Source organism: Arthrobacter sp. AFG20 (assembly GCF_002892795.1).
Classification (GTDB): domain Bacteria; phylum Actinomycetota; class Actinomycetes; order Actinomycetales; family Micrococcaceae; genus Arthrobacter.
On record NZ_PJMC01000023.1, the window covers coordinates 1 to 57,671 of the forward strand.

Annotated in this window: 43 protein-coding genes (1 of these 43 running past the window's edge); 30 read left to right on the forward strand and 13 right to left on the reverse strand. The window is 67.5% G+C overall.

Annotated elements, in window-relative coordinates:
- Together CXZ05_RS20260 and hrpB are read left to right on the forward strand one after the other, a co-directional pair.
- On the forward strand, positions 1–1,118 hold a 1,118-nt coding region (locus CXZ05_RS20260), incomplete at its 5' end, for an HNH endonuclease signature motif containing protein (RefSeq protein WP_146033127.1).
- Positions 1,119–1,259: 141 nt separating this feature from the next.
- The gene (hrpB, locus tag CXZ05_RS20265; RefSeq protein WP_102974301.1) at positions 1,260–4,016 is read left to right on the forward strand and encodes an ATP-dependent helicase HrpB; all 2,757 of its coding nucleotides are present in this window, start codon (positions 1,260–1,262) and stop codon (positions 4,014–4,016) included.
- Here the strand turns inward: hrpB and CXZ05_RS20270 are convergent, their stop codons facing one another.
- A complete protein-coding gene (locus CXZ05_RS20270) occupies positions 4,017–5,105 on the reverse strand; it encodes a glycosyltransferase family 4 protein (RefSeq protein WP_102974261.1) in 1,089 nt (362 codons plus the stop codon).
- 89 nt (positions 5,106–5,194) lie between these two features.
- Positions 5,195–7,324: a glycogen debranching N-terminal domain-containing protein gene (locus CXZ05_RS20275; RefSeq protein ID WP_102974262.1), complete on the reverse strand. Its 2,130-nt coding sequence runs from the start codon at positions 7,322–7,324 to the stop codon at positions 5,195–5,197.
- A gap of 246 nt (positions 7,325–7,570) precedes the next feature.
- Here CXZ05_RS20275 and CXZ05_RS20280 point away from each other — a divergent pair, with 246 nt between their 5' ends.
- Positions 7,571–9,751: an elongation factor G-like protein EF-G2 gene (locus CXZ05_RS20280; RefSeq protein WP_102974263.1), complete on the forward strand. Its 2,181-nt coding sequence runs from the start codon at positions 7,571–7,573 to the stop codon at positions 9,749–9,751.
- Between the two features lie 20 nt (positions 9,752–9,771).
- Here the strand turns inward: CXZ05_RS20280 and CXZ05_RS20285 are convergent, their stop codons facing one another.
- Entirely contained in the window at positions 9,772–10,461 is a 690-nt protein-coding gene (locus tag CXZ05_RS20285) for an alpha/beta family hydrolase (protein ID WP_102974264.1), read from the reverse strand.
- A 189-nt stretch (positions 10,462–10,650) separates the two neighbouring features.
- Between CXZ05_RS20285 and CXZ05_RS23210 the strand changes: the two genes are divergently transcribed.
- Positions 10,651–10,794: a hypothetical protein gene (locus tag CXZ05_RS23210; RefSeq protein WP_180987478.1), complete on the forward strand. Its 144-nt coding sequence runs from the start codon at positions 10,651–10,653 to the stop codon at positions 10,792–10,794.
- Positions 10,795–10,879: 85 nt separating this feature from the next.
- On the opposite strand, the gene CXZ05_RS20295 is transcribed toward CXZ05_RS23210, so the two are convergent.
- Positions 10,880–12,868, reverse strand: coding sequence for an alpha-amylase family protein (locus CXZ05_RS20295; protein ID WP_102974302.1), 1,989 nt, complete (start codon positions 12,866–12,868; stop codon positions 10,880–10,882).
- A 213-nt stretch (positions 12,869–13,081) separates the two neighbouring features.
- Here CXZ05_RS20295 and ligD point away from each other — a divergent pair, with 213 nt between their 5' ends.
- A complete protein-coding gene (gene ligD, locus CXZ05_RS20300) occupies positions 13,082–14,104 on the forward strand; it encodes a non-homologous end-joining DNA ligase (RefSeq protein ID WP_102974266.1) in 1,023 nt (340 codons plus the stop codon).
- A 28-nt stretch (positions 14,105–14,132) separates the two neighbouring features.
- On the opposite strand, the gene CXZ05_RS20305 is transcribed toward ligD, so the two are convergent.
- Entirely contained in the window at positions 14,133–14,753 is a 621-nt protein-coding gene (locus CXZ05_RS20305; RefSeq protein ID WP_102974267.1) for an L-threonylcarbamoyladenylate synthase, read from the reverse strand.
- A 72-nt stretch (positions 14,754–14,825) separates the two neighbouring features.
- Complete coding sequence (locus tag CXZ05_RS20310) at positions 14,826–16,802, reverse strand: amino acid transporter (protein WP_102974303.1); 1,977 nt, start codon at positions 16,800–16,802, stop codon at positions 14,826–14,828.
- A gap of 165 nt (positions 16,803–16,967) precedes the next feature.
- Between CXZ05_RS20310 and CXZ05_RS20315 the strand changes: the two genes are divergently transcribed.
- The 3 genes from CXZ05_RS20315 (at position 16,968) to CXZ05_RS20325 (ending at position 20,158) form a co-directional block, all read left to right on the forward strand.
- Positions 16,968–18,929, forward strand: a complete 1,962-nt coding sequence (locus CXZ05_RS20315) for a DUF4118 domain-containing protein (protein WP_102974268.1) — start codon at positions 16,968–16,970, stop codon at positions 18,927–18,929.
- Positions 18,926–19,600, forward strand: coding sequence for a response regulator (locus CXZ05_RS20320; RefSeq protein WP_102974269.1), 675 nt, complete (start codon positions 18,926–18,928; stop codon positions 19,598–19,600). Before CXZ05_RS20315 ends, CXZ05_RS20320 begins: the two co-directional genes overlap by 4 nt.
- Positions 19,601–19,726: 126 nt before the next feature.
- The gene (locus CXZ05_RS20325; protein ID WP_102974270.1) at positions 19,727–20,158 is read left to right on the forward strand and encodes a VOC family protein; all 432 of its coding nucleotides are present in this window, start codon (positions 19,727–19,729) and stop codon (positions 20,156–20,158) included.
- A gap of 11 nt (positions 20,159–20,169) precedes the next feature.
- Here the strand turns inward: CXZ05_RS20325 and CXZ05_RS20330 are convergent, their stop codons facing one another.
- Positions 20,170–22,584 carry a phosphoketolase gene (locus CXZ05_RS20330; RefSeq protein WP_102974271.1) on the reverse strand — a complete coding sequence of 805 codons (2,415 nt, stop codon included), beginning with the start codon at positions 22,582–22,584 and terminating at the stop codon, positions 20,170–20,172.
- A gap of 174 nt (positions 22,585–22,758) precedes the next feature.
- Between CXZ05_RS20330 and CXZ05_RS20335 the strand changes: the two genes are divergently transcribed.
- The 4 genes from CXZ05_RS20335 (at position 22,759) to CXZ05_RS20350 (ending at position 25,570) form a co-directional block, all read left to right on the forward strand.
- Entirely contained in the window at positions 22,759–23,322 is a 564-nt protein-coding gene (locus CXZ05_RS20335; RefSeq protein ID WP_102974272.1) for an HAD domain-containing protein, read from the forward strand.
- A gap of 187 nt (positions 23,323–23,509) precedes the next feature.
- Positions 23,510–24,739 (forward strand): inorganic phosphate transporter, encoded by a 1,230-nt coding sequence (locus CXZ05_RS20340; protein ID WP_102974273.1) that lies wholly within the window; start codon positions 23,510–23,512, stop codon positions 24,737–24,739.
- A complete protein-coding gene (locus CXZ05_RS20345) occupies positions 24,736–24,957 on the forward strand; it encodes a hypothetical protein (protein ID WP_102974274.1) in 222 nt (73 codons plus the stop codon). Before CXZ05_RS20340 ends, CXZ05_RS20345 begins: the two co-directional genes overlap by 4 nt.
- 64 nt (positions 24,958–25,021) lie before the next feature.
- Positions 25,022–25,570, forward strand: a complete 549-nt coding sequence (locus CXZ05_RS20350; RefSeq protein WP_102974275.1) for a dihydrofolate reductase family protein — start codon at positions 25,022–25,024, stop codon at positions 25,568–25,570.
- 37 nt (positions 25,571–25,607) lie between these two features.
- Here CXZ05_RS20350 and CXZ05_RS20355 read toward each other — a convergent pair whose 3' ends face one another.
- Positions 25,608–26,162: a hotdog fold thioesterase gene (locus CXZ05_RS20355; RefSeq protein WP_258006662.1), complete on the reverse strand. Its 555-nt coding sequence runs from the start codon at positions 26,160–26,162 to the stop codon at positions 25,608–25,610.
- 178 nt (positions 26,163–26,340) lie between these two features.
- On the opposite strand from CXZ05_RS20355, the gene polA reads away from it, so the two are divergent.
- The 3 genes from polA to rpsA all read left to right on the forward strand — a co-directional run bounded on the left by polA (position 26,341) and on the right by rpsA (position 31,971).
- Positions 26,341–28,977, forward strand: a complete 2,637-nt coding sequence (polA, locus tag CXZ05_RS20360) for a DNA polymerase I (RefSeq protein ID WP_374754680.1) — start codon at positions 26,341–26,343, stop codon at positions 28,975–28,977.
- Between the two features lie 24 nt (positions 28,978–29,001).
- The gene (locus tag CXZ05_RS20365) at positions 29,002–30,303 is read left to right on the forward strand and encodes a GNAT family N-acetyltransferase (protein WP_102974305.1); all 1,302 of its coding nucleotides are present in this window, start codon (positions 29,002–29,004) and stop codon (positions 30,301–30,303) included.
- 192 nt (positions 30,304–30,495) lie between these two features.
- A complete protein-coding gene (rpsA, locus tag CXZ05_RS20370; protein WP_102974277.1) occupies positions 30,496–31,971 on the forward strand; it encodes a 30S ribosomal protein S1 in 1,476 nt (491 codons plus the stop codon).
- 91 nt (positions 31,972–32,062) lie between these two features.
- Here rpsA and CXZ05_RS20375 read toward each other — a convergent pair whose 3' ends face one another.
- Positions 32,063–32,629 (reverse strand): type 1 glutamine amidotransferase domain-containing protein, encoded by a 567-nt coding sequence (locus CXZ05_RS20375; RefSeq protein ID WP_102974278.1) that lies wholly within the window; start codon positions 32,627–32,629, stop codon positions 32,063–32,065.
- Positions 32,630–32,718: 89 nt separating this feature from the next.
- Entirely contained in the window at positions 32,719–33,405 is a 687-nt protein-coding gene (locus CXZ05_RS20380; RefSeq protein WP_102974279.1) for a YigZ family protein, read from the reverse strand.
- Positions 33,406–33,498: 93 nt separating this feature from the next.
- Here CXZ05_RS20380 and coaE point away from each other — a divergent pair, with 93 nt between their 5' ends.
- The 3 genes from coaE to CXZ05_RS20395 all read left to right on the forward strand — a co-directional run bounded on the left by coaE (position 33,499) and on the right by CXZ05_RS20395 (position 38,147).
- Complete coding sequence (gene coaE, locus CXZ05_RS20385; protein ID WP_102974280.1) at positions 33,499–34,734, forward strand: dephospho-CoA kinase; 1,236 nt, start codon at positions 33,499–33,501, stop codon at positions 34,732–34,734.
- Between the two features lie 62 nt (positions 34,735–34,796).
- Positions 34,797–36,896, forward strand: a complete 2,100-nt coding sequence (gene uvrB, locus CXZ05_RS20390) for an excinuclease ABC subunit UvrB (RefSeq protein ID WP_102974281.1) — start codon at positions 34,797–34,799, stop codon at positions 36,894–36,896.
- A 225-nt stretch (positions 36,897–37,121) separates the two neighbouring features.
- Positions 37,122–38,147, forward strand: coding sequence for a TerC family protein (locus CXZ05_RS20395; protein ID WP_102974282.1), 1,026 nt, complete (start codon positions 37,122–37,124; stop codon positions 38,145–38,147).
- Between the two features lie 124 nt (positions 38,148–38,271).
- On the opposite strand, the gene CXZ05_RS20400 is transcribed toward CXZ05_RS20395, so the two are convergent.
- Entirely contained in the window at positions 38,272–39,627 is a 1,356-nt protein-coding gene (locus tag CXZ05_RS20400) for an alpha/beta fold hydrolase (protein WP_102974283.1), read from the reverse strand.
- Positions 39,620–40,120: a GNAT family N-acetyltransferase gene (locus CXZ05_RS20405; RefSeq protein WP_102974306.1), complete on the reverse strand. Its 501-nt coding sequence runs from the start codon at positions 40,118–40,120 to the stop codon at positions 39,620–39,622. The genes CXZ05_RS20400 and CXZ05_RS20405 overlap by 8 nt, the downstream gene beginning before the upstream one ends.
- 137 nt (positions 40,121–40,257) lie before the next feature.
- On the opposite strand from CXZ05_RS20405, the gene CXZ05_RS20410 reads away from it, so the two are divergent.
- Positions 40,258–41,022, forward strand: coding sequence for a 4'-phosphopantetheinyl transferase superfamily protein (locus CXZ05_RS20410; protein WP_102974284.1), 765 nt, complete (start codon positions 40,258–40,260; stop codon positions 41,020–41,022).
- Positions 41,023–41,037: 15 nt separating this feature from the next.
- On the opposite strand, the gene CXZ05_RS20415 is transcribed toward CXZ05_RS20410, so the two are convergent.
- Positions 41,038–43,584 (reverse strand): RNA helicase, encoded by a 2,547-nt coding sequence (locus CXZ05_RS20415; protein ID WP_102974285.1) that lies wholly within the window; start codon positions 43,582–43,584, stop codon positions 41,038–41,040.
- Positions 43,585–43,701: 117 nt separating this feature from the next.
- On the opposite strand from CXZ05_RS20415, the gene CXZ05_RS20420 reads away from it, so the two are divergent.
- From CXZ05_RS20420 to whiA, 11 genes are all read left to right on the forward strand, one after another.
- Positions 43,702–44,475: a trans-aconitate 2-methyltransferase gene (locus tag CXZ05_RS20420; protein ID WP_102974286.1), complete on the forward strand. Its 774-nt coding sequence runs from the start codon at positions 43,702–43,704 to the stop codon at positions 44,473–44,475.
- Positions 44,476–44,613: 138 nt separating this feature from the next.
- Entirely contained in the window at positions 44,614–46,344 is a 1,731-nt protein-coding gene (locus CXZ05_RS20425) for an ABC transporter ATP-binding protein (protein ID WP_258006664.1), read from the forward strand.
- 13 nt (positions 46,345–46,357) lie between these two features.
- Complete coding sequence (locus tag CXZ05_RS20430) at positions 46,358–48,217, forward strand: ABC transporter ATP-binding protein (protein ID WP_102974287.1); 1,860 nt, start codon at positions 46,358–46,360, stop codon at positions 48,215–48,217.
- On the forward strand, positions 48,214–48,591 hold the full coding sequence (locus CXZ05_RS20435) for a GntR family transcriptional regulator (RefSeq protein ID WP_102974288.1): 378 nt from the start codon (positions 48,214–48,216) through the stop codon (positions 48,589–48,591). Before CXZ05_RS20430 ends, CXZ05_RS20435 begins: the two co-directional genes overlap by 4 nt.
- Before the next feature lie 59 nt (positions 48,592–48,650).
- Complete coding sequence (gene uvrA, locus CXZ05_RS20440) at positions 48,651–51,575, forward strand: excinuclease ABC subunit UvrA (RefSeq protein WP_102974289.1); 2,925 nt, start codon at positions 48,651–48,653, stop codon at positions 51,573–51,575.
- A gap of 229 nt (positions 51,576–51,804) precedes the next feature.
- Positions 51,805–52,521, forward strand: a complete 717-nt coding sequence (locus CXZ05_RS20445; protein ID WP_102974290.1) for an HAD hydrolase-like protein — start codon at positions 51,805–51,807, stop codon at positions 52,519–52,521.
- Positions 52,508–53,176: a 1-acyl-sn-glycerol-3-phosphate acyltransferase gene (locus CXZ05_RS20450; protein WP_102974291.1), complete on the forward strand. Its 669-nt coding sequence runs from the start codon at positions 52,508–52,510 to the stop codon at positions 53,174–53,176. Before CXZ05_RS20445 ends, CXZ05_RS20450 begins: the two co-directional genes overlap by 14 nt.
- 53 nt (positions 53,177–53,229) lie before the next feature.
- Positions 53,230–55,287, forward strand: a complete 2,058-nt coding sequence (gene uvrC / locus CXZ05_RS20455; protein WP_102974292.1) for an excinuclease ABC subunit UvrC — start codon at positions 53,230–53,232, stop codon at positions 55,285–55,287.
- Between the two features lie 113 nt (positions 55,288–55,400).
- Complete coding sequence (rapZ, locus tag CXZ05_RS20460; RefSeq protein ID WP_102974308.1) at positions 55,401–56,324, forward strand: RNase adapter RapZ; 924 nt, start codon at positions 55,401–55,403, stop codon at positions 56,322–56,324.
- On the forward strand, positions 56,324–57,337 hold the full coding sequence (gene yvcK / locus CXZ05_RS20465; protein WP_102974293.1) for a uridine diphosphate-N-acetylglucosamine-binding protein YvcK: 1,014 nt from the start codon (positions 56,324–56,326) through the stop codon (positions 57,335–57,337). The genes rapZ and yvcK overlap by 1 nt, the downstream gene beginning before the upstream one ends.
- Positions 57,338–57,347: 10 nt before the next feature.
- A protein-coding gene (gene whiA, locus CXZ05_RS20470) for a DNA-binding protein WhiA (protein WP_102974294.1) crosses the window boundary here: on the forward strand, positions 57,348–57,671 show its start. Its footprint extends 657 nt past the window's final position; only the first 324 of its 981 coding nucleotides appear in the window; its start codon is at positions 57,348–57,350; the stop codon falls past the right edge of the window.

Here is a 57,671-nt window from a genome sequence, read left to right on the forward strand (position 1 = left end):
CACCGGAAGTGGCGGCGGCGTTTGAGGCGCATTTCCTGGACCCGGACGCGCCGAACCCGGCTCGGGGTTGCCGGGCGGGGGAGCTGACACCGGGCAGGTTTCGGGCAAAGGCCCGGTATTGGCGGGAACGGCATCATCCGGTCAGTATCGAAACACGGCATGCCAGGAGTGCGAAGGACCGGCGTCTGGAGTATGTCCCGGACCGGGACGGCATGGCCTGGCTGTCGGCGTACCTGCCGGCGGATCAGGCAGCGGGGATCTGGGACCGGACTACCGCCGCCGCCCGGGCTATGCAGGGTCCGACCGAATCCCGGACGCTGACGCAGCTGCGGGTCGATGCCGCCGCCACGTGGATGCTCACGGCAGGCTCCGGGGTTGACGGTGTGCCCGCGGGTGTAGAGCCGGCAGGTTCAATTCCGGCAGGTTCTGTCCCGGCCGGTTCTGTGCCAGCCGGTGATGCGATGGCCAGTGAAGTGCCGTCCCCCAAGGCGCAGGTGCTGGTCACGGTTCCGGTGTTATCGCTGCTGGGCCTGACGGAAGAGCCGGCCACGCTGGACGGTTACGGTCCGATCCCGCCGTCCATGGCCCGCCGGCTGGTCGCCGATGGCGCCACGTCGTTCCTGCGGGTGCTGACCGACCCGCGGGACGGTGCACCGTTGGAGATCGGACGCACCAGCTACCGGTTGACGAAGCCGATGCGCCAATGGCTGCGGCTCCGCGACGCGCGGTGCACGTTCCCCGCCTGCAACAACCACTCCCTGGACAACGACGCCGACCACATCCTGGCCTGGTCCGGCGGCGGCGGCACCGGCGTCACCAATCTTGGCCAGCCCTGCCCGAAACATCACCGACTGAAACACACCACGGCGTGGAGACCGGTCGGCGCGACCCGTGACGCCCCGCCGGGCTGGATTTCACCGTCGGGCCGGTCCTACCCGGCCGAATATCAGGACTGGGAACCGCCCAGCTGGCCCGAACCAGCACCCGGCCAGGACTGGCAGGATCCCGACGGATTCATCGATCCGGACGATTTCGTCGACCCCGATGATTTCGACAGCCCGGGCTCACCGCTGCCGGTGGATCCGTGGACTGACTGGGCATCATCCACAGCTGCCTAGGAGGCCGCCTGCCCAAGCAGCGCGGGGCACGCTCCGTTGCTCAACTGCGAGCGCCAGCATGGCGGCTTGGTGGCCGCCGTGCTGGAGCACGACGGCGCACGCGTGCCTGGTGCCACCGCTCCCGACCGGCACAATGGAAGGGTGACTTCCGCACCCCTCCCGCAAGATGCCCCACAGGACGCCCTGGCACCTTCCGCCCCGTTCAGCCTGCAGGCCATCGGCACGGGGCTGGTGTTTGCGGAGTCGCTGGCGGAACTGGCCGGCGTGCTGCAAAAGCAGGGTGAGGGCGGAGCAGCGGTGGTCCAGGCCCCGCCCGGCACCGGCAAAACGACACTGGTGCCTCCGCTGGTTGCCAACCTGGCACAGGCAGCCGCCAAGAATGGGAAGCCGCGCATCGTGGTGACACAACCGCGCCGGGTCGCCGCCCGGTCGGCGGCCCGACGCCTCGCTTCACTCGATGGGACGAAGCTGGGGGACAGGGTGGGGTTCACCGTCCGAGGCGAACGGCAGGCCGGCCCCGGGACCCTGATCGAGTTCGTAACTCCCGGCATCCTGCTGCGCCGCCTGCTGGCCGATCCCGGCCTGGAAGGCACGGCCGCCGTCATCCTCGATGAGGTCCACGAACGCGGCCTGGAAACCGATCTGCTGCTGGGCCTGCTCGCCGAGGTGCGCCAGCTTCGCGGCGACCTCATGCTCGTTGCCATGTCGGCCACCCTCGACGCGCCACGGTTCGCGGCCCTGCTCGGCGCGGATCCCGGCGGAGAGCGAATCGAGGAGGCCGACGGCGGGGGGCCGGCTCCCGTCGTCGACTGCCCCTCCGCGCTGCACCCGCTGGAAACGGCATGGGCGCCCGCCCCGGTGGCGCGGCTGGACAGTCGTGGCGTAACGCGCTCATTCCTGGATCATGTGGCGGACACCGCCGCCGCGTCCTACGCGGCAGCCCATGCCACAGATCCCGGCACCGACGCCCTGGTGTTCCTGCCGGGCGCATGGGAGGTGTCCCATGTGGCCGGACGGCTGCGCACCCGGGTGGGTCCCGGCGTCGAAATCCTGGAACTGCACGGCCAGGTCAGCCCCGCAGCCCAGGACCGTGCCGTGTCCGGGCGCCAGCCGGGGGAGCCCGCCCGGATCATCGTGTCCACTGGGCTCGCCGAGTCGTCGCTGACGGTGCCCGGCGTCAGGCTGGTGGTCGACGCCGGCCTGTCGCGGGAACCGCGTCGCGACGCCGGCCGCGGCATGACCGGCCTGGTCACCGTCTCCTGCTCCCGGGCCTCCGCCGAGCAGCGCGCCGGACGTGCGGCGCGGCAGGGGCCGGGGAAGGTGGTCCGCTGCTATGACCAGAAGACCCTCGGCGCAGCCCCCGCGCACCAGACATCCGAGATCGCCGTGTCCGACCTGACCGGTGCCGCCCTGATCCTGGCCTGCTGGGGCTCACCGGGCGGACGCGGGCTGGCCCTTCCGGACGCCCCGCCGCAGGCAGCGATGGACGACGCCGTCGAGGTGCTGCGCGAGCTTGGCGCCGTGGCGGAGGACGGCCACGCCACGGACTTGGGCAAAGCCCTGGCGCGCATCCCGGCCGATCCGCGCCTGGGACGCGCCCTCCTGGTCGGGTCGGCGCTGCTGGGCGGCGGTCCGGGCGGCCGCGCCGGTTCCGGAACTAAAGGTTCCGGGACTGGAGATTACGGAACTGCCGCGGAGGTGGTGGCCGCCGTCGCAGGGGACCAGCGCGCAACCGGAGCCGATCTGCCCCGGCTGGTCTCGGCACTTCGCTCCGGCAAGGACCCCGCCTCCAAACGCTGGGCCGAGGAGGCGCGGCGGCTGGACACGCTGGCACGGCAGGCGGGATCCGGCGTCGGCCTTCCCTCCGTCGATGTGCCGGTGCTGGATGTGCCGCCGGGAACCGCCGAACAGATCGGTCTGGTCGTGGCCCTCGCGTTCCCGGACCGGGTGGCCCGCCGGGTCCCCGGGGACGGGCCGGAGCGTTACCTGCTGACCTCCGGCACCCGGGCGGGCCTTCCCGCCGGCAGCCCACTTGCGGGGCACGAATGGCTGGCGGTCGCAGAGGTTGCGCGGGCGGACGGGCGGGATGCCGCCGGGACCGGTGCAGTGATCCGTTCTGCCGCACCGCTGACGGCGGACACAGCCGAGGCCGCCGCGGCTCACCTGCTGCTCGATTCGGTGGAGGCAACGTTCAGCCAGGGCCGGGTGACGGCCCGCCGGGAGCGGCGGCTGGGCGCCATCTCGCTCTCCTCCACGCCGGTGCGGGCTTCCGCCGGGGCGGCGCGTGCCGCAGTAGCCCGGGCGCTGGAGAAACAGGGGGTGGGAGCCATCGGATGGTCGACGGCGGCCGACGGACTGCGCCGCCGCCTCGCGCTGCTGCACCGGGAACTGGGCGCACCCTGGCCGGACATGTCCGAGGAGTCCTTGCTGTCCCGGCTCGACGACTGGCTCGGGCCCGAGCTGGAGGCGCTGGCCGGTGGCGCCGCTACCTCCGGCATTGACCTGGCGGATCCTCTGCGGCGGCTGCTGCCATGGCCCGACGCCGCCCGGCTCGGTGAGCTCGCTCCGGAGTTCCTGGAGGTGCCCAGCGGCTCCCGCGTCCGGATTGACTATCCTGCGGCCGGGGACGACGGCGGCCGGCCGGTTGTCGCCGTCAAGCTCCAGGAATGCTTCGGCTGGGACCGGACGCCGCGGCTCGCCGGCGGACGCGTGGCGGTGCAGTTCCATCTGCTGTCGCCGGCCCGGCGGCCGCTGGCCGTGACGGACGACCTCGCCTCCTTCTGGTCCGGCCCATACGCGCAGGTCCGCGCCGAGATGCGGGGCCGCTATCCGAGGCACCCTTGGCCCGAGGACCCCTGGTCCGCGACGGCGACGGCACGGACCAACACGCGGAAGTGACTACCGACGGCTTCGGCTTTTGCCGCCAGATCCCGTTCCGGCGGCCGGTATCTGTTCATTCGGTTCTTCGGGCAGCCCGGTCAGTCGCGCGTAGAGGGCCAGATGGGCGTCAACCATCCGCTCGGTGCTGAAGCGCTCTTCCGCCTGGGCCCGTACAGCCCTGCGGTCCAGGTCCGCCGCCCGCAGCAGGAGGCGGGCCAGGTCCTCCGGCGAGGAAGCCAGGTAGCCGCTGATGCCGTCCTCAACGATCTCGGGTGCTGACCCCACCGGCGTGGCAACGACCGGCGTGCCGGTGGCCATCGCCTCGATCATCACCAGCCCGAACGGTTCCATCCACTGGATGGGATTGAGCAGCGCGACGGCTTCCCCGAGCAGTTCATATTTCTCCGCGCCGCCCACCTCGCCCAGGAACTCCACGCCCGGGCCCTCCAGCGGCTCCACCACGTCGTGGTAGTACTGCACTTCGGCCGGTTCCCGCATCTTTGCGGCGATCCGGAGCGGAACCCCGGCCAGTTGGGCCACACTGATGGCCTCTGCCACACCTTTGTCGGGGCACATCCGGCCAAGGAAACACGCGTAGCCGCCCTGCCCGTGCCCCACCGGAACAGTGGCCACCTCGATGCCGTGGGGAATGATGGCCGCAACCTGATCTGCCAGCGCGCTGCTGACCTGGCTCCTGGAAATGGCAATCAGGGCTGTGTACCTGGCTGCCGCGCCATAGACGGCGGCGAAGGAGGGGGTCAGGTCGCTGTGAATCGTGGTCACCACCGGCAGCCCTTCGGGACGGCCGCGGTAGAGCGGCCCGGCGAGGGTGTGGTCATGGACCAGGTCCACCAGCCCGTCCATGCCGGCATACGCGGTGATCACGTGGCTGAGTTCCGACGAGGTGGATCCAACGAGGCCGGGTTCGGAGAAGCGCATGCCGGGAAGCCGTGCCACCGGGCAGGTGCTGTCCGCCGCGGCCGCGAGTAGCACCTCATGGCCGGCTCTGGAAAATCCCCTGGCCAGGGCGTCGACCACCAGTTCGGTGCCTCCGTAACCGGCAGGGGGGATCGGATACCAAGGCCCCGCAATCAAACCGATACGCATCCGCAGCTCCCTTGTCCGGATGTACTGTGACCGATTAACTACTGAGACCATTCAGTTGTGGGTGGGACCGGGCTACGGCACCATATTCCTCAAGGTGCCATCAGCCGCTCCAGCGGTGGTCGGGGTTCGTGCAGCACTGTCGTGCCCTGCGGCAGGCCGTCAATGGATCCCTCGCTGCCAGTGGCGCTAAGGGTGATCCGGGAATGGTCCATCTGCACGTTATCTGCACGGAAGCTGCCGAACCCGGCAGGCAGTACCGGGGCCAGACAGACTTCTGCGCGGGGAAGCAGGGGATCAAAGCGGAGGAGGGTCCGCATCAGGTGCACTGGCGCCGCCGATGCCCAGGCCTGCGGCGAGCAGGACGTGGGGAACGGGACGGGGTCGGGGAAATCGTCCCGGGAGAATCCGCAGAAGAGTTCCGGCAGCCGCCCGTCGAATTGTTCCGCCGCATCGAACAGGCCCGTGGCGATTTGCGTGGCCTCCTCGACGAACCCGTACCGCATCAGCCCGGCGGCCACCAGCGCTGTGTCGTGCGGCCACACCGATCCGTTGTGGTAGCTGACCGGATTGTAGGCTCCCATGTCCGAGGCGAGCGTCCGGATTCCCCAGCCTGTGAACATCTCCGGCGACATCAGCCGCTTGGCCACCAGGGGCGCCTTTTCGGCGTCGACGATTCCCACCCAGAGGCAATGTCCCATGTTGGAAGTGCAGGCATCCACCGGACGCTTGTCCTTGTCCAGGGCGACGGCAAAGTATCCCCGCTCGGGGAGCCAGAACTTATCGTTGAACTCGGCCTTGATATCGGCGGCCCGGCGGTTCCATTTGGCCGCGGTCTCCTCGTCGCCCAGCTGCTGGGCCAGCAGCGCACGTCCGAGGTAGGCAGCGTAGACGTAGCCCTGCACCTCACACAGTGCGATGGGAGCCTCCGCCAACCGGCCGTCGGCGAAGTTGATCCCGTCCCAGGAGTCCTTCCAGCCCTGGTTCAGCAGGCCGTGCTCGTTGGCGCGGTGGTACTCCACGAAGCCGTCGCCGTCGCGGTCCCCGTAGTGCTCCACCCATTCCAGGGCCCGGTCCGCATGCGGCAGGAGCGATTCCAGCAGGTCGCCCGCCAGGCCCCAGCGCCCCAGCTCCGCCAGCAGCGACACGAACAGGGGCGTCGCGTCCGCGGTGCCGTAATACGCCTGGCTGCCGCCGAGTGCGAGTCCGGCGGTGACGCCCAGCCGCACCTCATGCAGGATCCTGCCGGGTTCCTCTTCGGTGTCCGGATCAACCTTCTGCCCCTGCAGGGAGGCAAGGGTCTGTAAGGTCCCGGCCGCCAGCTTCGGGTCCACCGGCAGTGCCATGTAGGAGGACAGAATGGAGTCCCTGCCGAACAGGGCCATGAACCACGGGGCTCCTGCGGCGACGGCGGCCCGCTCCGGGCGGTCGGGATCGAAGATCCGGAGGGCGCCCAGGTCCTCCTGGCTGCGGGTCAGGACCTTCTCCACGTTCCTGTCCGTCACGGTCAGCCGGGGGACATCTTCCTCCCACGCGGCGTAGCGTTGGGCGCCCACGTGCGGAGCCGATTCATGCGTGAACGGCTGCTCCGGCCCGGCGCCGTCAACCAGGGGCGTGGTGAACACGCTGGCCGTCCACACGCCGCGGGGGGCCAGTTCGGCGTCGAACGTCAGGGCATCCTCGGTGACCGTGGCGCCGTGGGCGCTGATGATCACGCCGCGGTGGATGCCGTTGCGCTGGGCGTCAATCTGCAGAGCGTCGGCGCGGACCTGCCGGCTGTGCTCGGTGGACGGCACCACCTTTCCGCCTTTGACGTCGAACAGGTCGCTCAGGTCCGCGTCCACCTTGATCTGGATCCGGCAGCTCCGCGGCTGTTCCGAGTAGTTGTGGACCTTGATGTCGTCACGCAGACCGGGTCCGACCTGCCGGCTGTGCTCCACCACCAGCGGGCTCTCCACCGCCCCGTTGGCCCCGCGGGGCCTGCCCACGAACACCGCCCGGTAGGGTTCCCTGGTCTGGCCGGACAGCGGTTCCAGCGGAACGCCGTCGACTGTCAGCTGCCAGCGGGACAGAATCCGGGTGTCCTGGTAAAACGCGCCCTGCGGCTGGCCGGGAAACACGTCCCCGCTCTCGGCGGAGATGCAGAAGGAGGAACCTTCCACTACGGTCACCGCCGTTAGGCCGGATGATCCTGCACCAATATCTTCATTCCACGCACTCATCGACCGCTCCCTGGCGACTTGTCGGATGGCATGGGGCCGTGCGGCCACGTTATCCATCGTCCCCCTACCGGGATGACGCCGCAACGGTTATTACGTAGCACCGGTGCCGGCTGCGGAGAGCCGCGCCGCCGCGCAGTCGGACTGGCGTTGCGGGGACTGGACCCCTTGCTGAACAGCAGCTTTGGGTGTCGAATCGTCTTACTAGGGCCGCCTGGCGGCTCACGTCTAGCACGCCGGGAGATGGTCATGTCGGTAAGAGGTACTAATGGCCGGGGCAAGGGTCCCGGCCGCAGCAGTTCCGATCTCCGGCGGGCAGACGCTTCGGCCGGGGCGCCGGTGGACAAGCCAGAGGGCATCCGCAACGTCGCGCTGGTGGGACACTCCGGCGCCGGCAAAACCATGCTGCTCGAGGCCCTGCTCGCCGCCGCCGGGACCATCCCGCGGATGGGTTCCATCGTTGACGGCAACACGGTCAGCGATGCGGAACCGTCCGAGATCCATCAGCAGCGCTCCGTGGTCCTTTCGGTGGCGCCGCTGCTTTACGACGGAGTGAAGGTGAACCTGCTGGACACGCCGGGCTACGGGGACTTCACCGGCGAGCTGCGTGCCGGGCTGCGCGCTGCGGACGCGGCGCTGTTCGTGGTGTCGGCCGTGGACGGCGTCGATGTCGCCACCACCGCGCTGTGGGCGGAGTGCGCCCAGCTGGACACGCCGCGGGCGGTGGTGATCAGCCGGCTTGACCACCCGCGGGCGAATTTCGACGCCGCCCTGGCCGCCTGCCAGAGCGCCTTTGGCCAGTCGGTGGTGCCCGCCTACCTGCCGGTCCCCGGCAACGGCAGTGCCACGGGACTGCTGGGGCTGCTGTCCGGGCAGGTCTCGGAGTACGACGGCGAATCCCCGGTGCCCGTGGTCCGTGCGGCGAGTGAGGACGAGCTCGCCGCCGCGGAGTCCGAGCGCGGCACGCTGATCGAGGGCATCATCTCCGAGAGCGAGGACGAGTCGCTGATGGACCGCTACCTCGGCGGTGAGGATATCGACGTCGACGTCCTGGTGGGCGACCTTGAGACTGCAGTCTCGCGCGGATCGTTCTTTCCCGTCCTGCCGACGTCGGCTGAAAAGGGCCTGGGGGTCACTGAGCTGCTGGACATGCTGATCCGGGCGTTCCCGACACCCCTGGAGCGGGCCGTGCCGGACGTGACTGACCTTGCTGGGGAACCGGCGGGACCGCTGTCCTGCGATCCGGACGGGCCGCTGGCCGGTGAGGTGGTTCGCACCACCATGGACCCGTTCCTGGGGCGGGTCTGCCTGGTGCGGGTCTTTTCCGGCACGCTCCGCGAGGATTCAGCGGTACACGTCAGCGGCCGCGGCCTGGCTGACCGGGGCCATGAGGACCACGACAGCGATGAGCGCCTCACCCACCTCTACGCCCCAATGGGGGCAAGCCTGCGGCCCGTGCCGTACTCGGTGGCCGGCGATATCTGCGCCATCACCAAACTGGGCAGCGCCGAGACGGGCGATACCGTGTCCGCGAAGGACGCCCCGCTGCTGATCACCGCCTGGGACATGCCGGAACCGCTCATGCCGGTCGCTGTCGAGGCCGCCACCCGCAGCGATGAGGACGCCCTCGCCAAGAGCCTGGGCAAGGTGGCCGCCGGCGACCCGACGCTCAGGGTTGAGCGCAACTCGGAAACCCACCAGCTGATCCTGTGGTGCATGGGCGAAGCCCACGGCGAGGTGATCCTGGACCGGCTGCGCGACCAGGGCGTGAAGCTGCAGACCGTGCCCGTGGTGACGCCGCTGCGGGAGACCTTCGCTGCCCCTGCCGCCGGGCACGGGCGCTACGTCAAACAGTCCGGCGGCCACGGCCAGTACGCCATCTGCGACATCGAGGTGGAGTCGCTCGAACGCGGGGCGGGCTTCGAGTTCGTGGACAAGACCGTGGGCGGGGTGGTGCCGAACCAGTTCATCGGCTCAGTGGAGAAGGGTGTGCGGTCGCAGATGCAGAAGGGCGTCTCGGCCGGCTTCCCGGTGGTGGACATCCGGGTGACCCTGGTGGGCGGCAAGGCCCACAGCGTTGACTCCTCGGACGCCGCGTTCCAGTCCGCCGGCGCGCTGGCCCTCCGCGAGGCCGCAGCCGCCGGCCGCATCCAGCTGCTGGAGCCCGTCTCCGCCGTCACCATCAGCATCCCGGATGAGTACGTGGGCGCCGTCATGAGTGACCTCTCCTCACGCCGTGGCCGGCTCACGGGCACGACGTCGTCAGGCGGGGACGTTACGGAAGTCACCGCCGAGGTTCCGGACGGGGAGCTTTTGCGCTACGCGGTCCAGTTGCGGGCGCTGACCGCCGGCACGGGCCGGTTCCGCCGCAGCTATCTGCGGCACGAACCCGTCCCGGGCAACGTGGCGCCGGCGGCGGCGAACGCCTGATCCTAGGTGGCGGAGTTCCGCTAGCCGCCCGCTGGATTGTTGGCGCGCAGGAACGCGGCGACCGGCGCCGCCAGCGAGGCGCCGATGTCTTCGGCGCTGCGCTTGTTTCCGGCCACCGCGAACGAATGGTCGCCGCCCTCGCACCATTGCAGCGTGGCGCTTGGTCCGATCCGTGAGACCACACCTTCCAGCAGGTCTTTGGTGGCGAAGGTGTCACGTGTTCCCTGCAGGAAAAGCATCGGGGTGGTTAGCCCGTAGAGGTGCTCGTCGCGGAGTTTCTCCGGCTTCCCCGGCGGGTGCAGCGGGTAGCCGAGGTAGATGAGGCCGGCGGCCGGCATCCCTTCAGCCACCGCCATGGACGCCATCCGGCCGCCGAACGACTTCCCGGCCGCCCACACCGGCTCGGCTTCCCCTGCAGACTCCGCCCGGGCCGCCGCTTCGGCCATCACCGCCCGCCAGGTGGCAATCGCTGCCGGCGGCCGGTCGGGGAACTTCCGGCCAGCCTCGCGGTAGGGAAAGTTGAAGCGTAAGGTGGCGACGCCGTCGTCGTTCAATGCGCCCGTGAACCCGCGCATGAACGGATGCTCCATCCCCGCGCCGGCGCCATGGGCCAGCACAAGCGTTGCAAACGGATGGGCCGGCCGCGCGTAGGCGCCGGAGACGTGGCCGTCGCCGACGGCAATGGTGATGGGCGAGTCAGCGGTGGGCATGACTCCATCATGCCCGATCGGGACGACGGATCCGGCCGCCTGTCCGGACGCCTGGTTCATGATGCACAGCGTTTACGATGCACAGCCCAGGCACAGACAGGCGAAAGTTCACAGCCAGCTCCGGGCCGGACAGTTGATGCAGAAGCCGGAAGAAACCGGCCAGCACGTTACCCGCCAGGAGGAACCACCATGATCGTCTACCGACCCATCGCACCCCTGACTGTCGGCAGCGGCAGGCTCGGCGCAGCCCTTGTTGCCATGGCTGTCGCGGCGTTCTGCGGCACTGCGGCGTTCAGCCTGGACGAAACCGGCGCCAGCTCACAGGCACACTAGGCGGCGCGATGAGGGTCCTGGGCGCCGTTCTGGCCACTTTCTTCGTCCCGGGAAAGCTCAGGAAGGCGCGCAGCAGGGTGGATGCCTAACCGGCGGTTGCCTGGTCCCCAGGGACCACCCTCAGCCAGGCGTAATCCTGCGGCCGCAGCACCAGCCCCTCGTCGATCCGGACCGGCTCCTCGGAAAACAGGTCCAAGGCTTCGGCCGCGAACCCGGACAGCGTGTCCGCGGACACCACCTGCGGCCCGTCACTGAAGTTGGCCAGGGCCAGCACCACCGTGCCCTCGCCGGGCCGCTGATACCCGAGCACGGCGGCGTTTTTCGTGGAGAACGGCACCAGCCGGGTGCCGGCCAGTTCGGGAGTCGCTGCGCGGACCTCTGTCAGCCGCCGTAGCCCGGCAAACACGGCCCCTTCTGGCGTCGCCGGGTCCAGGCGCTTCGCGTATTTTTCGGCGGGGAACTGCGGCCGGTGCACCCACCGGCTGTCCGCCTCGTGGCCGACCTCCCGGGAGTAGTCATAGTCATTGAGCTGCCCCACCTCGTCGCCCAGATAGAGCAGAGGGACGCCGCCGGTGCTGAAGGCCACCGAGTGGGTGAGCAGAATGCGGCGGATGGCCTCGGCCGAACCGTCCTCCAGGCCGCACAGCGACGCCGTGGTGCCGGAGATGCGGCAGTCACCTGTCCGCGGGTTGTCCTGGAACGGCACGCCGTGGGCAAAGCTGCCAGGGAACCGGTTGACGTAGAACGAGTTCAGGAACCGGCGGTGGTCGAAACCGTTGATGCCGAACTCGGCAGCGTCCTCATCGGCAAACGTCCAGCCGATGTCGTCATGGCTCCGTACGTAGTTCACCCAGGAAGTTCCCGGCGCAATGTTGTGCCGCCGCTCCAGGGCCTGCGCGAGCAGCGACACGTTCCGGGTGGCCAGGGCTTCCCAGGTGAGTGCCATCTGCAGCGGGTTGTAGGAGAGCTGGCACTCGGCCGGATCGATGTACAGGGCCACTTCGTCCGGATGCACGATCGCCTCGGACTTGAACAGCAGCGACGGCGCCGCCAGCCTGCAGACCGCGTTGAAGGCCTGCAGCAGGGTGTGCGCCTCAGGCAGGCTCTCGCACGGTGTCCCCAGCTGCTTCCAGATGAACGCCACCGCGTCCATCCGCAGGATGTCCACGCCCAGGTTGGCCAGGAACAGCATTTCCCCCGCCATGGCGCGGAACACCTCGGGGTTGGAGTAGTTCAGGTCCCACTGGAACGTGTGGAAGGTGGCCCAGACCCACCGGCCGTCCGGCAGCTGCACGAAGGAGCCGGGGTGGTCTTCCGGGAAGATTTCGCGCACGTTCTGTTCAAACGCGTCGGGCATGGCGCGGTCCGGGAAGATCCAGTAGTAGTCGCTGTAGCGCGGATCGCCCGCGGCAGCCCGCTGCGCCCACTCGTGCTCGTTGGAGGTGTGGTTGAAGATGAAGTCGACCACCAGACTGATCCCGTTGGCCCGCAGCTCGGCGGCGAGCGCGCGCAGCTGGTCCATAGTGCCGAGCTTCGGGTTGACCTCGCGGTAGCTGGACACGGCATAGCCGCCGTCGGACAGGGGCTCCGGAGCCAGGAACAGCGGCATCAGATGCAGGTAGGTGAGGCCGAGTTCCTTGAAATAGGGGATGCGGGCGCGGACCCCCTCCAGGTCGGCCGCATATCGGTCCACGTAGCAGACGCCGCCAAGCATGCGGTTGGACTGGAACCAGTCGCTGTTACCTTCGCGGCCGGCGTCGAGCTTCTTCAGGTCTGCCGGCCGCTCCTTCCAGGAGCGGGCGATCTCCAGCGAGAGGGCCGCCAGCTGCTCCTCGATGTCAGGCCGGGTTCCATACAGCGAACGGAACAGCCTGGCCAGGTCGGGGAAATGCCGGTTGAACCGCTGCTCCAGTGCGTCCCGGTCCATGCTGCCCGGCTCCAGGCCTGCCTGCCCGGCCGCCGTGCTGAACAGCTGGCGGCTGCCCGCCTGGGGCGCCCCAAAAGGCTGGGACTCACCGGACTCCTCGGCAGCGGATGGTCCTTGGCTAGCGTCCAGACGAGGGGATTCAACCATGGAACGGGTCTCCTTCGGGATGCTCTGCGCCTGGCGGCGCCCGGTGGCTTTCATCCTTGCAGATGGCCCCGCCGGTGCCCAGTGAGCGGGCAGGCGTTTCTCAGTGCCCGACGGCGGGACTCACCTTGACGGGGTCAGTGCGCCATAAATCGGGGCAGGAATCGCGGCGGGCGTACTGCTGACGCCGCGGGCCGCGCGGGGTAGGTTGTCCCCATGGCCAGTGAACAGACCACCATCAGTGTCGAGGGGCCCGACGGCCCCCGAGAAATGCGCGTTTCCAGTCCAAGCCGGGTGTTGTGGCCCGAACTGGGACTGACCAAGCTGGACCTGGCGCGCTACTTCGTGGATGTGGGGGAGGCCTTCATCCGGGCCAACGGCGACCGGCCGGTGGCGCTGCAGCGGTTTTCGGACACCGTGGACGGCGAACAGTTCTTCTCCAAGAACCCGCCGAAGGGAACGCCGGACTTCATCCGCACGGTCAAGGTCACCTTTCCGAGCGCGCGCTCGCATCCCATGCTGGTCCTAGACGAGCCTGCCGCCGCGGTCTGGGCGGCGCAGATGAACACGGTGGTTTTTCATCCCTGGCCGTCCCGTGCGGACAATTCGGACAACCCCGACCAGCTGCGCATCGATCTGGATCCCCAGCCGGGCACCGACTACGACGACGCCATCCCCGCCGCGCTCGAACTGCGGAAGGTACTTGCCGAGGCAGGGCTGGACGCGTTCCTGAAAACCTCTGGCAACCGTGGCCTGCACATTTATGCCCCCATTGAGCCGGCCCGGGAGTTCCTGGATGTCCGCCACGCCGTGATCGCTGCCGCCAGAGAGCTCGAGCGGCGCATGCCGGACAAGGTCACCACGAACTGGTGGAAGGAGGAACGCGGCGAGCGCATATTTGTCGACTTCAACCAGGCCAACCGGGACCGCACCATCGCCGGCGCGTACAGCCCGCGGGCCCTCCCGCACGCTTCCGTGTCCTGCCCCATCACCTGGGACGAGCTGGAGAACGTCAGGCCCAAGGACTTCACCATCCTCACCGTGCCGGACAGGCTGAAAACGGTGGGGGACCCGTGGGCGGATATGCACGCGAACCCGGGCACCATCCACACGCTGCTCGAATGGTGGGAGCGCGACGTCAAGAACGGACTGGGTGAACTCCCGTTCCCGCCGGACTATCCCAAGATGCCGGGCGAACCGCCGCGCGTGCAGCCAAGCCGGGCGAAAAAGCCGGAGTAGCCGGCGGCGTGCTGCCGGCTACCCGCCCCTACTCAAACCGGGACGGGTCACCGGTGCCGCGGCGCACCACCTCGGCGGTGCCGCCGGAGAAGTCGACGACGGTGGTCGGCTCGGCGCCGCAGTCACCGGATTCGACCACCGCGTCCACTGCGTGGTCCAGCCGCTCCTTGATTTCCCAGCCCTGGGTCAGCGGGTCCTCTTCGTCCGGCAGCAGCAGCGTGCTGGACAGCAGGGGCTCGCCAAGTTCGGCCAGCAGGGCCTGGACGAAGTTGTGCCGCGGGATGCGCACGCCCACCGTCTTCTTCTTGGGGTGCAGCAGCCGGCGGGGAACTTCCTTGGTGGCCGGCAGGATGAACGTGTAGCTGCCCGGCGTGACGGACTTGATGCTGCGGAACACGTCGTTGTCGATGTTCACGAACTGCCCCAGCTGCGCGAAGTCCCGGCAGACCAGGGTGAAATGGTGCTTGCTGTCCAGTTGACGGATGGAACGGATCCGGTCGAGCGCCTCCTTGTTCCCCAGCTGGGCGCCGAGGGCGTAGCAGGAGTCCGTGGGGTAGGCGATCAGCCCGCCCGATCGAAGGAGCTCCACGATCTGCGAGATCGCGCGGGGCTGGGGGTCCTCGGGGTGGACATCAAAGAATTTCGCCATGCGTTGAGCCTACGGCCCGGCGTCCGTCCGCGCACGCAACACGCAACACTCACCCGGGGTCCAGGGAAATGCTCACCCCACATGCACCCACGGACGCTTTCTGACATCCGGTTCGGCCTCCCGCAGCACCTCGCGGGTGATCGGGGCGATCTCACCCTCGCCGAGGAACAGGAAGCGCAGCAGGTTCACCACCGGATTGCCCTCGGTCCAGCGGAAGTAGATGTGCGGCATGAGCCCGGTGACGTCCCGGATGTGCAGGAGCACGGAGGCGATGGTGTTCGGCACCACGGGCCCGTGCACCTCCAGCACCCGGTAGCCGTGCCGCACCACGCCGTGAACCTGCAGTTCGGTTTCGAAGTCGGAGGAGTCGTCGACGATCACTTCAAGGAACAGCGCCTGGTAGTGGACGGGCAGGTGGCTGACCTCGATGGCGGACGTCAGCTTCTGCCGGTACGCCTCCGCGGTGAGCCTCCGCGGCTCGTGGGCGATGATGCCGATGGGGCCGCTCTCGTCCGCTGCCACGAATTCCAGAGCCGTCCGGTCGAGGCGGACGTGGGTGGCGTGAAGCTCAAAGGACCGGCCGATCCTGGACAGCAACGAAATGACGATGATGCCGGCGATGAAGAACGCGGCGATCCGGATACCCTCGGGCCGCTCAATCACGTTCGCGACCGTCGTGTAGATGAACACCAGGGCGATCAGCCCGAAGCCTATAGTGCGCTTCAGCTGCCGGCGGCGCCGGGCGGACAGCGCGACGGCGACCGCCGCGGAGGTCATCAGCACCAGCACGCCGGTGGCGTAGGCACCGCCCTGGGCGTCGACGTCGGCCTCGAAAAGAATCGTTACCAGGAACGCGATGAAGCCGAAGACCAGCACCAGCGGCCGGACGGCCTTGGCCCACTCCGGCGCCATCCCGTACCGCGGCAGGTACCGCGGCACCAGGTTCAACAGCCCGGCCATCGCGGACGCACCGGCGAACCAGAGAATGGCGATGGTACTGAGGTCGTACACCGTGCCGAACCCGTTCCCCAGGTACTGATGGGCCAGGTAGGCCAGGGCGCGCCCGTTGGCCTGCCCGCCGGGTTCGAATTCGGGCGCGGGAATGAGGATTACGGTGGTGAGGCTGCTGGCGATGAGGAATGCGCTCATGATCAGCGCAGCGGTGGTCAGCATGCGCCGGGTCCCCTCGATGCGGCCCGCCGGGTTCTCTTCCGTGTCCGTGTCCCGGCCGCGGACCTGCGGCATGACCGCCACGCCGGTTTCGAAGCCGGACAGCCCAAGGGCCAGTTTGGGGAACACCAGCAGGGCTATGGCGACGGCGAGTACCGGGTTGCCGTGCCATGTCCCCAGTGCCTGCCACCAGTCGCCGACGGCGGCCGGGTGGCCCAGCGATTCGACGGCGGCCCGGGCCAGCACCACGACGTTCAGCCCCAAATAGACCGCCACCAGGACGACGGCGATTCCGATCGCCTCCCTAAATCCGCGCAGGAACACCGCAGCCAGCAGGGCCAGGAGAACGAGGGTCACCGTCACCTCCTGCCCCTGCAGCCATACCGGGGCGTACGGGTTCTGGATGAGGTGCGCCGTGGCGTCGGCGGCGGAGAGGGTCATCGTGATCATGAAGTCCGTCGCCGCGAAGCCGAGCAGCACCAGGACGAACAGCTTGCCGCCCCAGCGGGGGAGCAGCCGCTCCAGCATGGCGATGGAACCCTCGCCATGGGAGCTTTCGCCTGCGACCCGCCGGTACACCGGCAGTGCCCCGAACAGGGTGACGGCCACCAGGACCAGCGTGGCTAGCGGGGAAATTACGCCAGCCGCGAGCGCGGCGATGGCGGGCTGGTACCCGAGTGTGGAGAAGTAGTCCACGCCGGTCAGGCACATGACCTGCCACCATGCATGCTTCCGCTCGTGGGCCATGGTCCGGCCGCCAGGCCCCTGGTGGGATCCCTTACTGTCCTGAAGGCCCAGCAGCAGCCAGCTGCGAAGCCGCTGCCTCCTGGTGTGGCGCAGCTGCGAAGGTTCCGCCGGTGGGCGGCTCATGGTGGTCATGGTCCCTTTCAGCCCGGGCACTTCGCTGCGGGCACTGCCGAACGTAGCATCGGGCAGGAGCGCCGGAACCGCCGGCAACGGAATCTTGACGGATCCTTAACGCCGGTGTGAAGCACCCCACCGCGCGTGCCGCCTTGGCCGGCGGACAGGTGAAAGAATGGCGTCATGGCAGGGGAACGGATCGTCATTGGCCTGTCGGGAGGCCTTGAGGGGGAGATCCTGATCCGCCGTGCCGTCAAGGTCCTGGACGGCGCAGGCGGCGGGGACCTGCTCGCGGTCCACATCCGTTCCGCGGAGGGCGCGTCGCAGGAATCAACCAGCGCCCTCGAATCCCAGCGCCGGCTTGTGGTGGAGCTGGGCGGCAGCTACCACACCGTCGCCGCCCAAGACCCCGTCGAAGCACTCCTGGACTTCGCGTCCCATGCCGGCGCCACCCGGCTGGTCATCGGCCAGTCCCGGGCACATCGCCTGTCCAGGCTCCTGACCGGCGGTACAGAGGCACGGATCATCCGCCGCGCCGGCGACCTCGACGTGCAGGTGGTGCCGCATCCCCTGGCCGGACGCGGCACAGGCCGGCGGCGGCAGCGGGACCTCGGCCGCGCGCGCGTCGCCGTCGGGTTCGTCCTGGCCGCCGCCGTCCCCATCGTGATGCAGCTGGCGCTCGCCGTCATCGAGCACAGCGTGGCCACCGCCGTCCTGGTCCAGCTCGCCGGGGCGGTGGCCGTGGCGCTCGTGGGCGGGCTGTGGCCGGCTGTCGCGGGCGCGTTCTGGAGCAGCCTGCTGGTGAACTACTTCTCGACGCCGCCGGTCGGTGAGCTGGCCATCGGCGACCCGCAGGATTTGCTGTCCCTGGGTGTGTTCGTGGGCGTTTCCGTGGCGGTGGCCGGGGTGGTGGACAGGTCCGCGCGGCGCTCCAAGGAAGCCGCCCGGTCGCGCGCCGAGGCTGCAACGCTCGGCGAGCTGGCCCGCGGAGCCACCCGCGCGGAAGACACGGTGGGCAGCCTGCTGGAACAAGCGCTGGATGTCTTCGGGGTCCGCGGAGCCGCTGTCTTCAGCGGGTCCGCGTTCGAACCCGCATCTGGCGCCGGTCCCGGCGCGCGGCTGCTCGCGAGTGCGGGAGAGCTGACCGATCCTGAACGGGAAGGCAGGGATTTCAGCGAGCACACTGTGGAACCGGTCGACGACGGCACCTGGCTGGTGCTGTTCGGCAGGACCGTGCCGGCTGCCGACAGCAGCCTGCTGGGCGCCTTCGCCGCCCACGTTCTGGCCCAGCTGGAACGCCAGCAGCTGGCCGCCAGCCGCCTGGAGGTGCTGCGGCTCGCCGAAGGCAACACCATGCGCACCGCCATCCTGCGGGCCGTCTCGCACGACCTCCGCACGCCGCTCGCCGGCATCAAGCTCGCCGTCGGCGGTCTCCTGCAGGCCGCCGTCACGTATACGCCCGGGGAGAAACAGGAGCTGTTGGAAACCATTGATGAATGCTCGGACCGGCTGGACGCCCTGGTGGGGAACCTCCTCGACATGTCCAGGATCACTGCCGACTCGGTGCGCCCCCTGCTGAAGCCCGTCCGGTGGCTCGATGTCGTGCCTCCCGCACTGCGTGGCCTTCCGGCGGGCAGCGTACGGGTGGAACTGCCGCCGAATCTTCCCGCCGTCGACGCCGACGCAGTCCTGCTGGAACGTGTCATCGCCAACATCGCGGAAAACGCCGTCAAGTACGCGCCGGCCTCTGACATACACGTGACGGCGGCGTCGGGAGGGCTCAGCGGCAGCGTCCTCAACGGCCACCCGGCCGGTGAACTGAGGATCATCGACCAGGGACACGGTGTGCCGGGCCGGAACGTGCCCGCGATGTTCCGCCCGTTCCAGCGCCTGGACGATGTGTCCCAGTCAACCGGCGTGGGCCTGGGACTGGCCGTCGCACGGGGATTTGTCTCTGCCATGGGCGGCAGTCTCGCGGCGGAGGAGACGCCGGGCGGGGGACTCACCATGGTCATTCGGCTGCCCCTGTCAACGGGGTCTGACATAACGGGGCACGACGCCGGCGGCGCCGGGCCTGACGGCGGGTCAGCCGCCGTCGCCCCTGCCGCTTCACCCGCCGTTTCTCCACGGGAGACTGCACAGTGACCGGCATCCTCGTTGTGGATGACGACCAGCACCTGCTGAAGGCCCTGCGGATCACGCTGCAGGCGCATGGCTACAGCGTGGAGACCGCCGCCGACGGCGAAGCCGCGCTGGTCGCTGCCTCGCGCAATCCGCCCGGACTGGTTGTCCTGGACCTCGGACTGCCCGACATGGACGGCGCCGCTGTGCTCAGGGAGCTCCGCCGCTGGAGCACCGCCCCGGTGCTGGTGCTGTCGGCCCGGCACGGCTCATCGGACAAGGTGGACGCCCTCGACGCCGGCGCGGACGACTACATCACCAAACCCTTCGGACTGGAGGAACTCCTCGCCAGGCTTCGCGCGCTCCTCCGCCGCGCCCCGGAAGCCACCGAGCCGTCCACGGTGGACACCGCAGAGTTCAGCGTGGACCTGGGGCGGCGGATGGTCACCCGGAACGGAGAGCCCGTCCGGCTCACCCCCACAGAGTGGAGCATCCTCGAACTGCTGGTGCGGAACCCGGGAAAGCTCATCACCCAGCAGCAGATCCTGGCCAGTGTGTGGGGGCCCGCCTATGAGAAGGAAGCCAATTACCTGCGCGTGTACATGGCCCAGCTCCGGCGCAAACTGGAGGCAGACACGGGCAACCCGCGCCATCTGCTGACCGAGGCCGGAATCGGTTACCGCTTCCGGCCCTGACTGCGGCCGGTGAACTTCCGTGAACGCCTGTGAACCCCTATGAAGGGGAGCCGGATTCAGGCAACATGTGTAGGGCCGGGCGCCTCACAAAATGGCGCCGTCTGTTCAGCTGAAGGAGAACCGATCGTGTCCACCCTGCTCAATCCGTACATCAGCTTCCGTGACAACGCCCGCGACGCCATGACCTTCTACCAGTCGGTGTTCGGCGGCGACCTGGCGCTCAGCACCTTCGGGGAGTTCCATGCCAGTGAAGACCCTGCGGAGACTGACAAGATCATGCACGGGATGCTGACCTCGGAGAAGGGGCTCGTGCTCATGGGGGCCGACACCCCCAACTCCATGGACTACTCGCCGGGCAACAACATTTCCGTGTCGCTCAGCGGGGACGACGAGGCCGAACTGCGCGGCTACTACGACAAGCTGTCCGGCGACGGCAGCACCGTCACCGTCCCGATGGAGAAGGCTCCGTGGGGCGACATCTTCGGCATGTGCACCGACAAGTTCGGCATCGCATGGCTGGTGAACGTCAACGGGGCCGCGGCAGCTCCTGCTTCCTAGCGGCTGACTGTTCAGCCTGGCGGCGACCAGACCCACTCGCGGATTTCGGGCAGGTCCTCGAAATGCTCCCGGATGTATTCGGCGTGGGCGTCCAGCTGCTGGTTGCAGTGATCGGCCAGGGCCTCCGCGCCGTCGAACTGCCGCGGCATCCGGCGGAGGGCCTCCAGCGCCAGGTGGTAACGGCTCATCCGGTTGACCACCACCATGTCGAACGGCGTGGTGGTGGTGCCCTGCTGGCTGTAGCCGCGGACGTGGAACCGCTCCGGGTTCGGCCGGCCGTGCAGGAGCTGGTGGAAAGAGCGGGCGTAGCCGTGCCATGCCACCACCACCTCGCAGGTGTCCGTGAACAGCGAAGTGAACGTCCCGTCGTCGAGCCCGTGCGGGTGCACGCCACTCGGCGGAAGAACCATGGCGTCCATGACGTTCACCACGCGCACAGTGGCATCGGGAACATGACGCTGCAGCAGCCAGGCCGCCGCCAGTGTTTCCTCGGTGGGGATGTCGCCGGCGCAGGCGAGGACAACGTCCGGTTCAGTGCTGCTCCTGCCGTCCTCGTTGCCGGCCCACTCCCAGCGGGAGGCCCCGGCTTCTGCATGTGCGCGGGCTTCCGGCAGGGTCAGGTACTGGGGGTGTGACTGCTTGTCGACGACGACAAGGTTCACGTAGTCCTTGCTGAGCAGGGCGTGTTCGGCCGCAGCCAGCAGCGTGTTGGTGTCCGGCGGCAGGTAGATCCTCGTCACTTCGCCGGACAGGGACAGCACGGTATCGATCAGGCCCGGGCCCTGGTGGCTGAAGCCGTTGTGGTCGTTGCGCCAGCACGTGGAGGTGAGCAGGATGTTCAGGCTCGGCACCGGCGAACGCCATTCCAGCTCGCGGGCGTGCTGCAGCCATTTGGCGTGCTGGACAGTCATGGAGGCGCTGACCATGGCGAACGCCTCGTAGCTGGCGAAGAACCCGTGCCGTCCCGTCAGCAGGTAGCCTTCCAGCCAGCCCTGGCACAGGTGCTCGGAGAGCACCTCCATCACGCGGCCATCCGCCGAGACGTGGTCATCCCCGTCGTTTCCGGACAGCATGAGGCAGCGGTCGGTGGCCTCGAAGACGGCGCCCAGCCTGTTGCTGTTGGTCTCGTCCGGGCAGAACAGCCGGAACCGCGGATTGTCCTCCGTTCCCGTGTAGAGGTCGCGGAACAGCTCGCCCAGCGGCTTGGTGGTTTCGATGCTGGTCGAACCGGGCTGGCCGGGGTCGACGGCGTACTCCGCGAGGTCGGGTATCTCCAGCGGGACGGACGGCTGGCCGTTGGCCCAGGGAGCCGCCCCCATCCGGAGCTTCCCTTCGGGTGCCAGTGCGGCCAGTTCGGGGAGGAGCCGGCCGTCGTCGTCGAACAGGGATTCGGGCCGGTAGGAGCGCATCCATTGCTCCAGCAGCGCCAGGTGCTCCGGGTTGTCCCTGACACCGGACAGGGGAACCTGGTGGGCGCGGAACGTGCCTTCCACGGGGTTGCCGTCCACGGATTCCGGGCCCGTCCACCCCTTGGGGGTCCGCAGGATGATCGCCGGCCAGCGGGCCGCCGTCGTTCGCTTGCTGCCGGAGCCGGGAGCGCCGGAACCGGCGCCCCGGGCGGCCTGCTGGATGTCCCGGATGGTGGCATACGCGGCGTCCAGGGCGCCGGCCAGCGCCCGGTGGACCTTCCCGGGCTGGTCGCCGGACACTGTGACAGGCTCCCAGCCGTTGGCGCTTAGCAGTGCCTCGACGTCTTCGTCCGGGCGGCGTCCCAGGACGGTGGGCCCGGAAATCTTGGCGCCGTTGAGGTGGAGGATGGGCAGGACTGCGCCGTCCCGCGCGGGGTTGAGGAAGAACGGCGCCGTCCAGGAGGCAGCGAGCGGGCCGGTCTCGGCTTCGCCGTCGCCCACCACACAGGCTGCGATGAGATCCGGGTTGTCCAGCACCGCGCCGGTGGCGTGCATGAGCGAGTAGCCCAGCTCGCCGCCCTCGTGGATGGACCCGGGGGTGGCGGGGCCCACGTGGCTGCCCACGCCGCCCGGTGTCGAGAACTGCCGTACCAGCCGGCGCAGGCCGGCAGCGTCGCGGCTGACATCGGGGTAGATCTCCGGGTAAGTGCCTTCGAGGTAGACGTTCGCCACCACGGATGGTCCGCCGTGGCCCGGGCCGGCTATGAACAGGACCTCGGCGGACGTATTCCTGATCAGCCGGTTCAGGTGGGCGTAGACCAGTGACAGCCCGGGGCCGGTGCCCCAATGGCCCAGCAGCCGCGGCTTGATGTGTTCCGGCCGCAGCGGCTCCCGAAGCAGTGCATTGTCCTGGAGGTAGATCTGGGCCACCGTCAGGTAGTTCGCCGCGCTCCAGTAGCGGTGGAGGAGGTCCAGTTCGTCGTCGGAAATTGCCCCGTTTGCCCCGGCCATGCCCATGAATGTGCCTTCCGTCGGATCCGCTCCAGCGCTGACGGGCACAGTCTACCCCTGCGTTTTGGCCGCCCCGGATCCACTTCAGGGCCGCCGGACCGGCAGTCGAGTTCTTGTTTTCCTGAGCCCTTGCCCGGCCTGGCCGGGGTTCCGTAGCGTTGCAGGCGTGGAAGGAATGCCGTGGGAAGCGCCGCGTCAAACGGGGACACCGCGCTAAAGGGAGACACCGGGAACAGGGCGACCCTCTACCTCGATGTCGACGGCGTGGTGTGCCCGTTCGGCCCCACGGGCACCACGCCGTGGGGTTCGGCCTGGCGTTACACCTTCGCCGGGATGCTGGAAGTTGCCTATGCCGCGGAGCTGGTGGCGGCCCTGAACCGGCTGTCTCGGCAGCCCGGACTCCGCTGCGTCTGGCTCACCAGCTGGGAGGAGCTGGCGCCCGCCGTACTCTGCCCGGTCACCGGCCTGGAGGGAAGCTCGTGGCCGGTGCTTACCGCGGACGGGGCGGGCAGCGGGGCGGAATGGTGGAAGCTGGAAGCGATTCAGGCGGATGTGGGCAGGAACACGCCGGAGCGGATCATCTGGGTGGACGACCAGCTCGCATTCGAAGGCCGCGCACAGGCGTGGGCACGGATCCTTGGCCGCCGTGCCCTGCTGGTTTCACCGGACCCCCGGACCGGACTGTCACCGCGCCAGCTGGAGGCCATCCGCGCCTTCTCCCGGCCCGCGGACCGGCAGGTGTGACAGAGGATGGGCGCTGCAGGTTTGACCTCGTCTGCAGGACGCGTACCATCGATAAGGTTTCAAGCCCGCTCTGCAGCTCCGCTACCCCCACCCCAGACGTTTTCTTAAACAGCGGGTGAACTATGCTGTGCAGTGCAGGCAGGGGAAGTGGAACTGCTGTACGTAGACTCTGCAGATTGGGCAACAGGTGGACATCACCTTCATGGTGGCGCTGGTCATTGCGCTGGCGTTATTTTTCGACTTCACGAACGGTTTCCATGACACCGCTAACGCGATGGCCACGCCCATCGCCACCGGTGCCATCAAGCCCAAGACTGCGGTTGCCCTCGCGGCGGCCCTCAACCTTGTCGGGGCCTTCCTGTCCACGGAAGTCGCGAAAACGGTGTCGGGCGGCATCATCCGCGAGGGGTCCGGCGGCGTCCAGATCACCCCGGACATTATTTTCGCCGGTCTGATGGGCGCCATCCTGTGGAACATGATCACCTGGCTCAAGGGACTGCCCTCCAGTTCATCCCATGCGCTCTTCGGGGGCCTCATCGGAGCCGCGATCGTCGGCATCGGTTTCCAGTCCGTCAACCTTGAGACGCTGCTCCAGAAGGTCATTCTGCCCGCCGTCTTCGCCCCGGTCATCGCCGGGCTTGTGGCCTACGTATGCACCCGCATCGCCTACGCGCTTACGTCCCGGCATGATCCCGAGACGGGCAGCAAACTGACGCAGAAGCGCGGCGGCTTCCGGAACGGCCAGGTCTTCACCTCCAGCCTGGTGGCGCTGGCCCACGGTACCAACGACGCCCAGAAGACCATGGGCATCATCACCCTGGTGCTGATCGCGGCGGGAACGCAGGAGCACGGCTCGGGCCCGCAGCTCTGGGTGATTGCTGCCTGCGCACTCGCCATCGCCATCGGAACCTACGCCGGCGGCTGGCGGATCATCCGGACCATGGGCGCCGGACTCACCGAGGTGAAGCCCGCCCAGGGCTTCGCAGCCGAGTCGAGCACGGCCTCCGCCATTCTGGCCTCCTCCCACCTGGGCTTTGCCCTGTCCACCACCCAGGTGGCCTCCGGATCCGTGATCGGTTCCGGCATGGGCCGGCGGGGCACCACGGTGCGCTGGGGCATGGTGGGACGGATCGCCGTCGGCTGGCTCTTGACCCTGCCCGCTGCCGGCATTGTGGGAGCATTGACTGCGCTGCTGGTGAAGACCGGCGTTGCCGGTGTGGTGATCGCGGCCGTGGCCGGCATCGGCGCCGTGCTGTACATGTTTCTGGTGTCCCGCAAATCCCAGGTGGGCCATCACAATGCCGTGGAGGTCGAAGAAGCAGGGCAGGCAGTCCGCTGGGCAAAGAAGAAGGCCCTCGCCAGGGCACGCGCCGCCGAGCGCGCCAAGAACAACAACCCGAAGGGCCCGCAGCGATGAAGTGGCTGGAACTCCTCACCGTGGCCGGTGCCACCCTGGTCGCGGCAGTGACCGTTGTGGTCCTCTATTCCCTCGGCGTCCGGCTTACTGCCATCGCCGGTGACCGCCAGGTTGCCGCGCCCGGCTGGGTCAAGTACGTCTCCTACGTCTGCTTCGGGCTCTGCGGCATCGCCGTGCTGTTCGGGCTCTACCTGATCATTCCGTACTTCAGCGGCTAGTCAGCCGCCTCCCGGAAGGCCGGCCGCTCTGGGAACGCTGAACGGGAGTGGCTAGGCTGGGCCCATGGCCAGTGTCCAGTATTACGTTGCGTCCTCCCTCGACGGCTTCATCGCTACGGCGGACGACGATCTTGCCTGGCTGCTGCAGTTCGACGGCTTCGAAGGCGGCAAGGAAAGCTACGACGCCTTCATGTCCGGCGTCGGCTGCATCGTCATGGGCGGTACCACCTACGAGTGGCTGATGGAGCACGAACCCGGCAACTGGCCCTACCCCGGCACGCCGTGCTGGATCTTCACCCACCACGAGTTCAGCGCCCCGCCGGGGGCTGACATCACGTTCGTCCGCGGCGAGGTGACCGAATTCATCGACGACCTTCGGCGTGACGCTGCCGGCAAAAACATCTGGGTGGTGGGCGGCGGCATGCTCGCCGCCCAGTTCGCCGGCGCCGGCCTCCTGGACGAACTGATCGTCTCGGTCATCCCCGTGGTGCTCGGCGGGGGAAAGCGGCTGCTTCCCGTCGTCCAGGGCCCGACGGCGCCACTTGAGTTGCAGGAGGCGCGTCCCCAGGGGCGGGGGATCGTGGAGCTCCGGTACCGCTGGCCTGAGCCCTAGGTTCTTCTGCCGCCACCGGCGCTGCTCAGGGTACGGCCTAGCGGCCGGTGTCGCGGATGAGGTTGGTGATGCGCGCCGTGGACAGCCGACGCCCCCGTTCGTCGGTCATCACGATTTCGTGAGTGGTCAGGGTGCGGCCCAGGTGGATGGCCGTGCACGTTCCGGTCACCGTGCCTGCGGAAACGGCACGGTGGTGTGTGGCACCAACCTCGATGCCCAGTGCCTGCCGGCCGGGACCGGCGTGCATCCCGGCGGCAAACGATCCGAGGGTTTCGGCCAGCACCACATGCGCGCCGCCGTGCAGGATCCCGGCCACCTGCGTGTTCCCCTCCACCGGCATCGTGGCAACGCACCGTTCAGGGCTCATCTCCAGGAACCGGATCCCCATCTTCACCACAAGGGCGCCGATGCCGTATTCGGCGAGCCAGTCGTGCAGGTGCTCGGGGACGCCGGCCTCAAACAGCTCTTCCCTGAACTGCGCTGCAACCGAGGCCGCAACCTGCGCGGGCGCTTCGATGGCCGCATCTGCGGCTGGGCCGGCCTCTGTGCGGCTGGCCTCACCGGCAGGGCCGGGCGTGAAATTGTCCATCATGGCAACTAGGCTGGCACCTGTGAGTGAAACAACCAAACCGGCCCCAATTCCGTCCACAACCCAGACCCTTCAGGACATTGCGGTGTCCTCGGCTGACGCCCCGTCGGTGTCGGCCACCCAGGCACCCGTCGTTCCCCTGACGGAGCAGCCCAGGCTTCTGGTGCTGGACGGGCACTCCATGGCCTTCCGGGCCTTCTTTGCCCTCCCGGCCGACAAGTTCTCCACCGCCCGGGGCCAGCACACCAATGCGATCCACGGCTTCACGTCCATGCTCATCAACCTGATCAAGGAACAGAAGCCCACCCACGTCGCTGTCGCTTTCGACGTCTCTGACGACACCACTCACCGCAAGGCCGAGTACAGCGAGTACAAGGGCGGGCGCAACGAGACGCCCCGGGAGATGAGCGGCCAGATCGACCTCATCGACCAGGTCATGGGCGCGTGGGGCATCAAGACCATCAAGATGCCCGGCTACGAGGCGGACGACATCCTGGCCACGCTCGCAGCCATGGGTGAAAAGGCCGGCTTTGAAGTCCTGCTCGTGTCCGGTGACCGCGACGCCTTCCAGCTCATTACGGACAACGTGTTCGTGCTGTACCCGAGGAAGGGCGTCAGCGACATCCCGCGCATGGACGCCGCCGCCATCGAGGCGAAGTACTTCGTCAGCCCCTCCCGGTATTCGGACCTCGCGGCCCTGGTGGGGGAGACCGCTGACAACCTGCCGGGCGTTCCGGGAGTCGGACCCAAAACAGCAGCGAAGTGGATTAACCTCTACGGCGGCCTCGAAGGCGTGCTGGAACACCTCGATGCCATCGGCGGCAAGGTGGGGGACGCGCTGCGGGACAACGTGGACGCGGTCAAGCGCAACCGCAAGCTGAACCAGCTCCACACCGACCTTGACCTCCCGGTGACGCTGGACGAGCTGGCTGATCCGCGGCCGGACCAGAAGGCTGTCGAGGAGCTCTTCGACGAGCTCGAATTCAAGACGATCCGCACCCGCCTCTTTGATCTCTACGCGAGTGAGGCGCCTGCTCCGGAGCGCGAGCCCCTGGAGGCCAGGGACTTCGCCGCGCTGACTGACGCGGACTCGCTCCGGGCCTTCCTCGAGGCAGGGGCCGGACACCGGTCCGCCCTCGCAGTGGACGTGCTGCCCGGCCGGATCGGTGAGGACGCGGACGCGGTCGCCATCGTGCGGGACGATGCCGCCGCCTACGTGGACCTCACTGCGCTGGACGCCGACGCCGAAAATGTGCTGGCCCAGTGGCTCCGGGACGCGGAATCCCAGAAGGTGATGCATGGCTACAAGGCTGCGCTGAAGGCGCTGGCCAACCGCGGGTTCGGCTTGGAGGGCGTGGTGGACGACACCTCCATCTCCGGGTACCTCATCCAGCCCGACCGCCGCACCTATGAGCTGGCTGAACTGGCCCAGTTCCACTTGAACATCCACATCACGCCCGAGGCCGCCAAGGCGGGCCAGCTGGAGCTGGCGTTCGACGACGACGCCGCGGCGTCCGGCGCGCTGGTCCAGGTGGCCGCCGTCGTCCATCAACTGAGCCGGTTCTTCGAATCGGAGCTGAAGGACCGGAAGGCCGAGGACCTGTTGGCCACGCTGGAGCTGCCGGTGGCCCGTGTCCTGGCGGACATGGAGAAGACCGGCATCGCCGTCTCCATGGAGCTGATGGACGAACAGCTGGCGGACCTGGCCAGGGTGATCGACGACGCCCAGGAACGGGCGTTCGCCGCGATCGGCCACGAGGTGAACCTCGGTTCGCCGAAGCAGCTGCAGACGGTCCTCTTCGAGGAGCTGCAACTGCCCAAGACGAAGAAGATCAAGTCCGGGTACACCACGGACGCCGCATCGCTGAAGAACCTGCTGGAGAAGACCGGGCATGAATTCCTGGTCCAGCTGATGGCCCACCGCGAGTCGGCGAAGCTGCGGCAGATGGTGGAAACGCTGAAGAAGTCTGTGGCGGAGGACGGGCGCATCCACACCACGTACGCCCAGAACGTGGCCGCCACCGGGCGCATCTCGTCCAATAACCCGAACCTCCAAAACATCCCGATCCGCAGCGAGGAGGGCCGCCGCGTGCGAGGCATCTTCGTGGTCAGCGACGGCTACGAGTGCCTGCTGTCCGCGGACTACTCGCAGATCGAAATGCGCATCATGGCGCACCTGTCCGGGGACGCCGGCCTGATCGAGGCCTACCGCGAAGGGGAGGATCTGCACCGCTTCGTCGGCTCGTCCATCTTCCACGTGCCGCCGGCCGAGGTGACCAGCGCGATGCGCTCCAAGGTCAAGGCCATGTCCTACGGCCTGGCCTACGGGCTGACGTCCTTCGGGCTGTCCAAGCAGCTCGAGATCTCGGTGGACGAGGCCAGGAACCTCATGAAGGACTACTTCGACCGGTTCGGTGCCGTGCGCGACTACCTCCGCGGCGTGGTGGACCAGGCAAGGGTGGACGGCTTCACCGCCACCATCGAGGGCCGGCGCCGCTATCTGCCGGACCTCACCAGCACGGACCGGCAGCTGCGCGAGAACGCCGAACGCATCGCCCTGAACTCGCCCATCCAGGGCTCCGCGGCGGACATCATCAAGCGCGCCATGCTGGGCGTCCACTCGGAACTGGCTGCGCAGGGGCTCAAGTCACGCATGCTGCTGCAGGTCCATGACGAACTCGTGCTGGAAGTGGCCAACGGCGAACGGGAGGCAGTTGAAAAGCTCGTCACGGAGCAGATGGCCGCCGCCGCGGAACTCAGCGTACCGCTGGAAGTCCAGATCGGCGTCGGCACCAGCTGGTACGACGCCGGCCACTAGCCTAGGCTCGGGGTTGTGTCTGATCTGAGTGCTGACTATGAAATCCGTCGGTTCCAAGCGGCGGCCAAAGACGATCCTGCGTACGCGGAGTCGGTTGCCTGGATGCGGGCGGTAGCCTTCGGCTTCCACGATGCCCGGCGCAGCGACGAACGGGTGGACAAGAGCATCGAGCTGCAGCGCACGGACGGGCGCGTCATGACCGGGGTGTACCAGGCCGGAACGGTGGCCCGCCACTCGCTCGGAGCCGACGTGCCCGTTGCCACCTTCGGGACCATGACCAAGACACTGAACATCGGCTTTGGCCGCCTGCTGGACACCCGGCTGGTGACCGCCGTGACGGTCCGCACCTCACACCGGCGCCGCGGCCTGCTGCGCCGCATGATGGGGGAGGACCTGGCCCTGGCCCGGGAGGAAGGCCTCGCGATGGCAGCCCTCACGGCGTCCGAAGCCTCGATCTACGGCCGGTTCGGGTTTGGCGTGGCAACGTCCGAGCAGTCCATGAAGGTGGACACCACCGCGCGTTTCCGGCTCAACCACACCCCGGTGGGCAGCGTCGAGGTGGCCGACCCCAAGGTGCTGCTGGACCTGGCTCCGGAGGTCTTCGACCGTCTGCACCGCAGCACGCCCGGATCCATCGGCCGGCACGAGTTCTACCGCCAGTTCGCCTCGGGATCCGTCAGCCGGGACGGGGGCGAAGACCCGAAGGTCAAGGTGGCGCTCCACTACGGGCCCGGCGGCGACGTGGACGGCTACGTCTCGTACAGGTTTGCCGGTTGGTCCAGCACCCCGTACACCATGGAAGTCGTGGACCTGGTCGCGGCAACCGGGGCGGCGTACCTCGAGCTGTGGCAGTACCTGGCAGCCATCGACCTGGTGGACCGGGTCACCTGGGAGGAAGCGCCGGTGGACGATACGCTGCGGTGGGCCCTCGAGGATGCGCGCTGCGTGGAGGCCTCGGAAGCGCGGGACATGCTCTGGCTGCGGATCCTCGACGTGAAGCAGGCCTTGGAAGCCCGCCACTACCCCGCCGACGGGCGGCTGGTGCTGAAAGTTGCCGACCCGCTCGGGCTGACCGGCGGCACCTTCACGCTGGACGCTGACGGAGGCGGCGCAGTGGTCACGGCCGGAGGCGGCGGCGCGCCGGCCCTCCGTGCACCTGACCTCGAGCTGGATGTCGCGGCGCTGTCCGCCATTTACCTGGGCGGGGTCAGCCCCGTGACCCTGGCGGCGTCGGGACGCATTCTGGAGCACACACCGGGCGCGGCGTTCCGCGCCGCCCGGATGTTCGCCGTCGAACGTCCGCCGCACTGCCTGACGCATTTCTAGCGCTTTGACCCCGGTTGGCGCTTGCCACTAGAATAAACGGGCGTGTACTACGTGCACGTATTTTCTTCAATCCACAAAATCAGGATGACCAGGCACTTCCCTGCGAAGTGCCCGCACCTGCGCCTGCGTTCCATAATGCAGGCGCGGCGGTTTGCCTGACCGAACAACTATCCACAACGGAGCCCCTACTACATGACCATCACCTCCACCGAGAAGCCCGGTACCCCCGTAGTCGCGATCAACGACATCGGTACCGCTGAGGACTTCCTCGCAGCTGTCGACGCGACCATCAAGTACTTCAACGACGGAGACCTCGTCGAAGGTACCGTCGTCAAGGTCGACCGCGACGAAGTTCTGCTCGACATCGGTTACAAGACCGAAGGTGTCATTCCCTCCCGCGAGCTTTCCATCAAGCACGACGTTGACCCCGGAGACGTCGTCTCCGTTGGCGATCAGGTCGAAGCCCTGGTGCTCACCAAGGAAGACAAAGAAGGCCGCCTGATCCTCTCCAAGAAGCGTGCTCAGTACGAGCGTGCCTGGGGCGACATCGAGAAGGTCAAGGAAGAAGACGGTGTTGTCACCGGTACCGTCATCGAGGTTGTCAAGGGTGGTCTTATCCTCGACATCGGTCTGCGCGGCTTCCTGCCCGCATCCCTCGTCGAGATGCGCCGTGTGCGCGACCTGGCTCCGTACATCGGTCAGCAGATCGAAGCCAAGATCATCGAGCTGGACAAGAACCGCAACAACGTTGTGCTGTCCCGCCGTGCATGGCTCGAGCAGACCCAGTCCGAGGTCCGCTCCACGTTCCTCAACAAGCTGGAAAAGGGCCAGGTCCGTCCCGGCGTCGTTTCCTCCATCGTCAACTTCGGTGCCTTCGTGGACCTGGGCGGCGTAGACGGCCTGGTTCACGTTTCCGAGCTGTCCTGGAAGCACATCGACCACCCGTCCGAGGTTGTCGAAGTTGGCCAGGAAGTCACCGTCGAGGTTCTCGAGGTCGACCTGGACCGCGAGCGCGTTTCCCTGTCGCTCAAGGCTACGCAGGAAGATCCGTGGCAGACCTTCGCCCGCACCCACGCCCTCGGCCAGGTTGTTCCGGGTAAGGTCACCAAGCTCGTTCCGTTCGGTGCGTTCGTCCGCGTCGAAGACGGCATCGAAGGCCTCGTTCACATCTCCGAACTGGCTGTCCGCCACGTTGAGCTGGCTGAGCAGGTTGTCTCCGTTGGCGACGAACTGTTCGTCAAGGTCATCGACATCGACCTCGAGCGCCGCCGCATCTCCCTCTCCCTCAAGCAGGCGAACGAGGGCGTTGACGCCGACAGCACCGAGTTCGATCCCGCTCTGTACGGCATGGCCGCAGAGTACGACGAAGAGGGCAACTACAAGTACCCGGAGGGCTTCGATCCCGAGTCCAACGAGTGGCTTGAAGGCTACGAGAACCAGCGCGCCGCTTGGGAGCAGCAGTACGCTGACGCCCAGACCCGCTGGGAAGCCCACAAGAAGCAGGTTTCCCAGCACGCTGCCGACGACGCTGCAGCTGCAACGTCCGGTGAGAGCGACTCCGGCACCACCAGCTATTCCTCCGAGCCGGCTGCCACCGATTCCGGTGCAGGCACGCTTGCTTCGGACGAGGCGCTTGCCGCTCTGCGCGAGAAGCTGACCGGCAACTAATTGCCTGGCACTAGCTAATTGCCACTGAAAAGGTGGCCGTCCCCGAGAGGGGGCGGCCACCTTTTTGTTTACCGTTCTTGCCTGTGGAATGTCAGGCGGTCTGGCCGGCGTGCTCGCCTTCGGCGATCTCCTCCAGCACCTTGTTGTTGAATGCGGGAAGGTCGTCCGGCTTCCTGCTGGTCACGAAGCCCTGGTCCACCACGACTTCCTGGTCGCTCCAGTTGGCGCCCGCGTTCCGCAGGTCCGTGGCCAACGTGTGGTACGAGGTGAGGTTCCTGCCCTTGACGACGCCCGCGTGGATGAGCAGCCACGGTCCATGGCAGATGGCCGCCACCGGCTTGTGCTGCTCAAAGAAGCTGCGCGCAAAGGCCTGCGCATCCTTGTCCACCCTGAGGTGGTCGGCGTTCACCACGCCTCCTGGGATCACCAGTGCGTGGAAGTCCGCGGCGTTGGCGTCCTTCAGGGTCAGGTCGACGTCGAAGGTATCGCCCTTTTCGACGCCCTCAAAGCCCTGGAGCTTTCCGCTCTTCGGAGCCACCAGGACAGGTTCGCCGCCGGCGTTCTTGACGGCGTCCCACGGGCTGGTCAGTTCAACCTGCTCCACGCCGTCCGTCAGCAGGAACGCGACCCTCTTGCCGGTGATGTCGTGCTCTGACATGCGTCCTCCTTTTCCGTGTGGTGTCTTACACGTCCACCCTAGAAAAGCGCAAAGTCATAAGCAAGCTGATGATTCTTCTCTGCCAGCCGTCAGTGCGGAACGTCAACCCACTCCGTGTCCTCGCGCTGCAGGGCCGCACTTCCGGCGGTCATGGCGGCCAGCCGGTCGGCCGCCGCAGCCAGGTCATCGGGCGCGTCCGGCAGTGCGAGGCGCAGCACCGTGGACCGGGCTTCGTAGCCGGTCTCCGCCATCGCATAGCCTGCGCTGCGCAGGTCGTTCTCGAGGCGCCCTGCCGCCGCGTGAGGTACCCGGACGGCACAGATGCGCAGCCGCCGGCGCTGCACCAGCGGTGCCAGCTCCAGCGCCGTCGAGACTGATTCGGAGTAGGCGCGTACCAGGCCGCCGGCTCCCAGCAGGATCCCGCCGAAGTAGCGCACGACGACGGCACTTACGTCGCTGAGGTCCGTCACCCCGGGTGCGGTTTCCCGACGGAGCAGGGCCTCCAGCATGGGGATCCCGGCGGTTCCAGAGGGTTCGCCGTCGTCGCTGGAACGCTGGATGTCCCGGTCCGGCCCCAGCACGAAGGCGGAGCAGTGGTGCCGGGCGTCATGGAACTCGCGGCGGAGTTCAGACACCAGCGCGCGGGCATCCTCTTCGGACCCCGCCCGGCGCAGGACGGTGATGAACCGGGAGCGCTTGATCTCGATCTCATGGCGGAAGCCGTCCCCGGCAGCCAGCGCGGTGTACGCGGACCGCCTGCTCTCTTGCTCTTGCACCGCCCAAGTCTAGTCGGGGCATGGGCCCACGCCGCCAGGGTTCCCTTGGCGAGCGGAGCGAGGTCAGGGGGCGGTGGGGATTAGTCTTGGGGAGTGCTGAAGATTGGGTTGACGGGCGGCATCGCCTCGGGGAAGTCCCTGGTGGCAACGCGCCTGGAGGAACTGGGGGCAGTGCTCGTCGATGCCGACGCGATCGCCCGTGAAGTGGTGGAACCGGGCACTCCGGGCCTGGCCGCCGTCGTAGAAGCGTTCGGCCCGGAGATCCTCGACGGCGAGGGGCGGCTCGACCGGCCACGCCTCGGAGCCATTGTGTTCCAGGAGCCGGAACGGCGTGCGGAGCTCAATGGCATCGTCCATCCGCTGGTGCGGGAACGCGCCGCGGCGGTGATCGCGGCCGCGCCGGGTGACGCGGTGGTGGTGCAGGACATCCCGCTCCTGGTGGAAACAGGGCAGCAGAGGAACTTTCACCTTGTGCTGGTGGTAGATGCGCCCGAGGATGTCCGGCTGCAGCGCATGACCGGGCACCGCGGCATGACGGAAGTGGACGCCCGTGCACGAATGGCCGCCCAGGCGTCCCGCCAGGACCGGCTCGCGGCAGCGGACGTGGTCCTTCCCAACGCCGGCACGCGCGAGGAACTGCTGGCCGCGGTCGACCGGCTGTGGGAGGAGCGGCTCGTGCCCTTCTCGCGGAACATCAGCAAGGCCGCGGTGGCCGGCCGCAGCGGCGCGCCCGTCCTGGTGGCCCCGGACTCCGACTGGCCGCGCCAGGCTGCCTGCCTTGCTGAGCGGCTGATGGCCGCCGCCCCGGAGGACGTGCTGGCCGTGGACCACATCGGGTCGACGTCCGTTCCCGGGCTCGAGGCGAAGGACGTCATCGACCTCCAACTCGCGGTCGCTGATCTCGCGACGGCAGACCGGATGGCGCCCCTGCTTGGTGCCGCGGGGTTCCCGCTCTGGCCGGGCGTTCTGATGGACAGCCCCCACGGGCGCTTTGACCCCGCTGCCTGGTCCAAGCGCCTGCACGGCAACGCCGACCCCGCGCGTCCGGTGAATCTCCATGTCCGGGTGGCAGGTTCACCGGGCTGGCGCTTCGCCCTTTGCTTCCGCGACTGGCTTCGCGCCGACCCGGCCGCGCGGGAAAAGTATGCAGCGGAGAAGCGCCGGGTGGCCGCCCTGCATGCGTCCGACGCCAACACGTCCGGCTACGCGGACGACAAAGAGGCCTGGTTCCGCGATGTCGGCGCTCCCGGAATGGAGCGGTGGGCCGAAAGCAGCGGCTGGCAGCCGCCGTCGTACGTTTCCAGCTCCGCCAACGCGAGTCAGCGCTGAACCGAGTACAGCCCAAAGCGGAATCAGGAGTTCCTGTCAGTGGCCGGCTGTAGATTAGATGCATGAGTCTTGCGCAGGAGGTCAACCGAGTCGTTGCGCCCTTCGAAGTCATTAGCGAGTTCCAGCCCGCCGGGGACCAGCCCGCGGCCATAGCCGAGCTGACGGAGCGCATCAGGAACGGCGAAAAGGACGTGGTGCTGCTCGGTGCCACCGGTACCGGCAAGAGCGCCACCACCGCGTGGCTGATCGAGCAGGTCCAGCGGCCCACGCTGGTGATGGTCCAGAACAAGACCCTCGCGGCGCAGCTGGCCAACGAGTTCCGCGAACTCCTGCCGAACAATGCGGTGGAGTACTTCGTGTCCTACTACGACTACTACCAGCCCGAAGCGTACGTGGCACAGACGGACACGTTCATCGAGAAGGACTCCTCCATCAACGAGGAAGTGGAGCGGCTCCGGCACTCCGCCACCAACGCGCTCCTCACCCGCCGCGACGTGATTGTGGTGGCAACCGTGTCCTGCATCTACGGCCTGGGCACGCCGGAAGAATACATTGCCGGCATGGTGACGCTGCGCAAGGGCGCCGAAATGAACCGCGATGACCTGCTGCGCAAATTCGTCTCCATGCAATACGCCCGCAATGACATGGACTTCCACCGCGGCACGTTCCGGGTCCGCGGCGACACCGTGGAAATCATTCCCATGTATGAGGAACTGGCCATCCGGATCGAGTTTTTCGGGGATGAGATTGAGAACATCCATACCCTGCACCCGCTCACCGGCGAGGTGATCCGGGACGAAGAGGAGATGTACGTGTTCCCGGCCTCGCACTATGTGGCCGGCCCCGAGCGGATGGCGCGTGCCATCAAGCGGATCGAGGACGAACTCGCCGAACGGCTCCAGGTCCTGGAGAGCCAGAACAAGCTCGTGGAAGCGCAGCGGCTGCGGATGCGCACCACTTACGACCTCGAGATGATGCAGCAGATGGGTTTCTGCAACGGCATCGAGAACTACTCATCGCACATCGACGGCCGCGCCCGCGGAACCGCCCCGCATTGCCTCCTGGACTACTTCCCGGACGACTTCCTGTTGGTGGTGGACGAATCCCATGTGACCATCCCGCAGATCGGGGCCATGTACGAGGGCGACATGTCCCGCAAGCGGAACCTGGTGGACTTCGGCTTCCGGCTGCCGTCCGCCATGGACAACCGCCCGTTGAAATGGGACGAGTTCCTGGAGCGCACAGGCCAGACCGTCTACTTGTCCGCCACGCCCGGCAAGTACGAACTGGGCAAGGCGGACGGCTTCGTCCAGCAGATCATCCGGCCCACCGGCCTGATCGACCCCGAGGTGGTGGTCAAGCCCACCAAAGGCCAGATCGACGACCTGCTGGGTGAGATCAAAACCCGCACGGAGAAGAACGAACGCGTCCTGGTCACCACGCTGACCAAACGGATGGCGGAGGACCTCACCGACTACCTCCTGGGCCATGGCATCAAGGTGGAGTACCTGCACTCCGACGTCGACACGCTGCGGCGTGTCGAGCTGCTCCGCGAACTCCGGATGGGTGTGTTCGACGTCCTGGTTGGCATCAACCTGCTCCGGGAAGGCCTTGACCTGCCGGAGGTCTCGCTGGTGAGCATCCTGGACGCGGACAAGGAAGGCTTCCTGCGTTCGTCCACCTCCCTGATCCAGACCATCGGCCGTGCCGCGCGCAACGTCTCCGGCCAGGTCCACATGTACGCGGACCGGATTACTGACTCCATGGCCCATGCCATCGATGAAACCAACAGGCGCCGCGCCATCCAGGTGGCCTACAACACGGAAAACGGAATCGATCCTCAACCGCTGCGGAAGAAGATCGCCGACATCACGGACCAGCTGGCCAAGGAGGATGCGGACACCCAGGAGCTGCTCAACAACAACCGTTTGGCCAAGGGCGCCAAGCGCGGCAAGTCCGCCGCGAAGGGGGCGGCCACCGTCCGCGCCGACGGGCTGGCGGCGGCGCCTGCCGAGGACCTGGTGGGCCTGATCGAGCAGCTGACCGAGCAGATGCACGGAGCGGCCGCCGAGCTGCAGTTCGAAGTGGCCGCCCGGATCCGCGACGAAGTTTCCGACCTGAAGAAGGAACTGCGGCAGATGCAGTCGGCCGGGCACGCCTAGCGGCTGTTGGATCAGGTGGCGCGCGCGGGGTGTCATGTGGCGCGGGGTACCGCGCCTCTAGGGTAAAGTTGAGGTCACGTAGGGGAGTATCCCAAGCGCTACGAACGTCAACACGCAGGGCACAGATGCCCTGCCGGGCGTAGCGGGCAGCCACATCAGCACTAAGTGCACAGGTTCGCCGGAGAGACTTACACCGGTTTTCTGTACCCTGCGAAAGGCATTTTTGTGGAACTTCCCGTCTGGTTCGAGGTCGGCTCGTTCGTCGTCCTCGGCATCATCCTCCTTATGGACCTGCTACTGGTCGTGCGCCGCCCGCACGAGCCCTCCATGAAGGAAGCCGGCCTCTGGGTGGCCTTCTACGTGGCACTGGCCCTCGTGTTCGCCGGTGCCATGTTCATGTTCACGGGACCCGAGTACGGCAGCCAGTTCGTGGCCGGCTGGGTGACTGAATACAGCCTCAGCATCGACAACCTGTTTGTCTTCATCATCATCATGGCCCGCTTCTCCGTGCCCCGTAAGTACCAGCAGGAAGTGCTGATGGTGGGCATCATCATCGCGCTGGTCCTGCGCGGCATCTTCATCATGCTCGGTGCCATTGTGATCGAGCAGTTCAGCTGGGTCTTCTACATCTTTGGAGCCTTCCTCCTCTGGACCGCCTGGAAGCAGGCGCAGGACGAGGGCGAAGACGAAGAGGACAAGGAGAACGCCCTCATCGGCAAGCTCCGCAAGGTCATCCCCATGTCCGAGAAGTTCGACGGCGGCAAGCTGCGCACCACAGTGGACGGCAAGAAGGTCTTCACCCCCATGGTGATCGTCTTCATCACCATCGGCATGACCGACCTGCTCTTCGCGGTCGACTCCATCCCCGCGATCTTCGGCCTGACGCAGAGCGCCTTCATCGTCTTCACGGCGAACATCTTCGCCCTGATGGGCCTGCGGCAGCTGTACTTCCTGCTCGGCGGCCTGATGAACCGCCTTATCTACCTGAAGCACGCGCTGTCCATCATCCTGGCGTTCATCGGCGTGAAGCTGATCCTGCACGCCATGCACGTCAACGAACTGCCGTTCATCAACGGCGGGCACCACATCGAATGGGCCCCGGAAATTCCGACCTACGTCTCCCTTGCAGTGATCATCGGCACCATCATCATCGCCGTGATCGCCAGCCTGGTGAGCTCCGGCGCGCAGAAGGCCAAGCTGGATGCCCGCCTCGAGGAGGACTCCCGGAAGAGCCTGAGCGACGTCGACTAGGCTTCCGCTCCCCGTCTCAGCACAAAGCAACCCCGGCCATGTGGTGGCCGGGGTTGCTTTGTCTTGTGCAGGATCTGGCGGGCTTGTCCGTGCGCGGGGGCGGAGATGTCCGTCCGGGCTGGGCTCAGCGGGCGGAGCGCACGATGCCGAGCAGGCGGCCGAAGATGGCCTCACCATCGTCGGCGATGCCGTCGTGGTGGAACTCGGCGGTCTCCCATGTGTTCAGCTTGCGGACGGCAGCGGCGGTCTCCATGGAGAGCCCGTGGTCCACATAGATGTCATCGCGGTAGACGGCGGCCGCCGCCGGCACGATGTTGGCAGCCAGCTGCGCGGTGTCATACAGGGGCTTCCAGTCAGCCTTGGCTGCCAGGAGTTCGGCCACTTCCTGCAGCGGGCGAAGGGCAGGGTCCTGTTCGAAGTACCACGGGTAGACCATCTCGCCGGTCAAGAGTGGCTCGGCAGCGTCCGGGCTGAACTCCGGGAACTCTTCGAGGACCCGCCAAGCCGCCCAGCCTGTGGCCGCGTTCTGGCCGTAGATGGACTCATGCATCAGCGCGTACAGCGGATTGGCTGCCCGCGAGACCAGTGGGCGGACCTGCTCCAGAAACGGATCGGAGAGCCGCGGACCGCCGGGCGTCACCACAAAGGCGTCCTCCAGCAGGTTGTGCAGGCTGTCCACCCGGGTGTTCCCGCCGAGGAAGGACCCCACCATCTGGAACCTCTCGACCGTGAGGGGAGAGCCGTCGGGAAGGTATTCCGCCGTGCTGCGGAGATGACTGGCGATGCGGTTTACAACTTCCCGGTCCTCGGGGTACCAGCCGAAGTACTCCGCATTGCGTGCTGCCACCCGCCTGAAGGTCTCACGGTAGACCCGTTCGGGGGACCCGGTGAGCGGGGCGAGTCCTCCGGTGATCAGCACCTCGCGCAGGCCCCTGGGTGCGAACGACAGGTACGTGAGCGCGCAGAAGCCGCCGTAGCTCTGTCCATAGACACTCCACGGCCCGGAGCCGAGTGCCTGGCGGATGAGCTCGGCGTCCGCAATGATCGAATCGGCCCGGAAGTGCTCAAGGTACCGCGCCTGCGCCGCTGCATCCCCGCGCAGGGGCAGGGTGTTGCGGTCGATCGGGGAGGAGAGGCCGGTGCCCCGCTGGTCCAGCATCAGGATGCGGAAGTCCTTGGCGGCTGCCTTGCTCCAGCCGCCCAGCGACGCGAAGCGGTTGCCGCGCCCGCCGGGACCGCCCTGAAGATACAGGAGCCATGGCAGTTCGGCGGCTTCCTCCTCCGTGTGCTCGGCGGAGACGTACTCGCGGGCGAAGACTGTGATGGTCCCGGCCGCGTCTTCTCCGCCCGGGCCGGCAAAATGGTCCAGCGGCAGTGTGAAGTAATGTTCTGCGGTGCGCATGCCGCGGAAGTTGTGCCGGGCGCGGACCGTATGGACCGGGCCCGCATGTACAGTGGCGTCCAGCGCTGCCTCAGCCATGGACACCGGCCTCGCTGCGGCTGCCGAACTCTGCCAGCGCCGTTCCGGTCAGCCGAAACGTGGACCATTCCTCCATCGGGAACGCCCCGAGCTTCCGGTAGAAGGTGATGGACGGTTCGTTCCAGTCGAGGACGCTCCATTCCACGCGCGCGTAGCCGCGTTCGACGGCGGTCGCCGCCAGATGCTGCAAAAGGGCCTTCCCGTGGCCCTCGCCGCGCGCCTCCGGGGTGACGTAAAGGTCCTCCAGGTAGATGCCGTGCACGCCCTCCCACGTTGAGTAGTTCAGGAACCAGAGCGCGAAGCCCCGCACGTCGCCGGCCTCGTTCTCGGCCATGGTGGCGTACACGCGCGGGTTGCTGCCGAAGAGCACCTCGGTGAGCATCTCGGGGGTGTTCCGGACGGCGTCCGGCTCCTTTTCATAGACAGCCAGCTCGTGGATCAACTGCAGGATAACGGGAACGTCGGCGGGTGTGGCAGGACGGATTACACTCATGAATCCGAGCTTACTGGGTCCGGGCTTGCTGGATCGGGCCGGCAGCCCGCAGGGCAGGATGCCGCCGGAGTATAGGCTGTAGATTCCCATGACCTATCAACAGATCAGCACCCCTTCCGGAGGCGGTGTGGAAAAGGGTGGCATCGCCGGGATCTGACCGGGTACTCCTGGCCGCCGTGAAGCTGTCCGGCGTCGACCTCCGGCAGGCCGCTACATTGGACGACGGCGAGCGGCAGCGGGCAGCGTCGTTCGGTTCCGGAATTCAGCGGGACAGGTTTCTGGCCGGACGCATCGCACTGCGGCGCCACGCCGCCGAAACTGCAGGGATGGGCGCCGCAGAGCTCCGGGCAAACTACGTCTGCCGGGAGTGCACGAGGGACGACCGTGTGCACGGCATGCCCCGGTACCAGGCCGCTCCGTCCGGGCCTGCCGTTCTGGCGAGCCTGAGCCGGGCGGGCGACTGGTGCCTGCTGGCCGCTACAACTGACGAGCGGGTATTGGGAGTCGGCGTCGACCTGGAGAGCTGCACAGCTGCAGGCTTCGACGGGTTCGGGCTGGTTGCCCTCACGGAGCGCGAGCGCGAACACCTCCAGAGGGTGGAGCCCGCACTTCGGCCAAGGGTCCAGACGCTCCTGTGGACGCGCAAGGAAGCGGTCCTCAAGGCGCTGGGCAGGGGGCTGGCCGTCGTCGACCCGGCTCTGGTGGACGTTGCGGGGTCCGTTCCCTTGCTGCCGGGCTTTCTGCAGGCGCCGGCCGCGGCTTCGGTGACGGACGTGCCGCCAGCGGGGGGCCAGGAAGGCGGCGGACACCGTTGGCTGGTCGACGCCGTGAATCCGGGGTCAGTGGGGCTGCCGGATTCCTTGACTGCGGCAATCGCACTGCAAAGGGTGCCTGGTCCGTAACCCGCGGTCCGGCTGTCAGAGCCGGTTCGCGCCGGTCACCCGGACCACCGCAGTGCCGGTCTCGTCCGACGCGGCCAGATCCACTTCTGCGGAGATCCCCCAGTCATGGTTGCCCGCCGGGTCATCGAAGATCTGCCGGACCTTCCAGACACCGGGTTCCTCGGTAATGATGAGCAGCCCGGGACCGCGTGCGTCGGGACCGGTGCCGATGTCGTCATGCTCGTCGAAGTAGTCGTCCAGCACGTCTTCCCAGCGGTCGGCGTCCCAGCCGGCGTCGCCGTCCAGCTCGCCCAGGGCAGCGGCGTCCTCGTCCGCAAAGAGTTCCACGCGCCGGAACATTTCGTTCCGGACCATGACCCGGAAGGCCCGGATGTTGGACGTCAGCGACGGCGGCGGGGGCGGCGGCGCGTCGTGCGGCGTCGGGGCGGCACCGGAGGCCAGTTCCTCCCACTCGTCCAGCAGGCTGGAGTCCACCTGCCGCACCAACTCACCGAGCCAGGCGATCAGGTCCTCGAGGTCCTCCCGCAGCGCATCCTGCGGAACGGTCTGCCGGAGTGCCTTGAAACCGTCCGCCAGGTACCGCAGCACGATGCCTTCGGAGCGGGCAAGGCCGTAGAACTGCACGAACTCCCCGAAGTTCATCGCACGCTCGTACATGTCCCTGATGATCGACTTGGGGGCCAGCTCAAAGTCGCCCACCCAGGGCGCCGCCTTGCGGTACACCTCGAAGGCCTCGCCCAGGATTTCCGCCAGCGGCTGGGGATAGGTGACCTCGTCGAGCATGGCCATCCGCTGCTCGTACTCGATGCCGTCCGCCTTCATGGCTGCCACGGCCTCGCCACGTGCCTTCTTCTGCTGCGCCGACAGGATCTGCCGCGGCTTCTCCAGCGTGGCTTCAATCACGGAAACCACGTCGACGGCGTAGGACGGCGACTCGGGATCCATCAGGTCCAGCGCGGCCAGCGCAAACGGGGACAGCGGCTGGTTCAGGGCAAAATTCGGCTGCAGGTGGACGGTGAGGCGCACCGTCCGCCCGTCCGTTCCCTGCTCCGCGGCCGGGATGCGCTCCACAACCTCGGCCGCCAGCAGCTCCCGGTAGATCCCCAGGGCCTTCTTCATGAGCCGAAGCTGGGAAGGGCGGCCTTCGTGGTTCTCCGTGAGGAGCCGGCGCGCCGCGGCGAACGGGTCGCCCGGACGCTCCATGAGGTTCATGAGCATCGCATGGGTCACGGTGAAACTGGAGGTCAGCGGGTCCGGAACGGAGTCCACCAGGCGGTTGTAGGTGGGCTGGCCCCAGGACACGAACCCCTCCGGCGGCTTCTTCTTCACCACCTGGCGCAGCTTCCGTTGGTCGTCGCCGAACTTCGCGGTGGCTTTGGCCATCGCCTTGACATTCTCCACCACGTGCTCGGGGGCCTGCACCACCACGGTGCCGGCCGTATCGTAGCCGGCCCGGCCGGCCCTTCCGGCAATCTGGTGGAACTCACGTGAGTTGAGCAGGCGGGTGCGTACGCCGTCGTACTTGCTCAGTGCGGTGAGCACGACGGTGCGGATGGGAACGTTGATTCCCACGCCCAGTGTGTCCGTGCCGCAGATGACCTTAAGCAGGCCGGCCTGGGCCAGCTGCTCCACGAGCCGGCGGTACTTGGGCAGCATGCCGGCGTGGTGCACGCCGATGCCGTGCCGGACCAGCCGGTTCAGGGTTTTGCCGAAGCCCGCCGCGAAACGGAAGTTCGCGATGAGCTCGGCGATCTTGTCCTTCTCCTCGCGCGTGCACACGTTGATGCTCATCAGCGTCTGGGCGCGCTCGATGGCCTCCGCCTGGCTGAAATGCACCACGTACGCCGGCACTTCCCTGGTGCCCAGCAGCTCTTCGAGAGTTTCGTGGACCGGCGTCTCGCGGTAGTAGTAGTGCAGCGGAATGGGGCGCTCGGCCGAGCTGACAGTAGTGGTGGGCCGTCCAGTGAGGTCGGTCATGCCCGCTTCGAAGCGGCTGACGTCGCCCAGTGTGGCGGACATGAGGAGGAACTGCGCCTGGGGGAGTTCCAGCAGCGGAACCTGCCACGCCCAGCCGCGCTGCGGATCTGAGTAGAAATGGAACTCATCCATGATGACGGCGCCCAGATCAGCCGCGGCGCCTTCGCGCAGGGCGGTGTTGGCCAGGATCTCGGCGGTGCAGCAGATGATCGGGGCGTCCTGGTTCACCCCGGAGTCGCCGGTGATCATGCCGACGTTCTCCGCCCCGAAGATCTCGCAGAGGGCAAAAAACTTTTCCGACACCAGGGCCTTGATGGGGGCGGTGTAGTAACTGCGTTCGCCACGGGCCATCGCCTGGAAATGGGCCGCAATGGCTACGAGGGACTTGCCTGATCCGGTGGGCGTCGCGAGGATCACGTTGGCGCCGGACGCCAGTTCCATGATGGCCTCGTCCTGGGCCGGGTAGAGCTGCAGTCCGCGGCTCTCGGTCCACTCCACGAAGCGCTCGTACAGCGTGTCCGGGTCCGCGCCGGTTCCGGTGGTGATCCGTGCGGACGGGGCGGGGAGCTGTTCAACGAGTTTCATTGCCTTCCAGCTTAGTGCCAGCGCGTCCCTGAACGGTTTCGTGCCGGCCCGGCGCTAGGCTCGCTCTGCCAGGACAAAACTTCAACGACCAAGCTTCAACGAACAACCGGAGGCCAAGTGTGGGATCCCGCCAAATATGTCCAGTTCGGGGACTACCGGCAGCGTCCGTTCTTTGACCTGACCGGCCGCGTCCTCGCCGACGCCCCGCGGCAGGTGGTGGACCTGGGCTGCGGCCCCGGGACCCTGACCGCCACGCTCGCGGCCCGCTGGCCTGACGCGCGCGTGGTGGGCCTGGATTCCTCAGCCGAGATGCTGGCAACGGCCGAACAGCACCGGCAGTCCGCCCCGGGGCTGGAGTTCAGCCTCGGCGACATCGCCTCCTGGCTGCCCGCCGAGGACACTGACGTGGTGGTGAGCAACGCTGCGCTGCAGTGGGTACCCGGGCACCCCGAACTGCTGGCCGGCTGGCTGGCGGCGCTGCGGCCGGGAGCGTGGTTCGCCCTGCAGGTGCCGGGCAACTTCACCTCCGCGTCCCATACCCTCATGCGCGACGTCGCCGAGTCTCCGAAGTGGGCGGGCAAGCTTGCCGGCGTGCTGCGCCACGATGAGGCGGTGGCGACGCCCGCACGTTACCTGGAGATCATGCTGGACGCCGGGTGCATCGCAGATGCGTGGGAAACCACCTACCAGCAGGTGCTCACCGGTGAAAATCCTGTGCTGGACTGGGTGCGGGGCGCGGGCCTGCGGCCCGTGCTGGCCGCGCTGTCGCCGGACGAAGCCGCCGGGTTCGAGGCCGAATACGGCGCCCGGCTGACCGAGGCCTATCCGCCAACGCCGCACGGCACGGTGTACCCGTTCCGCAGGATCTTTGCAGTGGCCCGCAAGCTCTAGGGCCGCAGCATGCTGGCGGCTCGCGGTGCAACCAGCCCCAACCTCCCACGCGGTCCGATGTGATCTGGCTTACAATGGCCAAGCGGTTATTGGGGGCCGAGCCAGGCTCCCATACGCCCAGGCGATGAAGGAGGCGCGGTGCTGTTCGGCCTGATGCTCCGCCTCCTTGGCGAACACCGGACGGCTGTCTGGGCGATCGTCGCGCTGCAGGTGGTGCAGACCGCGGGAAACCTGCTGCTGCCGACGCTGAACGCGAGCATCATCGACGACGGGATCCTCGCTAACCGGCCCGGGGTGATCCTGGGGCTCGGCGGCTGGATGATGGTGCTCACCGCTCTGCAGGCCGCGGCCGCCCTGGGCGCCGGGTACCTCGGCGCCGACGTCGCCATGAAGATCGGCCACCGCCTGCGGCGCGAGCTGTTCTCCCAGGTCCAGGCCATGTCGTCCCAGGAGATCGGGACGTTCGGCACGGCCAGCCTCGTCACCAGGTCCACCAACGACGTCCAGCAAATCCAGACGTTCGCGGTCCTGGTTTTCACCATGCTCGCAGCGGCGCCGGTCATGGGCATCGGCGGAATCATCCTGGCCGTCCAGCAAAATGCGGCCCTGTCCGCCGTCGTCATTGTCATAGTCCCGCTGCTTGTGCTCATCATGTACCTGATCGTGCGCCGCCTCATCCCTCTCTACCGGTCGGGGCAGGCACTCATCGACGGCATCACCCGGATCCTCCGCGAACAGATCATCGGTGTCAACGTCATCCGCGGCTTCGTCCGGCAGAAGCATGAGGCGGCCCGGTTCGCGGAAGCGAACCGGCGGCTGACCCGAAACAACCTCCAGTCAGCCCTCCTGGTCGCCGGCATGCTTCCGATGATCATGATCGTTGTGAACCTCTCCTCGGTGGCCGTGGTCTGGTTCGGCGGCCACCTGATCACCAGCGGCAGCATGGAGGTGGGCGCCCTCACGGCCTTCATCGCCTATATCCTGCAGATCCTGCTGGCCATCATGATGGCCATGTACGTACTCAGCACTGCACCGCGCGCGGCCGTCTGCGCCGAACGGATCCAGGATGTGCTGGACGTGACCCCGGCTCTCGGCCTGCCCGCCCCGAAGCCGGCCGCCCCGGGCGGCGGGGGAGTGGAGTTCAGCCACGTCTGGTTCGCCTACCCCGGGGCGGAGTCCCCCGTCCTGGCCGATATCTCCTTTACCGCGGTCCCCGGCACCACCACGGCCATCATCGGGGCCACCGGCAGCGGCAAGACCACGCTGCTGAATCTCCTGCCACGGTTCCTGAACGCCACCTCCGGTGAAGTCCGGTTGGGGGGAGCCGACGTCCGGACCCGGCCCGTCGGCTGGCTGCGGGAACGGATCTCAGTGGTGCCGCAGCAGTCCTATCTCTTCTCCGGCACGGTGGCGAGCAATCTGCGGATGGCCGCGCCGGAGGCCACCGAGGACGAGCTGTGGCAGGCCCTGCAGCTGGCGCAGGCCGAAGGCTTCGTCCGCCGGCTCCCGGACGGCCTCCACGCAGCCGTCGCGCAGGGCGGGGCCGGGCTTTCGGGCGGGCAGCGGCAGCGTCTCTGCATCGCCCGCGCCATGCTCCGCGCCGCGGACCTCTACCTCTTTGATGACAGTTTTTCCGCCCTGGACTATGCCACCGAGGCTGCGGTCCGGGAGGCAATGGCGCCCGCGCTGGAAGCAGCCACGGTGCTCATGGTGGCCGAACGCATTCCCACCATCATGGGCGCGGACCGCATCCTGGTGCTGGAGGAAGGCCGGCTGGTTGCCCAGGGGACCCACGCCGAACTGCTGAGATCGTCGCCCACCTACCGGGAGATCGCCGAATCCCAGCTGGCCCTGGACGAGCAGCCGTGAGCAGCGGGCGGACATGAAGGGCACCCACGCAGCCAGACGCACCACCGGCAGCTTCCTGTCGGCAGCCAAACGCCTGCTGGGCCTGCTGCGCCCGTCCAGGGGCAGGATGGCCCTGGCCGTCGCGGCAACCTGCGGCTTCGCCGCCCTCAACGTGGCGGCTCCCAAGCTCCTCGGTGACGCCACCGACGTCGTCGTCGACGGCTTCATGCATGGGACATTCGACGCCGGCAGGCTGGCCGCGCTGCTGGGCGTGGTGTCGCTGATGTACGTCGGGACGTCCCTCTTCAACTGGGTCCAGGGCGTGCTGACCGCCCAAGCGGTGCAGCGGCTCGTCTTCAACCTCCGTGCCGCCATCGAGGACAAGCTGCACCGCCTGCCGTCGTCGCACTTCCACGAACAGGCCAGGGGCGATGTCCTCAGCCGGGCCACGAACGACGTCGACAACATCTCCCAGGCACTAAACCAGCTGCTCACGCAGCTCATCATGTCCGTGCTGATGCTGTGCGGCTCGCTGGCCATGATGCTGTGGATCTCGCCGCTGCTGGCCGCTATCGCCCTGGTGTCCGTTCCCCTGTCCACGCTGATAACCGTCTTCATGGCCCGCCAGTCCCAGGCCTATTTCACCGCCCAGTGGTCATCCACCGGTGAGCTGAACGCCCACATCGAGGAATTCATCACCGGCCACGAGGTGATCAAGGCGTTCGGGCAGCAGGACACGGCGTCGGCCATCTTCGGCCATGGCAACGACCGGCTGGCCCGCGCCAGCGCGCGCGCCCAGTTCGTCTCGGGAGCCGTGCAGCCGCTCATGGTCTTCGTCGCCAACCTCAACTACGTGGCCGTGGCCGTGGTGGGCGCCCTGCAGGTGGCGGCCGGAGCAATGACCATCGGCGGGATCCAGGCGTTCATCCAGTTCAGCCGCCTGTTCACCCAGCCGATGGGGCAGATTGGCGGCATGCTCACGCTCATGCAGTCCTGCGCGGCCTCGGCTGAACGGGTCTTCGCCCTGCTCGACGAGCCTGAGGTTCCACGCGAGGACGGCGTTCCGGTCCGCCAGGAAAACCTGCGCGGCCGGATTGACTTCGAGGACGTCACCTTCGCGTACACCCCGGGGGTGCCGGCCGTCAGCGGGCTGTCCTTCTCCGTCCTGCCGGGCCAGACAGTGGCCATCGTGGGCCACACGGGTGCGGGCAAGACCACCGTGGTGAACCTGCTCATGCGCTTCTATGAACTGGATTCGGGCCGCATCACGATTGACGGCACGGACATCGCCGCGGTCCCTGTGGACTCGCTGCGGTCCAACTTCGCCGTGGTCATGCAGGACGTCTGGTTGTTCAGCGGCACCGTGCGCGAAAACATCGAATACGGCTCGCCGGGGGCGGATGATGACCGTATCCTGGCAGCGGCCGAGGCCAGCCACGTGGACCACTTCGTGCGGTCGCTGCCCGCCGGCTACGCCACGGTCCTGGGAGACGACGGCGATTCGCTGAGCCAGGGCCAGCGACAACTGATCACCATCGCCCGGGCCCGGCTCGCCGACCGGAGCGTCCTGATCCTGGACGAGGCAACGAGTTCCGTGGACACCCGGACCGAGATGCAGATTAAGCTCGCAATGAACCGGCTGCGGCACGGCAAGACGAGCTTCATCATTGCGCACAGGTTGTCCACCGTGCGTGACGCTGATCTAATTCTGGTCATGGATCACGGACGCATTGTTGAACAAGGGACGCACAGCAGCCTGCTGTCCGTGGACGGCCATTACCGGCACCTGCATGAGGCCCAGTTCCGCGGGGTGGACCCCGAACTCGGCGCGATCCGCCGGCAGCGCGGAAGGCACGCCGGCGGCCAGCAGCGCTACCGGGAGTCAGGCCTGTGACCGCCGATACCTTCCCGGGGCGGTGGAAGCCGAACACCGGCAGCTCCGTGGCACTCTTCGAGCAGCTGAGGCTGCATGTGATCGAGCAGGCGGACCAGGGGAAGCTGGCACCCGGCACGCGGCTGCCGGCGGTGCGGAGCCTCGCCGAAACCCTCGGCGTCGCACCCCATACAGTGGCACGGGCGTACAAGGAGCTCGAAGCTGCCGGCGTCGTCGCCACCAAGGGGCGCAACGGGACGGTGGTCTGCGCCCGCGACGAACGTTGGGGGGCCTTGTCCGAGGCCGCTGCAGAGTATGCCGCGGCCGCCAAATCACAGGGCGCAACATTCGCCCAAGCCGTCCACCTGCTGGCTGCCGCCTACGACGCCGAGTAGCGGCGTGGCATAGCACACCCGCGTTTATATTCGAAGAAGTTTTCGACTAGCATTAGTGGGTGCCTAAAGCCGTAGCTGAAGAAACCGCTGTTGCCCCCTCCGCCGTCGTACCCCTGAGCCCCGCCCAACCGGCGCGTCCGGACCTGTCCCGGCTTGTGGTCAAGGGCGCCCGTGAGCACAACCTCCGCAACGTCGACCTCGACCTGCCGCGTGACGCCATGATCGTCTTCACAGGCTTGTCCGGCTCCGGAAAATCGTCGCTCGCCTTCGACACCATCTTCGCCGAGGGCCAGCGCCGCTATGTCGAATCGCTCTCGGCCTACGCCCGGCAGTTCCTGGGCCAGGTGGACAAACCCGACGTCGACTTCATCGAAGGCCTGTCGCCGGCGGTCTCGATCGACCAGAAGTCCACAAGCAAGAACCCGCGCTCCACCGTGGGCACCATCACCGAGATTTACGACTACATGCGCCTCCTGTGGGCACGGGTGGGCCGTCCGCACTGTCCCGTCTGCGGTGAACCCGTCATCAAGCAGACACCGCAGCAGATCGTGGACCAGTTGCTCGAACTCGAGGACGGGACCCGTTTCCAGATCCTCGCTCCGGTGGTGCGAGGCCGCAAGGGCGAATTCGTGGACCTCTTCAAGGAGCTGACGTCGAAGGGCTATTCCCGCGCCCGGGTCGACGGCGACCTCGTCCAGCTGAGCGATCCGCCCAAGCTCGGCAAGCAGTTCAAGCACACCATCGAGGTGGTGGTGGACCGGCTCGTGGTCAAGGAGGGCATCCGGCAGCGGCTGACTGACTCCATCGAAACGGCGCTCGGCCTGGCCGAGGGGCGCGTCCTGGCCGACTTCGTCGACCTTGACGCTGACGACACCCACCGCACGCGTGCCTTCTCGGAGAATCTGGCCTGCCCCAATGAGCATCCTCTGGCCATCGATGAGATCGAGCCCAGGTCCTTCTCGTTCAACAACCCGTTCGGTGCCTGCTCGGCCTGCAGCGGCATCGGCACCCGGCTGGAAGTCGACGAGGAACTGATCATTCCGAACCCGGAGCTTGCACTGGAGGACGGGGCGATCGCGCCGTGGTCCCTGGGCACCGCGACCACAGAGTACTGGAACCGGCTGCTCGGGGGGCTCGCCAAGGAGCTCGGATTCTCCATGACCACGCCGTGGCAGGACCTTCCCACGGACATCCGGCAGACCGTCCTGCACGGCAAGGACCACAAGGTCGTGGTGCAGTACCGCAACCGGTTCGGCCGGGAGCGCAAGTACAGCACGGGTTTCGAAGGCGTGGTGCAGTACGTGCACCGCAAGCACACCGAAACCGAGTCCGACTACGCCCGGGACCGCTACGAGGAGTACATGCGGCAGATCCCCTGCCCCGCGTGCAACGGCGCCCGCCTGAACCCGGCGTCGCTCTCGGTTCTCATCAACGGGAAGTCCATCGCCGACGTCGCGCGGCTGCCGATGCGCGAATGCGCGGAATTCCTGGACAACCTCGTGCTGACCGGCCGTGAGGCGCAGATCGCACACCAGGTCCTCAAGGAGATCCAGGCCCGCCTCACCTTCCTGCTGGACGTCGGGCTGGAGTACCTGAACCTGGAACGCCCCTCCGGCACCCTCTCCGGCGGCGAGGCCCAGCGCATCCGGCTGGCCACCCAGATCGGCTCGGGCCTTGTGGGCGTGCTGTATGTCCTGGACGAGCCGTCCATCGGGCTGCACCAGCGGGACAACCGGCGCCTGATCGAAACCCTGACCCGGCTCCGGGACCTGGGCAACACCCTCATCGTGGTCGAACACGACGAGGACACCATCCACGAGGCCGACTGGATCGTGGACATCGGCCCGGGAGCCGGCGAGCACGGCGGACAGGTGGTCCACTCCGGGTCCTACAAAGCACTCCTGGAGAACACGAAGTCCCTCACCGGGGACTACCTCTCCGGCAGGAAGAGCATCGACGTCCCCAAAAAGCGGCGCAAGTACGACAAGAAGCGCGAGCTGAAGGTCGTCGGCGCCCGTGAGAACAACCTCGTCAACGTGGACGCCGCCTTCCCGTTGGGCCTGTTCACCGCAGTGACCGGCGTCAGCGGCTCCGGCAAGTCCACCCTGGTCAACGAGATCCTGTACAAGGTGCTGGCCAACAAACTCAATGGGGCCAAGCAGGTGGCCGGGCGGCACCGCTCTGTCCAGGGCCTCGAGCACCTGGACAAGGTGGTGCACGTCGACCAGAGCCCGATCGGCCGCACGCCGCGCTCCAACCCGGCCACGTACACGGGCGTCTTCGATAACATCCGGAAGCTCTTCGCCGAGACCACGGAGGCCAAGGTCCGCGGCTACCTCCCGGGACGGTTCTCCTTCAACGTCAAGGGCGGCCGGTGCGAAGCCTGCTCGGGTGACGGCACGCTGAAGATCGAAATGAACTTCCTGCCGGACGTCTACGTTCCCTGTGAGGTCTGCCACGGTGCGCGGTACAACCGGGAGACCCTCGAGGTGCACTACAAGGGCAAGACCATTGCCGACGTGCTGAACATGCCCATCGAGGAGGGAGCCGAATTCTTCGCTGCCTTCTCCCCGATTGCACGCCACCTCAAGACCCTCGTGGACGTCGGCCTCGGATACGTCCGGCTCGGCCAGCCCGCCACCACGCTGTCCGGCGGCGAAGCGCAGCGCGTCAAGCTCGCGGCCGAGCTCCAGAAACGGTCCAACGGGCGCAGCATCTACGTTTTGGACGAGCCCACCACCGGGCTGCACTTCGAAGACATCCGGAAGCTGCTGATGGTGCTGCAGGGCCTCGTGGAGAAGGGCAACACCGTCATCACCATCGAGCACAACCTCGACGTCATCAAGAGCGCCGACTGGATCGTGGACCTGGGCCCGGACGGAGGCTCCGGCGGTGGCCGGGTCATTGCCTCGGGTACACCCGAGCAGGTCTCCAAGTCCTCGGAAAGCCACACGGCGAAGTTCCTGGCCGAAATCCTCGGCTAGCCGCCAGGCCACGCCAAACCGGCATACGACTGCCACGACGACACTGCGGCCCGCCAGATTAACTGGCGGGCCGCCGTCGTCCGCGTTTCATTGGAGTTTTTGTCCAGATAATGGGCGCTAAACGCCCCGGAAGTCACGATACGTGCACAAAAACTCCAATTAGGAGCGGAAGTATTCCACGGCGGGCATACGAGTTTGAGCAGGCGTGCCATCGTGAGAAACTAAGCCGGTGACTTCAACAACAGTGCCCGTGATCTTCGACCTGGACGGCACTCTTGTCGATCCGGCCGGCGGGATAACAGACGGAATTGCCGCGGCCCTCACGGAACATGGCCTTCCTGTCCCCAGCCACGACCTTCTGGACGCGATGGTGGGTCCCAAGCTGAGCGACTCGCTGCTGAACGTCGCGGCTGTTCCGCCGGCCATGCTCAAGGCTGTCATCCGGACATACAGGATGCATTACCTGGACGTCGGCATTTCCCAGAGCCGCCTGTACCCGGGCATCGCCGACCTGCTGGATGGCTATGTGGATGCAGGGCGGCCCGTGGCTGTGGCGACGCAAAAGCCCGAAGGCCTTGCCCAGCTGGTGCTTCAACACCACAAGATTGCTGGCCGGTTCCGCGCCATCAGGGGGTCAGCCGCAGACGAGGCCGCGGCCGCAGCAGGTCCGGTCGGCAAGACCGGCATCATCGCCGCTGCCATGACGGATCTCGGCACGCAGCACGCCGTGATGGTGGGCGACCGTGCGCAGGATGTGGCCGGAGCGCTGGCCAACGGACTCGACTGCATCGGCGTCAGCTGGGGCTTCGCGCCCGACGGCGAACTGGAAACAGCGGGAGCTGTGGCCGTGGTGCACGACACCGCCGGCCTGCGTGCGAAGGTCGAGGAGCTGGAGAACGTCCGGGCCGCAGCCCTGAGCGAGGTGCGCAACGATGGAGCTGTTTGACGGCGTCCGCTGGACGACGCGGACCCTCATCTCCGGCAGCTGCCGGCCAACCGTCATCGGGCTGGAGAATGTGCCCAAGAGCGGGCCGTTTATTGTGGCACCCAACCACCTCTCCTTTCTGGACAGCGTGATCGTCCAGGCGCTCATGCCCCGTCCCGTCGCGTTCTTTGCCAAGGCGGAGTACTTCACCACCAAGGGCATCAAGGGCCGCGTCATGAAGTCCTTTTTCGAGGCAGTCGGCTCCATTCCGGTCGAACGCGGGGAACAGGCCGCGAGCGTGCAGGCCCTCAAGACACTGCTGGACATCCTCGAGGACGGCAGAGGCATCGGCATTTACCCCGAGGGCACCCGGTCCCGCGACGGAATCCTGTACCGCGGCCGGACCGGCGTTGGCTGGCTGGCCCTTACCACCGGCGCCCCGGTAATCCCGGTGGGACTGATCGGCACCGAGAAGCTGCAGCCCGCTGGCCGCAACGCAGTTAAACCCCAGCACTTCATCATGAAGGTGGGGGAGCCCATCTACTTCGACAAGACCGGCCCGGACCATTCCCTCCCCGCCCGGCGCCAGGTGACCGACCGGATCATGGACGCCATCGCTGAGCTTAGCGGCCAGGAGCGCTCCACCAGCTACAACCAGAGCAAGGTCATCGAGTAGGCGCAGCTTTCCGGGCGGCAATCCGCGGCCCTTCGGCTCAGTAGACTGGAACCGTGGCAGATCCATCAAGTTATAGGCCCCAGACGGGTGAGATTCCGACCAATCCGGGCGTTTACAGGTTCAGGGATCCCCATGGGCGGGTTATCTACGTCGGCAAGGCCAAGAACCTCCGGTCACGCCTGAATTCGTACTTCGCGAACCCGGCAGGGCTGCTGCCCAAGACCCACGCCATGGTGTACGCGGCCAGCAGCGTCGAGTGGACGGTGGTGGGCAGCGAGCTGGAATCCCTCCAGCTGGAATACACCTGGATCAAGGAATTCAAGCCGCGGTTCAACGTGGTTTTCCGGGACGACAAGACGTATCCGTACCTCGCCGTCACCATGGGCGAGAAGCTGCCGCGCGTGCAGGTCATGCGCGGCGAGCGGCGCAAGGGCACGCGGTACTTCGGGCCCTACACGGCCGGCGCCATCCGCGAAACCATGGACACCCTGCTGCGGGTGTTTCCGGTGCGCAGCTGCAGCGCGGGCGTGCTGAAGCGTGCCCAGGCCAGCGGCCGGCCCTGCCTGCTGGGCTACATCGACAAATGCTCGGCCCCCTGCGTCGGCCGCGTCACCCCCGAGGAACACCGCGCCCTGGCCGAGGACTTCTGCGCCTTCATGGGAGGTGAGGCCAAGCGGTTCATCGCCCGGCTCGAAAAGGAGATGGGGGCCGCCGTCGCCATCCTTGACTACGAACGCGCCGCCCGGCTGCGTGACGACATCACCGCCCTCCGGAAGGTCTTCGAGCGGAACGCCGTGGTGCTTGCCGAGGACACCGACGCCGACGTTTTCGCCCTGCACGAGGACGAGCTCGAAGCGGCCGTCCAGGTGTTCCACGTCCGGGGCGGACGGGTCCGCGGACAGCGCGGCTGGGTGGTCGAGAAGGTGGAGGACTTCACCACCCCGGACCTCGTCGAACACCTCCTGCAGCAGGTCTACGGCGAGGACGCCGAGATCCAGGGCCGGCTTCCCCGCGAGGTGCTGGTGCCGGTCGAGCCGAGCAATGCGCAGGACCTGGCAGTGTGGCTCGGCGGCCTCCGCGGCGCCAAGGTGGACATCCGCGTTCCGCAGCGCGGGGACAAGGCCGCCCTCATGTCCACGGTCCGCGAGAACGCCGAACACGCACTGCGGCTCCACAAGACCCGCCGCGCCGGCGACCTGACCGTCCGGTCGCAGGCGCTGCAGGAACTCCAGGAGGCGCTGGAGCTCCCCGTTCCGCTGCTGCGCATCGAATGCTACGACGTCTCCCACGTCCAGGGCACCAACGTGGTGGCCTCCATGGTGGTGGTGGAAGACGGGCTGCCCAAGAAGTCGGACTACCGCAAGTTCTCCATCACCGGCGCCGCGGCCACGGACGACACCGCTGCGATGCACGACGTCCTGACGCGGCGTTTCCGGCACTATCTCGTGGACAAGACCGCCCAGGTTGAGGCCGCCGAGCTGGTCGCCACACCGGCGGCCGGGACCGCCGCCAACGCGATCGGTGCCAACGGGGCGGCGCCAGCCACCGCAACTGAGAATGCGGCGCTGTCCGACACCACCACGCCGGCGCCGCGCGCGAAATTCGCCTACCCGCCCAACCTCGTGGTGGTGGATGGCGGCAAGCCCCAGGTCAATGCGGCGGCAAGGGCACTTGAAGCGTTGGGCGTCGACGACGTCTATGTCGTCGGGCTCGCCAAGCGCCTCGAGGAGGTCTGGCTGCCGGACAGCGATTTTCCGGTCATCCTGCCCCGCTCCTCGCAGGGCCTTTACATGCTCCAGCGCATCCGCGACGAGGCCCACCGCTTCGCCATCTCCTTCCACCGGCAAAAGCGCGGTAAGGCGATGACCGTCTCAGCCCTCGACGGCGTGCCCGGGCTAGGCGATTCCAAGCGGAAGGCCCTGCTCGCCCACTTTGGCTCCGTCAAGAAGATCAAGGCGGCGTCGGCGGCGGAACTGACCGCGGCCAAGGGCGTGGGGCCGGCGCTGGCAGCGGCCATCGTCACCCACTTCAGTCCGGGCGGCGCAGGCGGTGACACGGACGAGTCCGTTCCGGCGATCAACATGACCACCGGGGAAGTGCTGGAAACTTAGCCCGCGCCCCGAAACTTGGTTAGGGTAAGTACGGGAAATCGGCGTGTGCCGCAAACAGCAGCCCGCGCAGAAACTGCTCGCGGGAAGCAACAGCAGGAATGAGGCTGGAATCAATGGCAGAGTCGACGGCGGAGTCCAGCACGGAAGAGGACGGCCTGACACCGGTCAAGCCCGCCGAAGCGGAACTGCTCATCGTGACCGGGATGTCCGGGGCAGGCCGCAGCACCGCCTCCGATGCGCTGGAGGACCACGGCTGGTACGTCGTCGAGAACCTGCCGCCGCAGATGCTGGGGACGCTGGCTGAACTCGTGTCCCACGCCCCGCAGTCCATCCCCAAACTTGCCGTGGTGATGGACGTGCGCAGCAAGGCGCTGTTCGCCGACATCCGCGCCGCGCTCAGGGCCCTCGAAGTCAGCGGCGTCACCTTCCGGGTGCTGTTCCTCGACGCCAGCGACGACGTCCTGGTCCGCCGCTTCGAACAGGGCCGGCGCCCGCACCCGCTGCAGGGCGGCGGCAGGATCCTGGACGGCATCGCCGCCGAACGTGAGCTCCTCAAGGAGCTGCGCGACTCCTCGGACCTCGTCCTGGACACCTCGTCGCTGAACGTGCACGGGCTCGCCACCGCGATCACCGAACTGTTCACCGAAACCGGTCCCATCGCGATCCGTCTGAACATCATGAGCTTCGGCTTCAAATACGGCCTTCCCGTGGACGCCAACTACGTGGCTGACGTCAGGTTCATCCCGAACCCGCACTGGGTGCCGGCGCTCCGGCCTCACACCGGCCTGGACCAGGACGTCAGCGAGTACGTCCTCGGGGCCGAGGGTGTGCCGAACTTCGTGGAGCGCTACGTCCTCGCGCTGGAACCTGTCCTGGAGGGCTACCGCCGGGAGAACAAGCACTACGCCACCATCGCCGTCGGATGCACGGGCGGAAAGCACCGCTCCGTGGCGGTCGCCATGGAGCTCTCCAAGCGACTTGCGCAATATCCGCGGGTGACCGTGACCACTGCGCACCGGGACCTGGGCCGCGAGTAATGGGCGTTCTTACCGGTCCGCTGCCCCTGATTCCGCCGGCCGGCCTAACCGGTTCCCAACAGGCCAAAGGGCCCACCGTCGTCGCGCTCGGCGGCGGCCACGGCCTTTCGGCCTCCCTCTCGGCACTGCGGCTGCTTACTTCCGAACTGACGGCGGTGGTCACTGTGGCGGACGACGGCGGGTCCTCCGGCCGTCTTCGCGAGGAGTACGGTGTCCTTCCGCCCGGTGATCTCCGGATGGCCCTTTCCGCCCTCTGCGATGACACGGACTGGGGCCGCACCTGGCGCGACGTCATGCAGCACCGGTTCCGGTCCGCCCGCGGCGGCGCCTCCCTGGACGAACACGCCATGGGAAACCTGCTGATCGTTACGCTCTGGGAACTGCTGGGGGATGCGGTGGCCGGCCTGAAATGGGCCGGTGCACTGCTCGGCGCCCGCGGACAGGTCCTGCCCATGTCCACCGTTCCGCTTACCATCGAGGGCGATGTCCGCGTGACCGCCCCGGACGGCAGCAGCACGGTCACCACCATCACGGGCCAGGCCCGCTGCGCCGTTGCGGGATCCCTGGAAAGCGTCCGGTTGCTTCCCGAACAGGCGCCCGCCTGCGTTGAGGCCCTGACCGCCGTCGAGCTTGCCGACTGGGTGGTCCTGGGCCCCGGCTCCTGGTACACCTCCGTGCTGCCGCACCTCCTGCTGCCGGAAATGCGGCAGGCACTCTGCGATACGCCGGCCAAGCGCTGCCTCACCATGAACCTCGCCATGGACACCAAGGAAACCTCAGGCATGTCCGCCGCCGACCACCTTCACGTCCTGCGCGACTACGCGCCCGAGTTCAGCGCGGACGTGGTGCTCGCGGACCCGGCCTCCGTTTCGGACCTGGCCGAGTTCGAACGGGCAGCAGGGATGATCGGCGCCGACGTTGTCTTGGGTAGAGTAGGGGCTTCGGGCCGGCGACCGGTCCACGACCCCTTGCGGCTGGCTACGGCCTACCAGGATATTTTCGGGAATAGTTAGGAAAGGTGCCATGGCACTGACAGCATCAGTCAAGGAAGAACTCTCCCGCCTGGACATCAAGAAATCATCAGTCCGCAAGGCTGAGGTCTCGGCCATGCTCCGCTTCGCCGGGGGACTGCACATCATCTCGGGCCGGATCGTCATCGAGGCCGAGGTGGATCTGGCCTCCACCGCCCGGCGCCTGCGCGCCGCAATCGCCGAGGTCTACGGGCACCAGAGCGAAATCATTGTCGTCTCCGGCAGCGGCCTGCGCCGCGGCAGCCGGTACGTGGTCCGCGTCGTCCGCGACGGCGAGGCGCTGGCCCGGCAGACCGGCCTCCTTGACGGCCGGGGA

Bases quoted from the DNA above. Each gene is read 5' to 3' on its own strand.
- CXZ05_RS20415 (WP_102974285.1), bottom strand. From the start codon at position 43,584: ATGAAACTCGTTGAACAGCTCCCCGCCCCGTCCGCACGGATCACCACC.
- CXZ05_RS20430 (WP_102974287.1), top strand. From the start codon at position 46,358: ATGAAGGGCACCCACGCAGCCAGACGCACCACCGGCAGCTTCCTGTCG.
- ligD (WP_102974266.1), top strand. From the start codon at position 13,082: ATGGCCAGTGAACAGACCACCATCAGTGTCGAGGGGCCCGACGGCCCC.
- CXZ05_RS20375 (WP_102974278.1), bottom strand. From the start codon at position 32,629: ATGTCAGAGCACGACATCACCGGCAAGAGGGTCGCGTTCCTGCTGACG.
- CXZ05_RS20330 (WP_102974271.1), bottom strand. From the start codon at position 22,584: ATGGGCATGGCCGGGGCAAACGGGGCAATTTCCGACGACGAACTGGAC.
- yvcK (WP_102974293.1), top strand. From the start codon at position 56,324: ATGGGCGTTCTTACCGGTCCGCTGCCCCTGATTCCGCCGGCCGGCCTA.
- CXZ05_RS20400 (WP_102974283.1), bottom strand. From the start codon at position 39,627: ATGGCTGAGGCAGCGCTGGACGCCACTGTACATGCGGGCCCGGTCCAT.
- CXZ05_RS20280 (WP_102974263.1), top strand. From the start codon at position 7,571: ATGTCGGTAAGAGGTACTAATGGCCGGGGCAAGGGTCCCGGCCGCAGC.
- CXZ05_RS20355 (WP_258006662.1), bottom strand. From the start codon at position 26,162: ATGATGGACAATTTCACGCCCGGCCCTGCCGGTGAGGCCAGCCGCACA.
- CXZ05_RS20270 (WP_102974261.1), bottom strand. From the start codon at position 5,105: ATGCGTATCGGTTTGATTGCGGGGCCTTGGTATCCGATCCCCCCTGCC.
- CXZ05_RS23210 (WP_180987478.1), top strand. From the start codon at position 10,651: ATGATCGTCTACCGACCCATCGCACCCCTGACTGTCGGCAGCGGCAGG.
- rapZ (WP_102974308.1), top strand. From the start codon at position 55,401: ATGGCAGAGTCGACGGCGGAGTCCAGCACGGAAGAGGACGGCCTGACA.
- CXZ05_RS20275 (WP_102974262.1), bottom strand. From the start codon at position 7,324: ATGAGTGCGTGGAATGAAGATATTGGTGCAGGATCATCCGGCCTAACG.
- CXZ05_RS20310 (WP_102974303.1), bottom strand. From the start codon at position 16,802: ATGACCACCATGAGCCGCCCACCGGCGGAACCTTCGCAGCTGCGCCAC.
- CXZ05_RS20405 (WP_102974306.1), bottom strand. From the start codon at position 40,120: ATGAGTGTAATCCGTCCTGCCACACCCGCCGACGTTCCCGTTATCCTG.
- CXZ05_RS20285 (WP_102974264.1), bottom strand. From the start codon at position 10,461: ATGCCCACCGCTGACTCGCCCATCACCATTGCCGTCGGCGACGGCCAC.
- CXZ05_RS20295 (WP_102974302.1), bottom strand. From the start codon at position 12,868: ATGGTTGAATCCCCTCGTCTGGACGCTAGCCAAGGACCATCCGCTGCC.
- rpsA (WP_102974277.1), top strand. From the start codon at position 30,496: ATGACCATCACCTCCACCGAGAAGCCCGGTACCCCCGTAGTCGCGATC.
- CXZ05_RS20315 (WP_102974268.1), top strand. From the start codon at position 16,968: ATGGCAGGGGAACGGATCGTCATTGGCCTGTCGGGAGGCCTTGAGGGG.
- CXZ05_RS20450 (WP_102974291.1), top strand. From the start codon at position 52,508: ATGGAGCTGTTTGACGGCGTCCGCTGGACGACGCGGACCCTCATCTCC.
- CXZ05_RS20345 (WP_102974274.1), top strand. From the start codon at position 24,736: ATGAAGTGGCTGGAACTCCTCACCGTGGCCGGTGCCACCCTGGTCGCG.
- uvrB (WP_102974281.1), top strand. From the start codon at position 34,797: ATGAGTCTTGCGCAGGAGGTCAACCGAGTCGTTGCGCCCTTCGAAGTC.
- polA (WP_374754680.1), top strand. From the start codon at position 26,341: ATGGCCTTCCGGGCCTTCTTTGCCCTCCCGGCCGACAAGTTCTCCACC.
- CXZ05_RS20350 (WP_102974275.1), top strand. From the start codon at position 25,022: ATGGCCAGTGTCCAGTATTACGTTGCGTCCTCCCTCGACGGCTTCATC.
- CXZ05_RS20305 (WP_102974267.1), bottom strand. From the start codon at position 14,753: ATGGCGAAATTCTTTGATGTCCACCCCGAGGACCCCCAGCCCCGCGCG.